Source organism: Pseudomonas fluorescens, assembly GCF_902497995.1.
Classification (GTDB): Bacteria; Pseudomonadota; Gammaproteobacteria; order Pseudomonadales; family Pseudomonadaceae; genus Aquipseudomonas; species Aquipseudomonas fluorescens_BK.
The window spans coordinates 57672-114570 of sequence record NZ_CABVII010000011.1; the positions used below are offsets into that span (position 1 = coordinate 57672).

At 53.5% G+C, this 56899-nt stretch carries 50 protein-coding genes, 1 tRNA gene and 6 pseudogenes (2 of these 57 only partly in view); 32 read left to right on the forward strand and 25 right to left on the reverse strand.

What is annotated here, in order from left to right; translation table 11 throughout:
- The 3 genes in view from F8N80_RS14540 to F8N80_RS14550 are tightly spaced (each overlapping or abutting the next) and all read right to left on the reverse strand, a layout consistent with a single transcriptional unit that may run on beyond the window.
- Positions 1–568, reverse strand: partial view of a plasmid partitioning protein RepB C-terminal domain-containing protein gene (locus F8N80_RS14540; RefSeq protein WP_150784201.1) — the 5' portion only. The gene continues 335 nt to the left of window position 1, outside the view; the window shows 568 of its 903 coding nt (coding positions 1–568); the start codon lies at positions 566–568; its stop codon lies beyond the left edge, outside the window.
- Positions 568–1479, reverse strand: a complete 912-nt coding sequence (locus F8N80_RS14545) for a ParB/RepB/Spo0J family partition protein (RefSeq protein ID WP_224790684.1) — start codon at positions 1477–1479, stop codon at positions 568–570. The genes F8N80_RS14540 and F8N80_RS14545 overlap by 1 nt, the downstream gene beginning before the upstream one ends.
- Positions 1476–3041, reverse strand: a complete 1566-nt coding sequence (locus tag F8N80_RS14550; RefSeq protein ID WP_150784117.1) for a recombinase family protein — start codon at positions 3039–3041, stop codon at positions 1476–1478. The genes F8N80_RS14545 and F8N80_RS14550 overlap by 4 nt, the downstream gene beginning before the upstream one ends.
- 114 nt (positions 3042–3155) lie before the next feature.
- On the opposite strand from F8N80_RS14550, the gene F8N80_RS14555 reads away from it, so the two are divergent.
- Positions 3156–3503, forward strand: coding sequence for a hypothetical protein (locus F8N80_RS14555; RefSeq protein WP_150784118.1), 348 nt, complete (start codon positions 3156–3158; stop codon positions 3501–3503).
- Positions 3504–3576: 73 nt separating this feature from the next.
- On the opposite strand, the gene F8N80_RS14560 is transcribed toward F8N80_RS14555, so the two are convergent.
- Both F8N80_RS14560 and F8N80_RS31575 read right to left on the reverse strand, forming a co-directional pair.
- Positions 3577–4020, reverse strand: a complete 444-nt coding sequence (locus F8N80_RS14560; RefSeq protein ID WP_150784119.1) for a 3'-5' exoribonuclease — start codon at positions 4018–4020, stop codon at positions 3577–3579.
- Positions 4021–4487: 467 nt separating this feature from the next.
- A pseudogene (locus F8N80_RS31575) lies at positions 4488–4615 on the reverse strand (endonuclease); the annotation flags it as partial.
- A gap of 169 nt (positions 4616–4784) precedes the next feature.
- Between F8N80_RS31575 and F8N80_RS14570 the strand changes: the two are divergent.
- The gene (locus tag F8N80_RS14570; RefSeq protein ID WP_150784120.1) at positions 4785–5015 is read left to right on the forward strand and encodes an AbrB/MazE/SpoVT family DNA-binding domain-containing protein; all 231 of its coding nucleotides are present in this window, start codon (positions 4785–4787) and stop codon (positions 5013–5015) included.
- 133 nt (positions 5016–5148) lie between these two features.
- On the opposite strand, the pseudogene F8N80_RS31580 reads toward F8N80_RS14570, so the two are convergent.
- A pseudogene (locus tag F8N80_RS31580) lies at positions 5149–5363 on the reverse strand (AbrB/MazE/SpoVT family DNA-binding domain-containing protein).
- Between the two features lie 5 nt (positions 5364–5368).
- Positions 5369–9325 carry a DUF4365 domain-containing protein gene (locus tag F8N80_RS14580; protein WP_150784121.1) on the reverse strand — a complete coding sequence of 1319 codons (3957 nt, stop codon included), beginning with the start codon at positions 9323–9325 and terminating at the stop codon, positions 5369–5371.
- A 275-nt stretch (positions 9326–9600) separates the two neighbouring features.
- Here F8N80_RS14580 and F8N80_RS14585 point away from each other — a divergent pair, with 275 nt between their 5' ends.
- Together F8N80_RS14585 and F8N80_RS14590 are read left to right on the forward strand one after the other, a co-directional pair.
- A complete protein-coding gene (locus F8N80_RS14585) occupies positions 9601–12468 on the forward strand; it encodes an AAA family ATPase (protein WP_150784122.1) in 2868 nt (955 codons plus the stop codon).
- A gap of 625 nt (positions 12469–13093) precedes the next feature.
- Positions 13094–15892, forward strand: a complete 2799-nt coding sequence (locus tag F8N80_RS14590; protein ID WP_150784123.1) for an SEC-C metal-binding domain-containing protein — start codon at positions 13094–13096, stop codon at positions 15890–15892.
- Between the two features lie 164 nt (positions 15893–16056).
- Here the strand turns inward: F8N80_RS14590 and F8N80_RS14595 are convergent, their stop codons facing one another.
- The 6 genes from F8N80_RS14595 to F8N80_RS14620 form a co-directional block, all read right to left on the reverse strand.
- Complete coding sequence (locus F8N80_RS14595; protein ID WP_150784124.1) at positions 16057–16674, reverse strand: 3'-5' exonuclease; 618 nt, start codon at positions 16672–16674, stop codon at positions 16057–16059.
- Between the two features lie 100 nt (positions 16675–16774).
- On the reverse strand, positions 16775–17017 hold the full coding sequence (locus tag F8N80_RS14600) for a type II toxin-antitoxin system PrlF family antitoxin (RefSeq protein WP_150784125.1): 243 nt from the start codon (positions 17015–17017) through the stop codon (positions 16775–16777).
- Between the two features lie 183 nt (positions 17018–17200).
- Positions 17201–17671 (reverse strand): hypothetical protein, encoded by a 471-nt coding sequence (locus F8N80_RS14605; RefSeq protein ID WP_150784126.1) that lies wholly within the window; start codon positions 17669–17671, stop codon positions 17201–17203.
- Positions 17672–17867: 196 nt separating this feature from the next.
- A complete protein-coding gene (locus F8N80_RS14610; RefSeq protein ID WP_150784127.1) occupies positions 17868–18062 on the reverse strand; it encodes a hypothetical protein in 195 nt (64 codons plus the stop codon).
- 54 nt (positions 18063–18116) lie between these two features.
- Complete coding sequence (locus tag F8N80_RS14615) at positions 18117–18719, reverse strand: hypothetical protein (RefSeq protein WP_150784128.1); 603 nt, start codon at positions 18717–18719, stop codon at positions 18117–18119.
- A gap of 94 nt (positions 18720–18813) precedes the next feature.
- Positions 18814–19989 carry a tyrosine-type recombinase/integrase gene (locus tag F8N80_RS14620; RefSeq protein WP_150784129.1) on the reverse strand — a complete coding sequence of 392 codons (1176 nt, stop codon included), beginning with the start codon at positions 19987–19989 and terminating at the stop codon, positions 18814–18816.
- A gap of 1226 nt (positions 19990–21215) precedes the next feature.
- On the opposite strand from F8N80_RS14620, the gene F8N80_RS14630 reads away from it, so the two are divergent.
- Genes F8N80_RS14630 through F8N80_RS14645 form a run of 4 tightly spaced genes read left to right on the forward strand, consistent with a single transcriptional unit; the run spans position 21216 to position 27389 of the window.
- Positions 21216–22712, forward strand: a complete 1497-nt coding sequence (locus tag F8N80_RS14630) for a tyrosine-type recombinase/integrase (RefSeq protein WP_150784130.1) — start codon at positions 21216–21218, stop codon at positions 22710–22712.
- The gene (locus tag F8N80_RS14635) at positions 22699–24858 is read left to right on the forward strand and encodes a hypothetical protein (RefSeq protein WP_150784131.1); all 2160 of its coding nucleotides are present in this window, start codon (positions 22699–22701) and stop codon (positions 24856–24858) included. The genes F8N80_RS14630 and F8N80_RS14635 overlap by 14 nt, the downstream gene beginning before the upstream one ends.
- A gap of 12 nt (positions 24859–24870) precedes the next feature.
- Entirely contained in the window at positions 24871–26814 is a 1944-nt protein-coding gene (locus F8N80_RS14640; protein WP_150784132.1) for a hypothetical protein, read from the forward strand.
- A gap of 11 nt (positions 26815–26825) precedes the next feature.
- Positions 26826–27389, forward strand: coding sequence for a hypothetical protein (locus F8N80_RS14645; RefSeq protein WP_150784133.1), 564 nt, complete (start codon positions 26826–26828; stop codon positions 27387–27389).
- A 418-nt stretch (positions 27390–27807) separates the two neighbouring features.
- Here the strand turns inward: F8N80_RS14645 and F8N80_RS14650 are convergent.
- The 3 genes and pseudogenes from F8N80_RS14650 to F8N80_RS14660 form a co-directional block, all read right to left on the reverse strand.
- Positions 27808–28176, reverse strand: a pseudogene (locus tag F8N80_RS14650) (endonuclease); the annotation flags it as partial.
- A 4-nt stretch (positions 28177–28180) separates the two neighbouring features.
- Complete coding sequence (locus tag F8N80_RS14655; protein WP_191632929.1) at positions 28181–28450, reverse strand: DUF1654 domain-containing protein; 270 nt, start codon at positions 28448–28450, stop codon at positions 28181–28183.
- A 328-nt stretch (positions 28451–28778) separates the two neighbouring features.
- Complete coding sequence (locus tag F8N80_RS14660) at positions 28779–29903, reverse strand: AraC family transcriptional regulator (RefSeq protein ID WP_224790685.1); 1125 nt, start codon at positions 29901–29903, stop codon at positions 28779–28781.
- A 742-nt stretch (positions 29904–30645) separates the two neighbouring features.
- Here F8N80_RS14660 and F8N80_RS14665 point away from each other — a divergent pair.
- Positions 30646–31407, forward strand: a complete 762-nt coding sequence (locus tag F8N80_RS14665) for a gamma-glutamylcyclotransferase (protein WP_150743647.1) — start codon at positions 30646–30648, stop codon at positions 31405–31407.
- A 447-nt stretch (positions 31408–31854) separates the two neighbouring features.
- Positions 31855–33414, forward strand: coding sequence for a GGDEF domain-containing protein (locus F8N80_RS14670; RefSeq protein ID WP_150743851.1), 1560 nt, complete (start codon positions 31855–31857; stop codon positions 33412–33414).
- Between the two features lie 83 nt (positions 33415–33497).
- Here the strand turns inward: F8N80_RS14670 and F8N80_RS14675 are convergent, their stop codons facing one another.
- The 4 genes and pseudogenes from F8N80_RS14675 to F8N80_RS14685 all read right to left on the reverse strand — a co-directional run.
- On the reverse strand, positions 33498–34697 hold the full coding sequence (locus F8N80_RS14675) for an MFS transporter (protein WP_150784134.1): 1200 nt from the start codon (positions 34695–34697) through the stop codon (positions 33498–33500).
- An 83-nt stretch (positions 34698–34780) separates the two neighbouring features.
- Positions 34781–35803 (reverse strand): alpha/beta hydrolase, encoded by a 1023-nt coding sequence (locus tag F8N80_RS14680; protein ID WP_224790686.1) that lies wholly within the window; start codon positions 35801–35803, stop codon positions 34781–34783.
- A 54-nt stretch (positions 35804–35857) separates the two neighbouring features.
- Entirely contained in the window at positions 35858–36043 is a 186-nt protein-coding gene (locus F8N80_RS31585; protein ID WP_224790695.1) for a hypothetical protein, read from the reverse strand.
- Positions 35982–36263 (reverse strand): annotated as a pseudogene (locus tag F8N80_RS14685) (alcohol dehydrogenase catalytic domain-containing protein); the annotation flags it as partial. The gene F8N80_RS31585 and the pseudogene F8N80_RS14685, both read right to left, overlap by 62 nt.
- Before the next feature lie 165 nt (positions 36264–36428).
- Here F8N80_RS14685 and F8N80_RS14690 point away from each other — a divergent pair.
- Positions 36429–37346 carry an AraC family transcriptional regulator gene (locus tag F8N80_RS14690; RefSeq protein WP_150743649.1) on the forward strand — a complete coding sequence of 306 codons (918 nt, stop codon included), beginning with the start codon at positions 36429–36431 and terminating at the stop codon, positions 37344–37346.
- Between the two features lie 47 nt (positions 37347–37393).
- A pseudogene (locus F8N80_RS31590) lies at positions 37394–37468 on the forward strand (transcriptional regulator); the annotation flags it as partial.
- 209 nt (positions 37469–37677) lie between these two features.
- Here F8N80_RS31590 and F8N80_RS14705 read toward each other — a convergent pair.
- The gene (locus F8N80_RS14705; protein WP_150743650.1) at positions 37678–38556 is read right to left on the reverse strand and encodes a LysR family transcriptional regulator; all 879 of its coding nucleotides are present in this window, start codon (positions 38554–38556) and stop codon (positions 37678–37680) included.
- Positions 38557–38764: 208 nt separating this feature from the next.
- Here F8N80_RS14705 and F8N80_RS14710 point away from each other — a divergent pair, with 208 nt between their 5' ends.
- The 6 genes from F8N80_RS14710 to F8N80_RS14740 all read left to right on the forward strand — a co-directional run bounded on the left by F8N80_RS14710 (position 38765) and on the right by F8N80_RS14740 (position 43276).
- Entirely contained in the window at positions 38765–39190 is a 426-nt protein-coding gene (locus tag F8N80_RS14710) for a VOC family protein (protein ID WP_150743651.1), read from the forward strand.
- 112 nt (positions 39191–39302) lie between these two features.
- Positions 39303–40562 carry a cation:dicarboxylate symporter family transporter gene (locus tag F8N80_RS14715; RefSeq protein WP_150784135.1) on the forward strand — a complete coding sequence of 420 codons (1260 nt, stop codon included), beginning with the start codon at positions 39303–39305 and terminating at the stop codon, positions 40560–40562.
- Positions 40563–40666: 104 nt separating this feature from the next.
- The gene (locus tag F8N80_RS14720) at positions 40667–41248 is read left to right on the forward strand and encodes a TetR/AcrR family transcriptional regulator (RefSeq protein ID WP_150784136.1); all 582 of its coding nucleotides are present in this window, start codon (positions 40667–40669) and stop codon (positions 41246–41248) included.
- A 56-nt stretch (positions 41249–41304) separates the two neighbouring features.
- A complete protein-coding gene (locus F8N80_RS14725) occupies positions 41305–42414 on the forward strand; it encodes an alkene reductase (protein WP_150743654.1) in 1110 nt (369 codons plus the stop codon).
- A 53-nt stretch (positions 42415–42467) separates the two neighbouring features.
- Complete coding sequence (locus F8N80_RS14735) at positions 42468–42830, forward strand: nuclear transport factor 2 family protein (RefSeq protein WP_224790694.1); 363 nt, start codon at positions 42468–42470, stop codon at positions 42828–42830.
- Between the two features lie 59 nt (positions 42831–42889).
- Positions 42890–43276, forward strand: coding sequence for a nuclear transport factor 2 family protein (locus tag F8N80_RS14740; RefSeq protein ID WP_150743656.1), 387 nt, complete (start codon positions 42890–42892; stop codon positions 43274–43276).
- Between the two features lie 270 nt (positions 43277–43546).
- On the opposite strand, the gene F8N80_RS14745 is transcribed toward F8N80_RS14740, so the two are convergent.
- Positions 43547–44635, reverse strand: a complete 1089-nt coding sequence (locus F8N80_RS14745; RefSeq protein ID WP_150784137.1) for an asparaginase — start codon at positions 44633–44635, stop codon at positions 43547–43549.
- 339 nt (positions 44636–44974) lie between these two features.
- Here F8N80_RS14745 and F8N80_RS32180 point away from each other — a divergent pair.
- From F8N80_RS32180 to F8N80_RS14760, 3 genes and pseudogenes are all read left to right on the forward strand, one after another.
- A pseudogene (locus F8N80_RS32180) lies at positions 44975–45118 on the forward strand (LacI family transcriptional regulator); the annotation flags it as partial.
- A gap of 103 nt (positions 45119–45221) precedes the next feature.
- Positions 45222–46130, forward strand: a complete 909-nt coding sequence (gene rbsK / locus F8N80_RS14755; protein ID WP_150784139.1) for a ribokinase — start codon at positions 45222–45224, stop codon at positions 46128–46130.
- The gene (locus F8N80_RS14760) at positions 46127–47095 is read left to right on the forward strand and encodes a nucleoside hydrolase (protein WP_150784140.1); all 969 of its coding nucleotides are present in this window, start codon (positions 46127–46129) and stop codon (positions 47093–47095) included. The genes rbsK and F8N80_RS14760 overlap by 4 nt, the downstream gene beginning before the upstream one ends.
- A gap of 31 nt (positions 47096–47126) precedes the next feature.
- Here the strand turns inward: F8N80_RS14760 and F8N80_RS14765 are convergent, their stop codons facing one another.
- Positions 47127–47339, reverse strand: coding sequence for a hypothetical protein (locus F8N80_RS14765; protein ID WP_150784141.1), 213 nt, complete (start codon positions 47337–47339; stop codon positions 47127–47129).
- Between the two features lie 132 nt (positions 47340–47471).
- Between F8N80_RS14765 and F8N80_RS14770 the strand changes: the two genes are divergently transcribed.
- Entirely contained in the window at positions 47472–47777 is a 306-nt protein-coding gene (locus F8N80_RS14770) for a hypothetical protein (protein ID WP_150743662.1), read from the forward strand.
- A 165-nt stretch (positions 47778–47942) separates the two neighbouring features.
- The gene (locus tag F8N80_RS14775) at positions 47943–48263 is read left to right on the forward strand and encodes an I78 family peptidase inhibitor (RefSeq protein WP_150743663.1); all 321 of its coding nucleotides are present in this window, start codon (positions 47943–47945) and stop codon (positions 48261–48263) included.
- A gap of 70 nt (positions 48264–48333) precedes the next feature.
- Here the strand turns inward: F8N80_RS14775 and F8N80_RS14780 are convergent, their stop codons facing one another.
- Complete coding sequence (locus tag F8N80_RS14780) at positions 48334–48546, reverse strand: cold-shock protein (RefSeq protein WP_003179963.1); 213 nt, start codon at positions 48544–48546, stop codon at positions 48334–48336.
- 292 nt (positions 48547–48838) lie between these two features.
- Complete coding sequence (locus F8N80_RS14785) at positions 48839–49141, reverse strand: hypothetical protein (RefSeq protein WP_150784142.1); 303 nt, start codon at positions 49139–49141, stop codon at positions 48839–48841.
- Positions 49142–49515: 374 nt separating this feature from the next.
- Between F8N80_RS14785 and thrS the strand changes: the two genes are divergently transcribed.
- The 9 genes from thrS to F8N80_RS14830 all read left to right on the forward strand — a co-directional run.
- Positions 49516–51438 carry a threonine--tRNA ligase gene (gene thrS, locus F8N80_RS14790; RefSeq protein ID WP_150784143.1) on the forward strand — a complete coding sequence of 641 codons (1923 nt, stop codon included), beginning with the start codon at positions 49516–49518 and terminating at the stop codon, positions 51436–51438.
- Positions 51438–51989 (forward strand): translation initiation factor IF-3, encoded by a 552-nt coding sequence (infC, locus tag F8N80_RS14795; RefSeq protein ID WP_169857083.1) that lies wholly within the window; start codon positions 51438–51440, stop codon positions 51987–51989. Before thrS ends, infC begins: the two co-directional genes overlap by 1 nt.
- A 60-nt stretch (positions 51990–52049) precedes the next feature.
- On the forward strand, positions 52050–52244 hold the full coding sequence (rpmI, locus tag F8N80_RS14800) for a 50S ribosomal protein L35 (protein ID WP_008145659.1): 195 nt from the start codon (positions 52050–52052) through the stop codon (positions 52242–52244).
- A 27-nt stretch (positions 52245–52271) separates the two neighbouring features.
- Positions 52272–52628 (forward strand): 50S ribosomal protein L20, encoded by a 357-nt coding sequence (gene rplT, locus F8N80_RS14805; RefSeq protein WP_007905879.1) that lies wholly within the window; start codon positions 52272–52274, stop codon positions 52626–52628.
- Between the two features lie 109 nt (positions 52629–52737).
- Positions 52738–53754 (forward strand): phenylalanine--tRNA ligase subunit alpha, encoded by a 1017-nt coding sequence (gene pheS, locus F8N80_RS14810; protein ID WP_150784144.1) that lies wholly within the window; start codon positions 52738–52740, stop codon positions 53752–53754.
- Positions 53755–53780: 26 nt separating this feature from the next.
- Positions 53781–56162, forward strand: coding sequence for a phenylalanine--tRNA ligase subunit beta (pheT, locus tag F8N80_RS14815; protein ID WP_150784145.1), 2382 nt, complete (start codon positions 53781–53783; stop codon positions 56160–56162).
- Positions 56163–56165: 3 nt separating this feature from the next.
- Complete coding sequence (ihfA, locus tag F8N80_RS14820) at positions 56166–56468, forward strand: integration host factor subunit alpha (protein ID WP_002553164.1); 303 nt, start codon at positions 56166–56168, stop codon at positions 56466–56468.
- A complete protein-coding gene (locus F8N80_RS14825; RefSeq protein ID WP_150743667.1) occupies positions 56449–56805 on the forward strand; it encodes a MerR family transcriptional regulator in 357 nt (118 codons plus the stop codon). The genes ihfA and F8N80_RS14825 overlap by 20 nt, the downstream gene beginning before the upstream one ends.
- A gap of 89 nt (positions 56806–56894) precedes the next feature.
- Positions 56895–56899, forward strand: a tRNA-Pro gene (locus tag F8N80_RS14830); it runs 72 nt beyond the window's last position.

A 56899-nucleotide genomic window follows, 5' to 3' on the forward strand; every position in this document is an offset into this window, starting at 1 on the left:
TGGCTGAAATCATCATTTCAACGGTTTCGATCTGTCGGATGGGCTTCATCATTCGAAGGGCACGAAACACGTCCTGCGATACCATGCGAACCTTCAGCATCTCCGCTACCTCCGGCGCTATGCCTTTCAGCAGATTTTCTCTTTCGTGAACCCTATCCACGTTGATCCCAAGAACCGCCGCAATGCGAGAGGCTTCAATACCTTTTTTCAGAGCGGAGATGATCATTTTATGTTCTTGGATCGGTGTCAGTCGGTTGATTTGCCGGTTGTAGGTAAAGCCTTCATCGTCGGTGGAAATCAGGCATAGCGCCTCAGTTGCCCCCAATGCCTTGAGTGCCTCTAAGCGAAAATGCCCATCCAAAAGCATGAACAAAGTCACTCCATCGGCAACGACAGGCTTGGGGTGAACCACCAACGGTTCAACGACTCCGAGCTCTTTGATTGAGCTCAAAATGCTGGCGTACTTTTTACTTCCGGGTGTCAGTTGGTCAACCTTACGCGAGGGTAGGATTCGCTCGAGGGGAATCGCAATGACACGCTGCTCGAATGCCTGCTTGACCTCTGTAATCACGGCGTCTCTCCAAATATCCGGTCAGCCAGTGGTTTGGGCATGTCCGGAATTTCTTCGTTACGAAGCAGCGTCCTGAAGTAGTCATCGGTTAGCAGTTTGCGCATCGCCGTGACGATGATCAGCAGTCGTTGTTCGTTGATGTCCGACTTTTTGATCATGACCTTCTGGCGCCGAACCTCTACTTGATAGGCGTGTAGAAGCTTCTGAGGTGTCGGCTTCTCAGTACGAGGCGCTTGCTGGCCATAACGCTTGCCAAAGGTTTTTCGTTTATCAACGAGGCGGCGCACCCTCATCAGTTGTTCGCCTTTCAGCACTCCGCTTTCATAGGCTTCCATCATCGCCTTCTGAAGATCAACATCCTTAGAGCGGGCAATTTCCATCGCCAATTTTATCGACAACCATCCTTTCTCCACCGCAGCGATCAGGCGCTCTTCTCCCTGACGCAAAAGCACAAGGATTCCGTGTATGTAGCCTGCATCCAAACAGGTTTTTTCGGCAATTTGCTGGCAGGTATATCCACGATCTGAAAGGATTTGGATTGACGTCAAAAGCTCACGATTCGAATGTTTTCGGCGTGCTAGGTTTTCAACCAAACCGATCAGGTATCGATCCGCTTCGCTTGCGCTTACCACGATGCAGGGAATTTTTTTCTCCCCCAACGCTTGCAACGCTTCAAACCGACCTTGACCACAAACAATTTCGTAGGACTCCGTGCCGCCAGTCGTGGGAGCGACGGTAATGGGGCGTTTCAGACCTAACGCCGATATGTTCTCCACCAGCCTGGCAAAGACTTGCCTGTTACGCGCTCGTGGATTGAGCACTCGAATATCTTCGATTGGAATGAGCCGAATGGTCGTCTCTTCCGCAATGTGCATCAGAGCTCTACGATGGGTCTCGATAGCCGTCATGCGACCCTCCTAAAATCACTGCGGCGTGATAGATCAGAAAGAATCTCCAAGGTGTCGAACCGGTAAATCTCGAGGTTGGCCTGGTTACTTTCTGCTAGTCGCAGCTTTGGTTGTTCAATGTCGATGGCGGGTAGGATGTAGTAGTCCAGTGCAGCCTCTTCCTGTTCCTTCATGCGAACCGCAACGGTCAGATCCGGGTTCAAGCCATAATCGAAGCGGATGTTCCATCGCTTGCTGCCCGTGGGTGAAACCTGACAACGGCTAAGTACAAGAGAGATGGTCACTTCCTGGTTGACCAGCATGAGATCAGTGCGTGGGTCTACCCAGACCTTTCCGCCTACCTCCTCAATCTTCTGAGTCGTTTGCTGAAGGAGCAACGGATGCATTTGCCGAAGGCGTTTATTGGCTTCGATGTACTGGTAGTCGCGTGCGGGGGAGTAGCCGATCAGGGAGTAACAGCGAAGCAAGCTGCCGAACCGGTGTTGGTAAGCGCTACTTGAGGGGCACCCCTCAGACTCGTCAATCACAAGTCCCGATAAGTATCCCCTGCGTTTATAGATCGTCTTCAATACCTGGAGCATTTCCTCATCAGGCATGCGGTAGGAACGCGTTTCTATGATTGACTGAGCAGCTTTGAATAGGATGACGCTGACAATGGGAAGGAAGGCTCCATCCGCTCGAATCCATTCTTCAGGAGGGTTCTGCGTATACGTTTGCTTCAACTTGAAGGAGGTATGGTTCCAGACGTTGTTGCCGATATATTTTTCGTTGATCAGCACCTGGTGCACGGTACCCCGAGACCACGTCCCGGAACGGTCATTCAGTACGCCTTGAGCATTCAACCAATCAGCAATTTCGCGCTCGCTTCGACCCTCCTCAACGAAAAGCCGATAGATGTGCCGAACCATCTCGATCTCATGTTTCGGGCCCGGGACTAAAATTACCCGGTCTGTTTGGATGCTTTTGTGCTCGCCAACACTCAATTCGTTTTTGGGCGTACCGTTGCCATCGACTAGCTGACGTCTCAGACCATAACCAGCAGGGCCTCCCTGGCGATACCCAAGTTCGATGAGACGAGATTGCCCGGCAAACACCTTCACCGATAGTTCGCGACTGTACTCGCCAGCCATCATGCGCTTCACGCTTTTGACAATGTTGGAGACCGGTGAGCCGTCGTTGGTGAATTGCTCCGCACAGTATTGAACGGACACACCCGCTTGCCGGCAGCGAACCTCATAGCTGGCACTCACATCAGGATCTTGAAAGCGACCCCAGCGGCTGACGTCGTAGACCAGGACTGTCGAGTAGTCGGCTAGCCCTTTCTCTACATCGGAAAAGAGCTGTTTGAGAGCGTCTCGACCTTCCAAGCGCAGGCCACTCTTACCTGCGTCGGTGTAAACCTTGGTGATGTCCAGGGCGTGGGTCGCTGCATAAAGGCGGATCGTATCGAGCTGGTTTTCTGTCGAATATTGCTGATGCTCGGTGGACATCCGCACATAAGCCGCCGCCATGGCCGCGCTTGAGCCAGAGTTGTAGGTGCTCGCGCCAATGAGAGTTTGCATCGGCAAGTCCTCAACCTGATCGGGCAGCCGCTGAAGGCGAGGCCGGAAGCCGTGATCAGTTACTTCGTTTTTTAAAAGTGGCTCTAAAGAAGGTAGAAGACCGGGGAGGGAAAAATGTTCACGAAAACGGGCAATTCTTTTCTGGCTCAGAAGCAATACGCGGTCGGAATCGCCAAAGCTCTGCATATGGAGCTTGGAGCCACGCACCAGGCGACCAAAACGTTGATGCGTTGGACTAACGCGAATGAAAGGACGGTGAAGAACTGGCTGGCTGGAAGCAGCGGGCCGAGGGGGGAGCATTTGGTGGCGTTGGTCAAACATTCTGACCTGGCACTGGCTGCGTTCCTTGGCATGGCAGAGCGGCCACATGCCTTAACCGCATCAGAGCTTCCGGTACTCAGGCAGAAGCTTCAGTCGGTGATCGAGGGAATCGACTCTTACCTTTGTATTGGAGATACGTAAGCTGGAGTTGATCGTCGTTGGGGGATCGCCACTTCTGTGATCAAGCAGAAAAACTCCGATTTTCTTGCGCATTTTACTGCTTGAACATTCCTGCAATGATTCGGGCATCTAGGAGCGCATGGTGAGGAAGGGGAGAGCCATCATTGCACGCCTCCAGAGTCACGGCATTAGTGGGGGTATCCAGCACGTTGTGCGGCCACTTACCCTCAGAATGTGCAAGTTCACAGAACAGCATCCAATCGTAATCTGGAGCATCTGTGACCACCTCCAGTGTTTGATGGAACGATCCCAGATATCGGAGTAACGCTGCTCGGGCGTCGATGATGGGCATAGCATAGGCACCACCCCATAGCTGAGGCAGCACTATTTCGATAACGAAATCGCTGCAGTCTTCTGGCCGCCAGGTGTCTAGAAGCTCAACGTAGAACTCGCGACCATCCTCGGCGACCAAAGCCAGCGAGATGAGCTTTGCTTGAGTCGAGAGTTCTGTGAATTCGCAGTCGAGAAAAAGCTTCATGCGGGGGCTCCCATTGGTTGGCAAAATACTAATCGCTTACCACTTTCGATTGCACGAAAGGGAGCCATAAGCGGTCGTTGAGATGGCCTATGCCAGCCATCAATTTCAACATACATGATGCCATGATAGATCTCTCTTTGACTGCCACTAGGGATGGCAGCTCAGGTTGATTGTTGCTATCGCATCTTCGGGCCTTGAGGCCCGGCTCGGTGTGACGCTTTATTGAGCCGGACACTCCGTAGGGTTCAGCTAGCGTTAAATGGGTGTAAATGGGTGTGTAATTGGGCTTTGAGATGCTGAAGCTCGATTCAGTCTTTTTCCTCGACTTGGAAGAGATGCGCCTTAGCTTGGCAGCTCGCTACTCTCGGCTGGGGAAATTTGTTTCCCACGGCAAGCTCTAAAAGCAGGGGGCGAATAGGTGAGTTCGCCGGGCGGTTACCGTAGGATTCCCCAATACGCGACTGCAGCTACTTACAGTTGCTCGCTTTAAGATATCCGCCTCCTGCGCCTCGGATTCAGAATCAAAAGTTATTTGGTTTTTCGCCGTCACCTGATCGTAGCTCGGGCATCCCTTTGAGCGGTGATACACCTGGCTTCCTGTTGCCAATAATCAAAGCTAGGCGACGTGTCGGGCGGCGCAGCTAATGCTGATTTGGCTACCGCTCCTTCGGGCTTCAGCCCGGCTCGACCTCACTTCTTCACGTTACGTGGCCTGCCGCGCCGCTCGGCTATCATGTAAGTGCCCAATCGCGTAGGTATCCCTCATGGCAACTGCCACTCTGAGCGCTAAAGGCCAAATCACCATCCCTGTCCAGGTACGGGTTGCTCTTGGCCTACAACCAGGAGATAAAATCGAATTCATCGACCTGAGGAATGGTCAGTTCGCCATCGTGCCGGCACCGTATTCCGTTGAGCGACTGAAGGGCTTGATTCGCAAGCCGAAGGTCGTCGTAAGCATCGATGACATGAACGCGGTTTTTGCGCTGAAAGAGTAAATGCTCGTCGATTGCGGTTCACAAGGAGAAAGGCTTGCTAGGTTTGTCTCACGCTTCCTTCCAAGGCAGCTTCTGAGACCGGTTGTTGCTGTCGCGTATTCGGGCTTTAAGCCCGGATCGTCGAGTGACTGCTTTATTTCACCTCGGCGTTACTAGGCTGTCCGCCAGTCCAGGCTTCAGTGAGCTCGTCTATTCGATCCGTAATCTGAGGCGTTTTTGATAGGACGAGGCAGCGCGTGTTGCCGACAAATTCCTCTATCAAATATAGCGAGTCGCCAACATCAAGCTCCAGCTCTTGCAATGCCGGGGAATTCGAATCGCACCGTCACCATCCCATTCCTCGATCATGATTTTTATAGGTGGCTTTGCGCCGCTATTCGTGCTGTGGTGTAAGCGTTGGCGAACTCGGACTGGTCAATTGTGCCCATCGTTAGACTCTCATTGAGCTCGGTAAAGATTCGCAATCCTTCGCCGGCTGCTACGGATTCCAACTGAGCACATTTCGAACCTAGCAACCGGATGGCAACCTTCTCAAGACGCTCGTCCATTTGGTCACCATGGTGAGACTCGACTAACAGCCTGTAAACCGCCCAGAGTCGTTTGGCGCAAGCCTTCGGCAAATGACCCATGAGTGCGGCGGTGATGATCAAAAGGACTATGGTCTCAAGGGCCTTATCAGGGGCATCATTTTTCATAGCTGCTTTGACATGCCAGTGTCGCATCAGCGCAGCTAACGCAATCTCAGGAAGCAGAGCCTGCGCCACCAGTACAAATAGTACCGATGCTGCATGCCCCAGCGCTTTCTCAAAGGGCGCGCGGAAATCCCAGAGCGCCGAGATCACTGAAATGAACCCAGGTTCTGCGTCAAGGATTTCTACGCCTAGACGTACGGTTCGTGCAGTAAAGACAGTCGGAGGGAGTAACTGCACAATTTCGGATAGCTGTACGATTACCCCGACCCGCCATTCGCACAGCTGGGCAACTTTGCCTGCTTTTTCATGTGGTGAAAGCTGCCCAACCTCTGTCAGGGCGGCCAGGACGTCAAGCGTGCAGAAGCCATCGACCTCGGAACCTGCGGCACAAAAAGCGCGCAGCGCTTCGTCATCAGAATAGAGCCTGTACCGTTCTGGCTCTTTGGCGCATATCTCCACCATTTCGCTGTTGCTTCGCCCAATGACTGTTGATGACGAAGCTTCGTTTGCTTCCTCTGGAGAGGAGGGTTGGAGGATCGAAGCGAGATGGGGTTTCAAGGCGTTCTGTAGGCCCAAGCACTTGCTTCGCATTGGGCTTCCGAATAAAGGATTTGTGAACTCGGCAAGCTCCTCCATCGTGGCTCTGGCCACTGCAATTTGACCGAAGAAAGTGATGACGGCGTCGATGAGCCCCAAATCATTGAGGACTAGCAGCGCTGTCCAATCCAGCAAAGGCACTCGCTTGCGCAGGGCATCGGCACCGGTTGGTTGCCAACCAATAACGTTGACCATCGCCAGGTGATACTGGCGATCATCCCGGCTGGACACCTTGGCAACTTCCCACAGATGCACGATATCGGAAATGCAGGACAGCACCAGTCGCGGGCGCCATGAGAAAGGGATGGTGTTTAATCCCTGCTGTAGGGAGCGCTCCAGCCGTTTCTGGAACGCTTCTCTGTCGGGCGTCAGTCCAGTCAGTGCTTTCAGGCTTTCAACCAACTCCGTACCAGAGGCGCCCTCTCGAACCTCGCCCCTCCAGAGCATCCGGGAATTCGGGAAATTTCTGAAGAATGCATCAGCGCGTGTTCGGAATTGCTCTCTATCTCTGGCAAGGTCGATGTCACTGCGCCCACCCAGGGTGCCGCTCAGATGCATCATCAAGTAGGTGCCTTCCTGGCTCTCTACGCTCTGATCCACTAGCTCGCCTGCTCGCAGGGCCAGCTCCAATAGCCTGTCGCTCGTTGGGTCGGAAAACTGTATGAGGAAGAACAGTAACTTCACAAATTCCAACTGTTCCCCTTTGGACTTCGCAGTTTCGAGAGCCCTTTCCGCCGCCTCTACGGCGTCATCGACGTAGCCGCAACGAGTAGCGATCGTGACATAGGTGTTCAGAGCCAGTGGGTCGTCGGATCCCGTAGCTACAATTTTCAACAACCGATCCCGGGCTTTTTCCGTTTCGCCTAGATGATCAAGTGCCAATGCCTCAAAGGCCCCCATTCGATCACCTGGCTCAACGCGCACTCGATTGCTTTGACACAGTTCTACGAGGCCCTGCCAATCTTTCAAGGTTACCAACGCCATCCCCAGGCGCGCAGCCATCGCAGGCGAAAGTACGTAGTGCTCAGTTATCCTTTCGGCGAGTCGAACACACTCCATCGCACTTTCCGAATCGGTAGGATCAAGCTCGTGGATGAGGGTGAGTGCAATGCTCACGGGCCGATCCAGTTCCTCATACCTGGCCTGTAGCGAACTCAAAGCCTCATCTTTATCCAACCTGCTGATCTCCAACTGGAGATAAAAATGTGCGAGGGCGGCTTGGGGGGCTAGATCAGGATCGGATTCGAGCAGACCCATCCACTGTTTCACGAGGCCAGGCTGAACTGATTTGTGAGCAGAAATAGAGGCTGCTGTGACAGCCGACCCAAACAGGGGATGGCTGCGATCCACGCTACCGATGTATACGCTGAAGCTTTGGTAGCATGCCCGGAACTTCCGGGTTTCATATAGCAGGAGCGTGTTCCAGAGATGCTTGTCCGGTGAATCGGGCAACTGATCATTTGCCGACAACGCGAGGGTGAAGTCCGATAACTGACCTGCAATGCCCCGTAAGACCTCATGGATATGGGGCAAGTCCGGGCGTTTCTGCGCAGCATCCTTCAGGTCTGCAAGTATCGACTCTGCCTTGCCGAGTGCCGACGCTGTAGCCCCCCAAATGTCGACGAGCTGCTCTATGTTGGAATCCCAGCCTGATGCCTTTATGGACAAGACAGCGTCGTTAATCGCAGCCCAAGCCTCCTCAAGCTTTTGACGGTCTACACCCGGAAGACCTGCTGGTGGGATAGATTCACGTCGCTGAGTACTGGCCGTGGCCAACGCGAGGGCAAATTTGGCTCGGGCCCTAAGCAAAAGCAACAGTTCACGTATGTCATCGGATGCCTCGCAGGATGCAAGGCCCGCCTCGCAGTCCGCCAGGGCATTTGCAGGCTCCTCAGACAACCAATGTGCAAACGCTCTGGCGAAAGACCGTTGAGGTTCTGGAAGCAAATCAGCCAGCTCAGCGGCCATTTGGTAATGCCCTTGCACCGCATGTAGCCGGGAACGAACGGTGATGACTATTGGGTCTTCACCCTCCAGTAGATCATGCAGCTCAGCAAGCGAGTCGCTATCGTTTTCGAATCTGATGCGGATCTCTGCTTCCACCCTGGCGGCTCGGTACTTGGGCAAAGGCGTTGTCTCATACGCGTTCTGGTATGAAGTGACTGCCGCTTGGTTATCCCCCGTTTGAACCTGCCAGTTGCCACGTAGACGCCAATATTCCGCGCGCTCAAGGGTGGTCGATTCTTCTAGCTTTGGCTCTGCCTCGTCGAGCTGTATCTTTGCTCGATCCAGCGCAGTTACCCGTAGATCTGCTTTGGCCTGAGTCAGATTCCAGGCAAGCGTGTCCCGAGCTGGGTTGACCCAGTAGTCTTCCGTTGAGCCTGCCAAAGCGTTCATCAGTGCAGACCCTCTCGCAGCCACGCCTTTTACCACCCCCTGAACCAAGGTTAAGCGGTCATCTGCTTGCATCCCGGGGTGGGTTTGCTCCGCGCGTTGGCTAAGGACATGCCCCACGCGAGACAGTTCGTTCTGGTGGCGAATGCCCTCAGAGAGATCTGTAGTCCGTTTCAGAATGTTCTTTGTTGGCGCGCGAAGGGTGACGTATTTCTGTTCGGCAGACAGATCATCGACGGTGATGCGGATCAGCTCATCCCTGAGCCAGACGTAGTAAAGGGGGCAGTCAACAGGGTCTTCGTTTACCGAAAGGTCGCAGATCACCAAGAGCACCGGTTCTACGGCTCGGGCGTAATAGCGGACAGTGGTGGCTTTCAGAGCGACCGAAATGTATTCGCCATCCGCCGTCAGGCTCGGAGAGCGGGTGCCTTTAAGTTGGATACGGAAAATATCCGTCGCGCGTTGATTCGGCGTGGTCTGCACTTGGAAGTCATAGCCATAGTCGTCAGTCCCTTCCAGGCTTTGCAATCGCCAATCCTTGGGATGACGAGCCATCAGGCAACGTGTTGCATCGGCATTGATGTCGTGCTGATCACCCGTCCCAGGTAAAGGCCCGTCAACTGGCATGGTGCTTCCTCGGCATAATCAAAAAGGGCGCTGATGGCGTAAAGATGCGTTTCGCGGTGCAATTTTTTTCAGGAGTATACAGCCCTCTAAAAAGTGCTTGGGATCAGACTACGGGATCAATATCTCTGTATCTGGGGCTGAGAGGCAGGTTGGGCGCTTACCTGTCTTGCACGAGACTGTCCAAGGTTATCCGAGCTCCGGCCTTTCCAGAGCGCTTGGTAATGGCTTCTTGATGCCAGTCCGGTTACGCTGATGTGCACCAGGGAGGATGCGCGATGAGTCAGTACCTTTTAAGTTTTGCAAGGCAGAACCTTGAGGGGCGCACTGATGCTTACTTGGTGCTTCTCTGGTGTATGTACCAGGCTAACCAAAGCAAGGGCCGCTACTCCGACCACATCAAATCACACATCACCACGGCGTCGGATCAGCTGCTGGGTCGCAACTACCAACGTGTCGCTGCTCGTTTCAAGAAAGTGCTCGATAAAAGGCCTGAACTGGATCGAATACCACCCTCGGGCTTGGGGGCGTTGGATTACCTTCGCGTCAAGAATTTCCGTGGCTTTGGGGAGTTTGGCGCCGACGATAAAGGCACGTTCATTCGATTCAGTAAGCTGAAAAACATTTTCTACGCGCCCAATGGTGGCGGTAAATCATCGCTCTGCGAAGCCATCGAAATTTGCACCACTGGGGACATCAAGGAAGCCGCCAGGCGCAAGACCAAGGTCAAGCAGTACATTGCACGTGGAGAAACCAAGCCTCAGCTCGCTCTCTTGGGAACGAATAAGCTCAAAATTACGCCTAGTATCAGTTGGTCGAGTTGTTTCATTGATCGCAATCGCCTTCAGGAGTTTTCGCTCCTGGGCTCCAAGGACACAGGCAGTGGCGAAAGTGATGTTCTGGCCACCTTGTTCGGCTTAGAAGAGCTTCAAGAAGTCATTTCTCGTTTCGTCCGCCCTGAAAGCTTTACGCTCAAAGCATTTATGCGTGCCGACCAAGCCGAGGCACTGACGAACCTCGAACGCGCTCGAACAGAACTAGTTCAACAGCGGAGCAAGCACAGGGCAGATCTTCAAGCCGCGATTTCGGAGATATGTCAGCTCTTGGGGCTGCGGCCCGATCAGGATTTCGAAATTCGTCCGAAGGTACAGCGGCTGCGCAAAACGATAGACATGCACATCCGTGGGGCCGAGCGACTGCGAGCAGCCAAAGCACCAGTGGTCATTCCTGTGAAAGGTGTTGCACGTACTTCTGCCATCGCCAAGCGGTTGCTCAACCGCAGAACTCAGATCGAGACAATTTTTCTGCAAAGGGCCAGTGACGTTAACTATCGCGCTGTTTTTGAAGCCTTGGAAGCCATTGAACAACAGTCTGAGCAGACCTGTCCTGCCTGTTTGACGCCACTTGATCAGGTCACGGTGAACCCGTTTGAAAGGGCTCGCGACCAGATCAAAGCGCTCGGAGCATTGGAGGCCCTGAAGCAATCCAAGCTGAGAAATGATGCTCAAGTTGTCCTGTGGGCTTCAAGGATCGCTACTGGGATCAGTTCCGTGAAAGGTAATGTTTACGCTGATGTACCTTGCCCACTGGCGATGGACGCGTTGGAAGCGGTGCTCGCAGAATTCCATACGGCCACTGATCGCTCGACAGTGGCGGCGTCTGTCCTCAATGCTTTCATCGCGCTCTGTGCTGACAGTACAGCCCAAATCGAGGCCTATCTGCGCGCCTGCGAGCGTAAGCGGCGAGAGGTTGACCAGGCAGAAGTTCAAGCGGCCCGTCTCGATGAGCTCATCGAACTCCTCAAGAAGGTAGATGAATCGTTGAAGCGACAGTTCGACATCAAAACCCGTGCAGAAACCGAGTTCAAAACCGCCAATAACAGAATGCTTGCCTTTATGGGGCAGAGAACGTTTTTGCTCAACGATTCTGTGGATAACAGTCACTACAACCAGTTGCTCAAGGATCTTGAGGTTGAATACCGAACGCTGTATGGCGACCTGCTGGGTTACAAGCTAGAGCTCGAAAAAGCGCGCATTACAGGGATCGAAGCCAAGGCTGCCGAGTACTACCGAGCGATCAATAACCATGACGATGACCATGAGCAGATAGAGACACTGGCCTTTGAAAAGCTCACGGAGAGTTACCGGATCAAGATCACCAACGTGGACGGGTCTCTGCTGGATGCGTTTGCTGTGCTCAGCGAGGGGCATCTGAGGGCATTGGGCTTATCGATTCTTCTGGCGATGGCTGAGAAAAACAATTTTCCCCTCATCGTCTTTGATGACGTCGTCAATGCGATCGACACGGATCACCGATCCAACATCATTGATCTGTTTTTCAATGACACTTACCTGCGTCGGATCCAGATGGTGGTGACCACCCATGATCGCCTCTTCTGGGAGCGCTTCTGCATCATCGCTGACCGTCATCCTCAATGCGACCAGCACGCAAACCATGTGCTCAGCTACACGAACAAAGGCATCGTGGTCATTGATCACGCAGGTGGTTTTCAGAAAAAGGTGCACGTGGCGCTGTCGGTTTTCGACGTTCGGCAAGCATTGCTGTATTGCCGGATCTGGTTCGAGTCCATGGTGCTGGAGTTCTGCATTGAGAACGGCGTCCAGGTCACCGCGAACTTCAACAAATCGCAGCTCAAGAAGAGTATGTACCTGCAGGTGAGCCAGGAGCACACCTTCAAGCTGGTGGAGCCCTTCATTGACTACGACCTATCGCACTTCAATTTCATCAAGAATGATCTGGTGAACTGGGGTGGCCAAAACCAAGAACACCATGCCTTTGATGAAGGAAGCCTGAACTTTGTGCACTCCAAGACCAGTGGCGAGGTCTTGAAAATCTATGACGCGATCCGTTTCCTGGAATGCCAGCTTTTCATGGACAAAAAGAAGGAGTCCGGAGAAAGGTACCTTGCAGAGGTAAATGAAAAACTCGAGAAGAGCCGCAGGAAATTGGCAGGACTTGCCAGAGCACCTGAAGAGGTACAAAAAGAGCACCAGGCAGGGTTGAAAGCGCTGGAAAAGCGCTCCATTGAGCTCACCCAGGAGCTTCAGTTCATCGAGCGTTGCGTAGTGAGCGTTGCTGACCGCGAGCGAGCCGGGGAGCTGCCCGCTGAGTTGCCGCCTGCTTAGCGTGGTATGTGCAGTCCCCCGCTTGGATGAGCCCACTGATCAACCTAATCCCGATGTACCAGGGATAGGAGGAATACCGTCGTATGCAGTCAGCCTATACCGTCCTAATGCTGCTGATGCTTGTGAGCCTCTCCAAGCTGGCCGGGCGGCTGATTCCCCTTCCGTTGCCATTGGTGCAGATTGGGGAAGGGCGCTGCTAGCTTGGCCCAATTTGGGTTTGCACGTTGCCACGCAAACTATAGTCGATCCAGCGCGGGTCAGTTTCGCAAACGTGGCGGACTTTCAAATCCGTACCTCGAAGCCTGGAATCTCTTTTTGTCGATGGCGTAATCCAGCAGCGGCGCTGCGCGCAGGAATTCTGGTGGCATGGCTGCAAGGATGCCTGGCTCGCCACGAGGCTTTTATGCCCTCGCTTTGCGTCCACCGCCAGTGACCCACCTCGATTGCCGTCGTCATGGGATTGAGTCGTGGACTGACTGGCGTAAATGGCGGCCTATGCCGAGCCACGGTCGCTAGCGCTTCTGCTCGATCTTTTGCACCAATCACCACAGAATGTTGCACCGTCACCGGTGCTCGGTTCTGCCTGAGCACAGAAGCCTTCTGCCAGAGCGAAGTGGAAACCCCTATGCAATCCGACGACCAACTCAACACCGTGGACGTGCTTGATCCTGCCCAGCTCAAGCGCATCGAGTCTCTGCACAGAGGTTTCCTGTATCAGCACCTGTATGGTGTGGGTTGCTTGTTCTTGGCGCAGGCTGCGGGCGTCAAAGAGGTGCTGGTCGAGCTGGATGAAGACATCGAACTCAGCACTGATGCTGGACGAGTCTATGTCCAGGTCAAAACACGCTCTCAGCCGCTGATGCCTGGCGACGTTACAGGCGCATTGGAGCGCTTCGAGCAGATTCGGCAGTCGCATGGGCCTGAGGGTCGTTCTGGGAATCCAGAGTTCGTGATCGTTGCGAACCAGCCACTCGGCAGAACGCTTCAGGCGGAGGTAGACGAGAAACAGACGCCTTCGGATCTGATTTATCTCTATCCCGGATCGAAGGCCCCGCGCCCTGAATACCTTCCGCCTGCGTGGGTGACATTGGAGGAGGCGGCCCAGTGGTGCGTAGACTTGGCTGAAAAGCTGCAGTTCTCGCTTCTCTCACCTTCTGCGCTGACCTGGAAAATGGCGGGGTTGGTGATGCTGGCGTCCGCTGGCGGTAACGGAAACGCCAAGCACGTATTCCGCACTTCGGACTTGCCGGGCTTGTTCGAGCAACTGATCGTTCAGCTCCAAGATTTTCCTACGCCGCCTGCCTCCTACAGGCCTCAACAGAACGAACCTGCACTGGTATCGGCGGAGCGGGTACGGATCATTTGCGGTTTGTCCGGTGCCGGGAAAACGACTTGGGCAGCCTACGCGGCTCTGCATAGCCCTGAACCATGTGCCTACTACGACGTTGGTGACCTCCCAGGGCCCTCGATTGCGAGCTCAATCGTGCGCGAGCTTGCCTCCAAGTACTCCCAAAAAGACCCCGAAGGTATTCGGAAAATTCTGTTGCCTGGTGCTAGCGGATACGAAGCCATTCGGGCATTCGACCGCTTTTTGGAACAGGCTCAGGCGCCCTTGGTTGTTGTTATAGACAACGCGCACCGCGTGCCAGTCGCCTACCTGCGAGATTTGCTGAGCGCGACCCGCCACATCCGTTTCACACTTCTGTGCCAGCCCCATGAAAACGTCCGGGAACTTGAAGCGGTCATGACGTTGCGGCGGGAGACGCTTCTCGGGTGGGATCTGGATACCGTGGCACGGGTGGCCAGTGACGCCGGCGCGTTCGGCAGTGCACGGGCATTTGAGCAACTCCGAACATACTCCGGTGGGTTGCCACTGTACGTTGACAGCGCCGTTACGGTTGCCCTGTCAGAATATGGCGGAGACATCGAGGCGCTCTGTGTCGATCTCGGCCAGCAATCGAACGTAGTGGAAACGGCCCAGGAGGTCATCCTGGCTCGCGTTTACGATGGTTTCGAGCAGATTACCCAGAACGCGTTAGCCATTGTCAGCCTTGCTGATACAGGGCTCACGCATGAGGAAGTCGTCCGTTTGCTATCGGCTACGCTCAAGCTGTCCCAAGGCGGCGCGGCTGCGGCCATCAAAAAAATCCAGGCCACAGGGACAGTTGAGGTGTTTGGCGCCAAGACACTCAAAGTCCATGACGCTGTCCGTACTCTGGGCCTACGTCACCTGGAGCTCATGGGCGAGCCCGTGATCACTGAGGCATTGGTAGCGCTGAAGGAGCTGCTGATCCGAAGCCTGGAAAAGAGTCGTGATGTCTCGCGGTTTTCGCTGCTCACGCGTGTTTTTATCAGGCTCCACGATGTGATGACCCTGATCGGCCTCGCAGGCGAGGAACTGTTTTACGAGATGGGTATATCGGTCGACATAACCTCCAGCTTGAAGCGGGCACTTGATGCGGACGAACTCAACCCACACGAGGCGTTCTGGGCGCTTGATGCCCTAGTGTTTTCCTACATGCGAGAAGGGCGCTTTGACGAGGCGGCTGAACCTCTCTCGATGATGCAGCAGCTTCTTGATACTCACGGATTCGAGGCCCGCGAGCAGATCGCATGGGCGATGCGAAAAGTGCTGCTGGCGTCCGACCAGGGCCGTGCGGAAGAGGTTGAGCAGGCAGTAGCGTACGCCACCCCGAAAATTCCCGACCCCGACTACCGCCGAGTATTCGATTACAACCACGCAGTCGCGCTGTGGAAGTTGAAGCGCCACAAAGCCGCTGAAGCGATGTGCGAGAAAGTGGTCAGTGAATACTTTGAGATCTTGGGGCTGACGCCTAAAACTGTGAGGGGCAAAAATTCGGATGTCCTGTGGGAGGTCATCAAGCGACCACCAAATGTCCATGAGCACATCAAGCACCTTGCGGACGCCTTGGAAGTGTACGCCAAAGCTCGCGAAGGCCAGGGGTTGAAAGCGCTCCTGCAACGTATCCATGCCATGAAATTTTATGGAATGGTGGAGGGGTACGAGTCGATTGTGCGGGTAGGGCAAGACTTGGCCGATGAATTTGTGGGGGTCAAAGACTTCGTGGGTGCAAAGGAGGTCATGGAACAGCATGTCCTGCCGGTCGTTACTGGGGCAGGTCTTATCGGAAGGCTGGTTCAGGTCAGAAGTCAGTATGCGGTGATACTGGCTCGGTGTGGTGATCACCAAGGTGCAATCTCTGAAATCAGGCGGCTAGACCCCTACATGGAAGGCCTGGAAGATTGGCAGAAGCAGGAGCTGCATGGCCAAACTCTACTGATTGGCAGCATCATCAGTGAAAGCAGACGTGTGGCGTTCCGTTCCCAGATGGGGGCAGTAGGTCGCAACGAGCCGTGCCCGTGTGGGTCAGGGCGGAAGTTCAAAAAGTGCCACGGTGGTTAATTCCTGAATGTGCAGCCGCGCCTTTCGAACCGCGAGCGGCCCTGAGGGGAGAGGTTGTGTTCAATTCATTTCGGTTTCAGGTCATCGCTTGCCAGCTAAGCTGCGGCATAAAGTGGCGTCAACGGGGAGGTCGATCCTTCGGGCCAATGGGCCCGGCTCATCAGTTAGCTAAGCATTTCCTTCACGATGGAGGCCACATTTCTTGCGTCGTCTATCCCACGGTGATAGGTACCCTGCCAAACCAAGCCCAACGACTCTACCGTGTGCTTAAGTGATTTAGGTCGATCGTCATATAAGCCGGCATGCCATTTCCTGGAATTGAAATGCGGCAAGCCCTCGAGCAGGGAAGGGCATCCAGCTAAGCCGGCATCGCGCTCAAGCTGTCTTGCGTCATAGTCGCCCCAAGATGACCAAGCCGCGTTTGGATAACTATGAGCAAATGTTCGTAGCTCTTCGCCAATCTCTCGATAGGTTCGGGCACCATCCACGTCGGGTTGTTGAATGGACGTAAGCTTCGTGCAGAAATCGGTCAGGGTAGGGTTGATCTGAGGCCGAACGAAGCGCTGGAATTCGTCGACGATTTCAAGTGACTCCAAATCAATCACCACCAGGCCAATCTCAATTGTTTCCATCTGCTCGGGGGCGACTGTGAGCGAACGTGGCGGCTCAGATTTCTCAATCTCATCGCAGGTTGCCTCAAGGTCTACGCAATACAGATAGTGGTATGGCGCGAGGAGGTTTTGGATAGCTTGGAGATGAAGGAGTTTTGCTTCGATGCTCATGGCATGGGAAACCTTACTTGGAGTTTGTACAGGTTACGAGCCATCCAGCTCTCGCTCCATCCTGACTGCAGGCGCCGTCCATTGCGCCAGTGCCGAGCATTCATTCATCATCCGCTGAGAGCGGAGAGTTGATGTCAACATCGATGGCGCCGATCAAAGAATCGAGGCTAACTTGGAGAGTTGAATCGAGGGCGATCAGCTTCCCAGGGTTACTCAGGATATCGTCCTCTAACAGCGTCAGAAACTCGCAAAGCTCCCGATCATTCTTGGAGGTTTCTGTGCCATCCGTCTCATTGCGAGAAAGGATCGTGGATACGGATGAAGCAGGATTTGATTCGTTCATGGTACTGACATTATCCGCGCTTGAAGCGCTTGTCATGCGCCGAGTGTAGATTTCGAAAGAGGCTGAGTGGTGAGGGGCGGCGAGAGGATTTGTCGCCGGTTCGGGCCGGCTGGCCCGGCTAGGGTTAGGTTTTTCAGATGGAGGTGAAGTGCTGTTATCGATCGAGGAATATCGACCAAGGCATCAGATCCTACCTTGTTTAATGCCTAAGTTATGGCAGTCCATAATAATATATGCATAGCTCCCAATGGCTTCGCTGCGTTCATCGCCACTACCAACCTCAGTTTCATCGTATGTATCTATCATCCAATCATTATGAGAGACTCTCTTGGCTATTCTCATCCATGCGTGCGTAGCTTTGTTGATATCCGTGTCCTCTGTATCCCAGCAGTGAACTATAGAGAGGATGCCTTTAGATAAATGTATAATTTTTATGGGTGAAAACACGCTTGCCATAATAGCATGTTCGATGAATTTTATAACGCTAGGGTTGAAAGTTCTGTCCCATAGCACAGCGAAATTTTGAACAAGTAGACCGGTAGGCTCTACATCGTTATCGTAGGGAAATTTAGTACTAAATACTGTATATGCTCCACCATGATCGTCAATGTGAGATTGCTCATGTTCGATGTGAAGTAGATGAGAATAGGTCATGGTAGGTCACCTGTTTGGCGAAGTGACTAAACCTTGCATTCACAAAGCCTGGTCTACCCGATAACACTTTACTCATTTAATTTTTTGAAACTTGGCAAGTGGCAACTGATTAATTGAGTTGAACTGTGTCCCATAAAATTCGCCAGGGACTGCGGTTTCATGACTTTCAGGATATTGAAAGCTACAGACCGCCGGATCAGGTGAATTGGAATGTTTTTGTACGGGCAGTCAGGGCTTCGAGTAGGTAAGGCTGGACAATCCGGTTCAACTCCTCCGTGCTCATCGGGCGCTTGGCGTTGCCTGCGGACGGAAACAGATAGTCACCTGCTGAAAGGTTCGCTGCCTCAATGTACCTTTCAAACAAGGCTGCTGAGTCGGAAGACAAAATCACGATCATTTCCTTTACACATGATTTTTTTGGTCTGGAAGCGATAGTCGACTGGTCTCAAAAAATTATGTCATCGTCAAAAAAATCTGGGTCTTCTCGCAACTCTTTCGCCTTTGCCTCCGCTTTCTCTCGAAAGTCTGTCCCAAAGACATTTTCAGGTGTCCAGTCATCCTTAAACAAGAACATATCAGGCGTGAAGTCTGTGATTCCGAGCTCGTTGTTATCCAGAATTTCACGAGCGAATTGTCTAAATATCCTGCCGCCATCGAAGCCGAATCCTGCGTCGGTATCTTTGATAAACAGTACAGTCCATTCGTCATACATCACACCGGAAGCAAGCTTCTCCCAAGTGAGCTGAAACAGCTCATACGTCTCGCCGATTAAAATAGAGTCATACACAACGACAAGCATCCCTTTGGAGGCACTCAACAGCTTCACAGGGGAGAGGATGGTTATGACAATCGACTGCTCAATCAAATCGATTACCCTTGTGTCGGGGCTACCTTCCCACAGCACAGCAAATCTTTGAATGCATACAGAATCAAGTGGTATGCAGTTAGCGCCCCATAATTGCTGCGTAGAGAAAATTGTATACGCCCCCTCACCATCATCATTGTGGGGTTGCTCATGTTCGGTATAAAGCCAGCGGGAATAGATCATGAGATGGGCACCGTTTTTGGCGAAGGGACTGTGATGATCGTCTCTGCGTAAGAGGGTTTGCACCGACACAACTCGTGACAGTCCGGCTAAAATATTAAGCGTCTGGCTTCCTAACGCGCGGGGAGAGGTAACACTCAGTCATCAGTTGCTGGGAGTGTCCAAGTTTGCGAACAATGCTTTGCATTACAGCCTCCGAACGCTCCAGCCTCAAGGCCCGCCCGATGCTGTGTAAAGAGAGATGTCGAGGGGCAATATTTGCTTCAATGAGCCACGACTTAAACACTTTCTTCATGACAGCAGGGCTAATCGGCTGTTTATAGTCTCCAGCTGAGGGAAATAGAAAGTCATTACCAGAGAGGCCGCTTGCTTCAACATAATGGTTGATCAAGGCGTAAGCATCGGCAGACAGCGCTTGCGTCCTTGTTTTCCAAAACTTCTTGGCTAACTGCACGGTCATGCATGCATTCTTGGACAAATCACTCGCCTTCATCTCTCTGATTTCATTTACACGGAGCCCTTCAACACACAACAATGCATACAGGCACGCATCACGGAGGTTGCCCCTGCGCTTAACGGCTTGACCAATGGCCTCAAGCTCGCTCTGATTTAAAGGCTCTAGCTCTGGAGGAAAATCCTCGAGACTCGAAGTTTGCCTCCACGCATTCGAGCACTTAAGACACTCTAAAGAGGAAGCGTGTTCAAGCTGCATCGCCGGGGTTGCTGAGGCACACAGCCCTATGTCCCCAGCGGCAAATCGGAGCTCGATCGCATCGTCAACGATATCTTGGGAGCGACCGAGTATAGGCGTCACATACTGCTCAACTCCCAATTCATTGGACGCAAGGATTTCTTTGACCGCTGGCCAAAATGCGTAATCGGAGCGGCAAGAATAGACTTCGTTCTCACACGCGAAATCTACTTTCAATCCCTGATTGAGATCCAGCTCGGTGATCGGAGTCCACAAGGTCTCCATAGCAGGGAAGGTGATGCTGGCCACCTCTCTGCTCAAAAAGAGATAGAGCAAATTTTTGTGAACTGCGACCACCTTTACCCCGGACATGGCACCTTGGATGTGTGCTTGCTCCAGTGTCTCCATGACGAAGCTGTTCTCTAGAGGCTGGTTGTACAAGATTGCGAAGCGCTGCTTGGATGCCTGGGTCATCAGTTCAAGATTGGGGGTTTTCCACTGTAGGCAGCTGAAGACAGCATAGTGGAGACCATCGAGCGCTACGGGAGGGCTTTCGAGGTGAAGCAGGTGTGAAAAGATCATGGCGGCTTCTCTCCTGAGGGGTAAGGATTACTGAAGTCGACAGGAGGACGTCGGTCAAGATGAAGCGACCAGTGGTAATTTTTCTTTTGTAATCAGTATATTAAGAGTATACCCATTGATTTTTGATTAAGGCTTGAAGGCCGCGGTCGCCGATTACTGGGGAGGAAGCACAAGGGGTGAGTGTGAGCGGAGGTCTCGGCGCCAGGGACGCACGTATGTGCTGATGGCGAAGACTTCTGAAGTGAGGGTTTCCGGCATCGAGTGCCTGCCGGGCAAATGACGTTCTAGGCGCCGTGAACCACGCGATCTCAGCTGCCTGTAACGTACTTTTTGCTCTGTAACGCCACTTAAGTTGAACCAGAAAGTTACGTTACAGTTCGCGTTAGAAAACTAGTGGAGTATGCCGATGTGAGGATTCAAGCCCACAGGGCAGAGACTCGGCTGTTCGACACATCCCCGCCGATCGATCAGCGGTGCTAAAACAGCAGCCCAAATAGGACATCGCTTTCTCGGGCACCTGGCCCGGCTCATGCCGTCAGCCGAGCATTTATCCCCCGATGGTAGGTACCCTGCCAATCCAAACCCAGCGACTCCACCGTTTGCATAAGTCCTTTCGGTCGATTGTCATATAGGCCGGCATACCATTTCCTGGCATTGAAATGTGGCAAGCCTTCGAGCAGAGAAGGGCACGCAGCAAACCCAGCATCGCGTTCAAGCTGCCGAGCATCGTAGTCACCCCATGACGCCCAGGCCGCGTTTGGATACCGCGTAGCAAATGTTCGGAGCTCTTCGCCAAGGAGGCAGTCTCAGTTACCTGTAGCTCAAGTCCAAGAGCTGGTGCAATTGGTTAGCACGTTGCGAGAGCTGGTAGCCCACATAAGCCCTGGACAAGGGTTTTTTGAGTGCATGGAACAAGAGCTCAGCGTGTCCAAATTCTGGACGAATAGCTCCCTGTTCTACGTTGGATGAGCTTAAGGCTAAATTTATTTTTTTGATAAAAAAGTCGTAACCCCAGCCATTTTTTGCAGATTTGGTGCATCAACTCCTGCGCGAGAAAATGGTTATTTTACGGATGTTTGCAGTGTTTACTTGTTTGTTAGTTGAGGATGGCAATATATGGTAAATAATTGATTTTTATCGGTTTTCATAAGTTTTTTTTTAAAAAAAATTTGACACCTAGCGCAGTTGCGATCTAGCTTTCAAGGAGATTCCTGGGAGGTGCATCGATGAGCTTGCATAAATTAGCGCCATTGCCTCTAGTCGGAGAAGATCTAAGGAAAATCCATGATGATTTGTTGGGTTCAAAAAAACTAAAAGAACTGGTGGTTTTCGACTTGCTCTGTTCAGGAATCAGCCTTACTGAATTCTGCGGATGCAAAGCAGTGGAAATGTCTGATAGTTACTTGTTTGTATATTTCAAGAAGACGAACGACTCTCATGCTTATCCTGTACCAGTTCGTAAGTTGAGCGCCGAGTGGTTATCAAAATTTAAGCCGGGAGATTTGCTTTTCGCTGATCCGAACAATTCTTCAAACCGTTGGTGCTACCTGGGGGATTATTTAATTCGGTCAGTGATCTCTATGGAAATTCGAAGGGTGCAAAATATTATATGGTCTGGGACGGAGTTAAGCACCTATGCATTGCTGATGGACTACGGATTACGTACTGTGTCCATTGTTCCTGCGCCTAGTTTATTTCTTTTATCTGAAGCGCAGCGAGGAATATTAGAACATTCTCTTAGAGCGATTGCTGAGGATCTGAAGTCTTTATTTGATTACTTTTTGAGAATGAGTATGGATTGGCGTGATGTTACGGATGGAGAAATGACTAGTTATATACATTTTCACTTGATACGGGAGAAAGAGCTCAAGGATAACTCTATTGCGCGTCACATATCAAGTATTAAAGGGTTTTATATGTTTGGATGGGTTTCCGGATTTTTGGGTGCTCCAAAGAGTTTTACATATTACTATAAGCGTGATGAATCTAAACAGTACCGAAGTGAAACAAGAAAAATTAACTTTAATTTAAAAAATCAGTATCTCGATCGTGTTCTTTTCGAGGAAGTACTCAGTGGTGTTGTAGCGCGCTCTGATTTAATAAGAGAGCGAAACGAGTTGGCCTTGGAGTTGGGATTTCGTGCGGGGTTGAGAACAAGTGAAGTGACTGATAATCGTAATCTTATTACCTCGGATTTAAGCTTACTGATTTCAGAAGCTGAGAAAGTTGGTGAGAATACCATAAAAGTTAAGATTTTCGGGAAAAGAAATAAATTAAGGAGTGTGGATTTTTCACCTTCATTGACAAAAAAAATTAAATATTTCATGGATGGGCGAAGGAAAAATATCAAAGACGGCCCGCTTATTTGCTCCACTCATGGTGATGCGCTAAGGGAGTCATTCGCTACAGATGTATTCAGATCGGCCAAGCGATGTGTTCAGCATCGAATGCCGTCCCTACTTGAAAGCCTGGGAGCAAATACACGTAATCACTACTATGTAAGTACTAGTGCTTTTAATGATTTAACCTTTCACTGCCTTCGTCATACCTATGCTACAAACCTAGTAGACTTTTGTTATAAGAACGGATTTGATCCTTGGGAATATGTGCCGGAGCAAATGGGGCACGAAGATGAAGATACAACGAAAGAATATATTGTATTTGATGGGTTGATTTATCGTCGGGAAAAAGTCCGGAGGGCATTGGAGGATGAAGATACCTAGCGCTGATAAAACAAAGAGATTTTCTCTGGTTGATGGTGGCTCGTATGAATGTGTAAAGCCGCCTATTTCTAATACACAGTATTCCGCGCGAGTTTTTGCGCGAAGTTCGTATGGTGGAAAGGTTACTGAACATTGTATAGAAGCGCCAGAGTTGTTTCGAGAATGCACATTCTGCATTGCGCTTCTTAACTATCTAACGCAAACACAATCAAATAACTTTGATGCTAATTATGTTAAATTCAGATTTGTGAGCAACGTGTTCCTGTGGATCCAGGAAGAATTCCGAGACGAACGCTCACTGCCATCAGATGTCGTGGAGCGTTATCACTCGTATCTTAAGCTGAAGAAGCTTTCGGCAGGGTCAATATGTCAATATATAGCCCAGCTCAGACAAGTAGTCGTTTGGGCATTACAATTTATGTATGTAGATGAAGATGGTTGTCGACAACAAGAAGAGCTGGTCAAGATATTTTCGTTCATCCCATCGGTTCCAAATACTCGTGCTAAATCCCATCCAAGTCTAAGCCAAGTCACAACTGGCATTATAAGTGATGAGAAGCTTTTGGTCAGATCATGCATGAGGTTTTGTAATGCCTATTTGCAAATAATGAATGATTTTCGTGATGCGCTCCGCCGAAACACTCAGGTGGAAGAACAACTACAAAAGCTTTTACGTGAATGTAAGGGGGATATTAGTGGGTTGAGATGGACAGCAAGTGGGGGGCACTATAAACGTGATTATAAGCACATGGCGGCAGCAGTATTGTCAAGTGAAGACTGTGCTCTTAAAGAGTTTTTGTTATCAAATCGTGTAGATTTTATTCGTGCGCTACGTGATGGCGGGGAAAAAATTTCTAGAGCGCAAGCGGATACCTATATTAAATCTGGTTTGACCGTTGGTGGTGGGCTTGAATTTTCAAACCCAACGTGGCCAGGGCCGCTACTTTTCGTCAATCTGGATTATCTGTTTCTGATCAAGCACACGCCTGCCGAGGAGATCTGCTTTGCCTGGCTGCTGGGGTCAGATCGAATTCAGCAGTCTGGTATAAATGACTTATTGCTGTCTGATATAAAAATATCGTCAAGTTCCGTCTCAATTGAATATACCAAACGTCGATCTTCTGAATATCCACAACAAAGTCCGCTGCATCCGAGGGGGTCGTTGAGGTATCACGCATACACGACTTATGTGAATGTTCGCGCCGGCTTTCTAAAGCTTTTTCCTCAGGCTGAAGATAAACTTTTTGATGTGGCAGAACCAGGGTCTCTGCAAGTTTTAGAAAGTAGTTTCTTTCGCCCATTGATTCTAGCCTCGCTTCCGCACACGTTACTCTACAGTCAGATGCAGGGAATCAGCAGTGAGATTGCGCCGTTTGCGAAAATACTTGAGCAGGTTTCTATTCATAACGATGAGCTGCGCCAAAAAAGAGTGGCGGCAGAGAAAGGAGAAGAATTTGTTTGCGGAAAAAAACGACAATCAATCACTGTGAATATTATAGCTCACTCTCGAGCTATTTTGGATGAAGATCCAGTGCATCATAATAAATCCGGTGCTGATAAGAGTGAAGAGACTTTCGGGCGTTACTCGGAAGAGGTTGTAGGGGCAACAGCAACCGCTCACTCTTTTGGTGTAAAAGAACGTTATTACATTCATGCCAGTACCACTAAGTATAGGTTAGAAAAAAGAGCAGGATTTGCTTCGCTTGTGGGTGAGTTAATGGTTGCTGACGCAAGAAAAATAAATGATCTATGCAAGCAAAATATATACCTGACAGTGGATCAGGTCAAAGAGTCTCTAGGATGGAAAGCTGATACGCCAACTTTGAATGATTTTCAGGAGTTTGATGCTCTATTACTAGCTCATCAGAAACAAGGCTGGGGTATAACTCCCTTTGGTCAACTAGAGCGTGGTGAAGATACTATAATCATCATTAGCCCTGTCACAGCTGCGCTGCTTATATCATATCGAGAAGAATGTAGTAATCAACTGGAGAGCCTTTCAAGTATTGAAGAGCTTCGGGAGAGCGCCCTGATAATGCAAATAGCTTATGCTGATGCCGTACTGGCGCGATTCGATAGAAAGACAGTGAGCGGGGCGCAAGAACTGATGCGGACAAGAAACTTTCCCGCGCCAATTATCCGGTAAATTGAGGTTCGTATGTCAACGATTATTAAAACTTGGCGAGAGTCTGCGGGTGAAGAAACTACAACCTCAAACTCGATCGGTGATTCGCACTTCCGGCTAGTGGATGTCAGTACAAATCTAATAATTAATGTTTCTTTCGTGTGGGACTGTTCAAAGGATAAAATTGTTTATGGTCAGTTATTGTTTTTGAAGGGGAAGGTGTCAAGGGGGTATGCTGATGAAAGTAATCGAATTGTTCCGTCTAGTATTTCTGCCGCCAAAACAGAGGTGTCATTGATTCAAAGAATATGTGAGTACTGGCATAGAATCCATGCCGATCGCACGCTTAGCTCATTAAGCTTAGCAGAAACTCAGGTAATGATTAGAACGCTAATGCTTTCCATCGACGGCAAAGATAAAGTCATGAGCAGGAGTGTGCTCGGCACTATATGCGTCCTTCTTGGACGGTCAAGAACACTTTATAATAAAGGAATGATTTTTGACGGGTTCCAATTTGTAATCAATAAAAAATTCAAAAAAGATGTGATGAGGCCTCTGCTTGAAGGATTAAATTTAGAGTACGAGGAATGGTTAGAGGGCGGAACCTACGGCTCAATCCCTCTTACATGTGCATCAATTATCCTGAGTGAAGCGATTTCAATCATTGAGTCGGAAGATGCTAAATTGGCTCAGGTGTTCTTTGAATCTTGGCGTAAAACTCCATGTGCACCGGTGCTTTGGTTTGATGGTAGTAAGGGGTTTGATCGACTAATGGCTTATCGCGAGTGGCAAAAAAATGGATCTATTGAGCGAGTAATTAAGCCTGAGACATATACATCTCTTATTAGCTTTGGAGAGCTTGTAGATGAAAGATGTCTAAAGCAATTCCACTCCCTTCCGTGGAAAAATTTAACTGAATTAGGTGATTTCTGTGAACTGGTTATGAAGGCCGGACTTACGATAATTCTATTGTTGAGTGCTTTCAGAATTAATGAGGTTCAAAAAATGGATATAAGCGATTTTTATCAGGATAATGATGGTTCGTGGTGGTTCAAAACTGTTAACACAAAGACTGAAAAAGGGGTGATGCTTCCTCGTTCACTCCATGGCATGGCTGCCAAAGCTGCGACTGTTATGAAAAATCTTTGTGCTGTAGACATAAAAAAATACGATGTCCCTATTTTCCATTGCGGATTTCGAGGAAATGCTTTCAACGCCACATTGAAATGGGGAGGCTGGACGCCCGAAACGTGGCTGGTTTCTTGTAGATATGCGAAGAATACCCTCAGTTATTGGTTTAAGCGGTTCTATTTAAAACAAATCATTCCTAAATTTCCCGATATAGTTATACATCATCGTTCTGTGAGCCCGCACCAAGCTCGGCATACCTTTGCCGAATTCGCTCTTCGTCGATTTGATGGAAGTATTTTACCCAAGCTGCGAGAACATTATCGCCATGTAAAAGGATCTTATCAGATGAGGCGCTATACAAGAAACAAACTGAGTGAGTCTGTGAAGATGAGCCTTGAGCGTGACTATCTCAAAGAGGTAATGCATCGAGTGGCAAAAGGTAGCCTGGAGGATAGATTCTATGGGCCGGCAGCTAAACGGTTAGAGAAGGAGTTAAAGGCTGTATCTGTGTATTCATTCAGTGAGTTGGGAGGATTTATAGCAAAGCATGCTGATTTGTATGTAAGGTTCATAGCATTTGAGTGGGGCTATTGCGCGCTTCGTAAAGGCGAAGAATACAAGGCAAAATGTGTTGATTCTTCAACTGGGCTACCCAAAGTTGATGTGAACAGCTGTCCAGAACTTTGCTGTGGTTGTGTGCACAATATGAACAATGACCTTCAGTGCAAAACTTTGGAGCGGATAGCGATAGCGCATCAAAATATTGCTGACACACATCCTCTTGACACAATTAAGGAGATGAGTGCTGATGTTGTAAAAATTATACAACGCAGGTTAACAAAATGATGGATTTTAGCTTGGATAACTATAAGAAGCCGGCTGAGGTGGAAGAGATGCCATCTTGGGTCAAGTCAGCTTCGTGCAAGAAATTGTATGTCCAATGCATTTATTATTTTGATATAATTAAATCGAAAATGGAATTGAGTGCTCATCTTTCGATAAAAGAACGTCGAATCGTTCTTCGACGTTTGGCCAAAGATTGTTCGGTTGATCCAAGTTTGCTCAGTTCTCGACGTCAACCGGATCTGATAAAATTTATAGCTCAGAAAAATATAGAGCTTGATCAGTATTGGATTAGTAAGTGTGCTAAGCGAGGCGGGAGCGGCAGAAAATTAACAAAACCAGAATTGGTAAAGCAGCTAGCCTTGCTTAACTCCGAGTTCCATATCTTGGAAAATTTACGACTCGCTGAAGCATTCACTTCTGCGATCGAAAAGAATCTTGCTGTGTCAAAATCAGAACTTATTTTGCTGAATGAAACGCTCTCTATTGAAAACAAGGATTTGAGGGAAAGGAATAAATCTTTAAATGGACAGTTGCGAGATATGATAATTGCACTTAATAAGATGCAAAAAAATTAGTTATTTTTCAGTTGTATTATTGCTGTCAGTTTTTGCGTTGTTCTGTGTTTTAATTTAGTTTGCAGTATTATCACTGCAGCCTAAAGGCCCCGGTTCAATAAATCCACTGCCGTATTTAGTGTTAAATCTACAACAAACGACTCAATCACTTCAGGCCTTCGTTCGTCGGTGCCAAAGGAATCAAAATTGAGTTTTAGAAACCAAGTCGGCAGGCTACATCTGCAACTGATGTGGCCTTAAGTCGAAAGACCACACATCAGCTCTAGGGTGAGTTCGCGCCAGACGGTGCTGAAGAAAAACTTTCCGACAATTGTTGACAATTGTTCAGACTGTTTTTTGCTTGAACGAGGCGTAACGACGATTAGGGGCGCTCGGGAAAGGTGTCAACAAACCCAAGGATTTGAGGCGCTCCTAGATAAACCTCGCCGATGCTCGGCACCAGGTTGTGCAGGTCGGCTTCGGCCTTCTGGTAGACCGGATCGTAGCGCGTGCAGTTCTTGCGGCCGCCTTCTTGCCAGCACTGACGTTGATGGCCGATCTGCCAGGCCGGGACAATGTGTTCCCACTCGATACGGGACGCGCGCTTGGCGTTTTTGCGCGGTACATAACCGCAGGCCGCGAGATTGACCTTGTTGCCGGTGTATTTACAGCCGCAATAAAACTCGGTGGATTGCGGGGCGTACAGTTTCCAGGCGACTTTCTTGGCTTCGCTGAAGGTGCGTGGGGCGCCAGCCTGGGCGCCAAGGGTGATGAACAGAAACAGCAAAGCAAACCAGCGGACACTCATCGACTCAGTCTTCCTTCGGCACAACCCAGAAAACCTGCACGCCGCCATCGTCGCGATAGGCGAGGGTGACGTTGTCGTTCTCATCGATTTCTTCGAGCAATTGTTCCCACTCGTCCACGGGTTCGTCCGGCAGACGGAAGATCAAGGCGGCTTTGGCTTTTTGCGCGGAGGGGGAATTGATGATTTTCTGCACGCGAAGACCCATGCGTGTATAGGCGTCAGGAGAAACAGGGGTAGAGGCCACGGGATTATCCTTATTGAGCTGTACGTGCATACAGTATTTAACTGTAGGAATTTTCGCAACTACTTAAACCACAAGAAAATCCTCTGACAGCTACTTTTTGCTTTTGATGTAGGAGGATGGAGATTTTTTATCGGAGTACACCACTCGCCAAAAGGGCGAGTGGTGTACGCGGTGCCGACCGGAACCGGTCAGGCGAGGGCGAATCAATATTCCCGGAACATCCGTTGCAGCTCTGCCAAAACGGCAAGACCGGCGGCAATAGCGAGCAACGTGGCGCTCAGTTCGAATGTCGCTTTATAACCGCTGAGATCGAATACAACACCGCCAACAGTCGCGCCCAGCGATGAGCAGAAGGCGCTCAACTCAAGGTATAACGCCTACCCTGGCGGACTCGGAAAATCTTTGTTTCCTTGACTTCTTGCGATGATTGAATCACTCGATACTCACCAGGCGTCATGCCGAACCAGCGCAGGCAAGCCTTATGGAAACTGCTGTGGTCATGAAAGCCGAGCAGGTGAGTCACATGCTGCACATTGAAATGGGAATGACGCAGGTAGAAGTCGGCTAACTGCTGACGCACATAGTTCAGGATATCCGTGAACTGCGTACCTGCTCTTTCCAGTGCCCGTTGCAGTGTTCGCTTGCTGATGCTTAGCGCGGCCGCAATCGATTCCATATCACACGGTACCTGGCTTTGTTCCAGACTCAGGCGTTTGGTGATCAGTGCACGAGTCATGCAGACCATGGTGGAGTCATTCAACAGGTCGAGCTGAGCATTGGCATAGCTGTAATGGAGCTTGGCCAACCCTTCGTTGGCGGTGGCCAACGGACGTAGCAGCTCCTCACCATCGAACAGGATGCTGTCATAGGCCGCCCCGAAATGCAGCTCACAGCCAAACAGCTGTTGATGCTCGTGGATGTCTTTCGGCTGGGGATAGCTGAATTCCACGCTCAGCGGTCTCAGCGATGTGCCGCTGCTCAGCCAGCGATAGACACCAAGCAGTGTTCCAAGGCTGGCATCGGTGTACTGGCGGGGCTTGATCGAGCCGCGCTGATGGTGATCCATCGTAACCAGGCGGTAATGCTGTTGTTCCTGGACAACAAACAGGGTGAAACCCGTACCGATCAACGGGCTGAAATGAACCAGTCGTTCGAATGCCTGTTTCAGGTTCGAACTGGACATCATGGTATAGCCGACGACCTGAAAAATGTCCGGATGAAAGTTTTTGGCGGACTTCAAACCAATGTTCGGATCGTTGGAGGCCTGAGCTGCCAGATCCCATAGGCGGTAGAGAGTGCTTCGTTCGCAGAAGGATCCCGGTATAGCTGTGAGCTTTATATCAAGCCCGGCCTCCTGGCACAGACGGTCGACATCCAATCCTTGCTCCGAAAGTGTTTTCACCAGCACGCGGGCATAGCCTGTACTCATTTTATACATAACGATCCCATTTCTCTGTTCAATCAGGCGTCCATGACCGCTCAAGCAAAATCGATGCCGGTACGTTATTGGAGTGTTTGAGGTGGGGATTGGTATCGCGTCATGAGTAATCTCAGATGCTCGATGGCATTTTCATATTTCAGATCTGCATGTCGACGCTTCTCCTCATTGCAGCACCCTTTTGCTTGATCTTTTTTTATTCTTTTTGGTCAACCTGCTCTGTGGGGTTGGCAGGCTGGGTCGGGTTCGAAAAATTGCTTCACAACTGCAATAATTTCAAGACGATGCCGACCAGCAGAGCTCTTATTGCCAACGCCGCTGGCAGATCGGCACAGGCGAGGAGCTGATGGCTGAGCTGGATGACATCAGGCTCTGGGCAGTTCTGCCCGTTTGGGAGTCATAGGTTCAGGGCCTCATTTCGACCATCAGAAAAAGGTTAGTTAAAATGCGCCATTAGCAGGCATCAAATGTCGAAATGCACCGTGCCGGTGATCGATCCTGGCCATGATGCCCTGTCTATGTGAATTTTTTGTGTATCGCCCATGTAGACACGCATTACAAGGCATCCGGGCGAGGATCGGACATTGCTCTTATGTTCGCGCTCGTCCGCCTACGCCTCGACATGCTTGTAACAGGCAAGCAGGAGTGCACGACAAACACCGCAGGTCGGTCGCTGAGTCTTGAATGAGGTGGACTGCTAGGCTTCTGGTTCAATCTCTTTGCGCATTCTTTTTCTGCTGTTCGTCCTGCGATTGAAACAAGTGCGTCACATAACGAGACGACAGCGATGATCAAGAAGAAAAACCTTCGTTCCAGAACGCTTACGTTGACGCAGGAATTGGTTGCTCGGGTTGAGCGTGTTGAGCCCGATCCTGGCCCGGAGCCGGGCACGAGTGAGCATACTGAGGCTGAATTGACAGCTATGGTGGAGGGATTGTTGCAGGAGCACACTCCGCAAGACCTATGGGTCTTCGCCTATGGTTCTTTGATCTGGAGTCCGGAATTCGAATTTGTCGAAAGCCGACCTGCGGTGGCCTCAGGTTGGCACCGCTCATTTTGTCTGAAGCTGACTCGTTGGCGCGGCACACGTGAGACACCAGCCTTGATGCTCGCGCTTGATCGTGGCGGTAGTTGTAACGGCCTGGTGTACCGATTACCCGCACAGGATCATTTTCAGCAGCTAATGCTTTTGATGGTGCGTGAAATAGACGCCAATCCGCCGACCAACATTCCCCGTTGGATTTACGTCAAGACCGGGCAAGACACAATTCGCGCACTGGCATTCGTAGCGGAGCGCCACGGCGGAGCGTATGCGGGCAAACTTCCTCTGGAAAGTGTTGCCTACGTATTGGCAAGAGCGGCGGGCCACTGGGGATCAGCGGCGCACTACCTTTTCCGTACCGTTTCGATGCTTCACCAGCACGGCATTGAAGACCGTAATCTCTGGCGGCTGCAAGAACTGGTAGCCAGCGAAATCGAAGGGCTACAAGGCAGCGCAACACAGACATCTGAACAAGAACTGTCGACGGCACCCGTGTCATCCCCGTGAACTTGGTAGACATTACGGGCGGTGAGAAAGGAGGTTGCGTTCCCATTATTCCTTTCTACGAGCCCTACGCGCTTTAACAGCCCAATTGGATTAATTGCTCTTTAGCGTCAATTCAACGACTTACGTTACCGCTGAGCATGTGCGCCCATCCTCAGTGGCAGACTGCGTAAATTGAGCTTGCAATGGGCATAAAATTCGCTCTACTGAGTAGTGGCGAATCGCCCTTGAATCAGCTTGTTCTGTCGTCGCAAACGAAGCCTTCAACCCTTGAGAACGTTGAAGCGCTATCACTCGAAAGGCTGAGATTTCAGCCCAAGCACAACAGACAGTAGATCAGGCATCAAGCCGCATGAAAGTACGACAAGGACGAGACGCGATGGGGAGTCAGGATCCGAAAGGGGCTGGTCAAAAGTCCGTGCAGGTTCTACACGTTGGTCAAGCAGGATGATGTCCACTAAACGGCGCAGTTCCTTGGTGGGTTTCATTATTCTGGCTGTCAGCCTGGTTGGGTTTTCGGCCATGTTGCTGTTGAAGTCGGAGACTCAGCGCAGAGAAACGCATTTCTCGGAATACGTGCAGAATATTTCTGGCATCGTGCGCAATCAGCTTGATACCAATGAAGCTGTGTTGGCGGGGTTCTCAGCATTTCTCCAAGCCGTCGATCAGAGCGATACGGAAGCTGCCGCCCGTTATGCGGCAGCCGTTTTATCAGCTTATCCTCATATTTACATGCTCGAGGCGGCGAGGGCGGTGCCTATCGCTGAGCAGGCTGCTTTTGAAGATCTGCTGCGCCGCACCTGGCGGCCAGACTTTGAACTCAAGGATTTCCCGAGCCTCACTCAGCAACCTGCCCAACATCAGGTCTATCTCAACGAGACTTGGCCTGTGTTGTTCATGTACCCGTTGCTCCCGGAATCCAGTTCGATCTATGGCGTCAGGCTGGAAACCGTCGCCTACCTCTCCTATGCGCTGGCTCGAACCCACAATAATCAAAAGCCCGTCGTATCACCTGTTTTCACAATGTATGAGGGTGGCAACGCTTACATTCTGATGCAGTCAGTCAGTCGGACTGAACGGGTGCGAGAGAACACGCTTCCGAATTTTTTTGGTAGCACGATGGTGTCTTTGCTATTGGTCAAGACGGGCGCGCTACTGGAAGCGGTGAATCATGCGAACGTGGATCCCCTGGTTCACATCAGTGCTGTCCTGAAAACCGCTGCAGGGTCTGAAAGCAATGTGTTTTCAACGCAGACCAAGCAAGCTGGTTTCCTGGATCACCTGTTCATGCCGCTTCTGGCTGACCGCGTCGAGATCAGGAGTGTTTCACAACCGATGACCTTGTTGTTTGATCGTCAGTTGCGTTTAGGCGATGTCCTGACTGCGCAAACATTGATAATCCTTGCGGTTCTGGCAGGAGCACTCGTCCTGATGCCGGTGGTATTGATTCGGCATTTCAGGGCGATAGAAAGGGCAGAGCTCGAACATGAACGCTCCGCCTATCTCGCATCCCATGATGTGCTCACCCAATTGCCCAATCGCTACCTCTTCGCCGATCGTTTTGATCAGGCCTTCTCCGATTGGAAAGTGAACGGCATTCCGTTTGCAATAATGTTGATCGACTTGGATCACTTTAAGAAAATTAATGACAAGTACGGCCATGAGGTTGGGGATCAGGTTCTCTGGGCGGTTGCGAATCGCATGCTTCAGGCCACTCGTTCGTGTGACACCGTCGCACGCTACGGCGGAGATGAATTTGTTGTTTTGATCACGAATATCACCAAGACAGAATGTGCGGAAATCAGAGCTGAGAGGATGCTGGAAGCCATCGCCAAGTCGGTCGAAACGACGGTAGGAGAGCTAACACTCTCGTGCAGTATCGGAGTTTCGCTGTGTCCTATCCATGGTCAGAGCCTCGATACATTGCTTAAGGCTGCGGATCAGGCCATGTATGGCGTCAAGGAGCTGGGGCGAAAGGGAGTGGCGATGACTGAAACTCGTACGGTCTGAGTTCGCTGAATGTCACGTCCCACTTCCGAGCGCATGCTCAACCGAAACCACAAGACATGCCTTGGCGTGTCTTGTGGTTATTTTCAAGCGATGTTCGCCAATGCAGGAGACTCCCGCGTTGCTGCGCGTGCAGCCAGGAAGGCAAGAACGGCTGCCACGCCCAGCAAGGCTGCGCTCAACTCGAAGGTCGCTCGATAGCCGCTCGAGTCGAAGACCAGCCCGCCAACGGTTGCCCCAGACGCGATTGCCAGTTGGATGATCGCCACCATTAAGCCGCCTCCCGCTTCAGCAGCGTCTGGCAGCGTTCTCGCCAGCCATGTCCACCATCCCACGGGCGCAGCAGTGGCAACCAGCCCCCATAGGCCAAGCAAGACGGTCGTGGTAGCCGCCGAGCTACCGAATGAAACAAGCGCCAGTGCAATCACCGCCATCAAGATCGGAATGACGATGAGGGTTCGATGCAGGCCATTTTTCAAGAACGCTTCGATCAGGAAGGTTCCTGCGAGGCCCGCAAGACCCAGGACGAGCAACATCAACGGCAGCATGGAGACACTGACGTTCGTGACCGTTTCAAGAAACGGGCGCAAATAGGTAAACAGCATGAACTGGCCCATGAAAAAAACACTGACCGCCACCATGCCTAGCGCGACCGGTACGCTTTTCATCAACCTGAAGACGTTTCCAGTGCCTGAACTGCTTTGCGATTTCATCGGTGGAAGGCTTACAGACAGCCATACACAAGCGACTATCGCGACAGGGATGACGCACAAGAATGCACCGCGCCAGCCAATCAAGGCGCCGAGAAAACTACCCAATGGTGCTGCAATCACAGTCGCCAAAGCGTTGCCGCCGTTGACGATTGCCATGGCGCGAGTGATCTGGTCATCAGGCACCAGGCGCATGGCGGTTGCCGCCGACAATGACCAGAAGCCACCTATTGCAACACCTGTCAGCGCGCGGCCGATCATGAACACCCAGTAGTTCGGGGCGAACGCGACGACTGTTCCAGAAAGGATCATAAGCAGTGTCAGTGAAAGGAGTAGCGGTTTGCGGTCGACCCGCGCAGCCACCGATGCGATCAGAAGGCTGGTGAACAGGGCAAACAGTCCCGAAACGGATATTCCCTGGCCGGCTTGCCCCTCGGTGATATGCAGATCGGCGGCAATGGGTGTCAGCAGGCTGACGGGCATGAACTCCGATGCCACCAGCACGAAGGCGGCGAGCGACATGGCGAATACGGCGCCCCATGATTTATGAGGCACTGGTAGAAGGTGATCAGTCATTGTTTGAATCCTGCGCGAAACGTCGCAGCCCCGAAAACGAGGCTACGAGAAAAAAACGGTGCCCGGCCAGGGCACCGATCAGGCTACTTCAGGTTGCTTTTGAAGAACGTGGCCAACTTGGCAAATGGGATGAGGCTGACCCGGTCGTAGAGATCGACGTGGTTGGCGCCCGGAATGATGACCAGTTCTTTAGGCTCCGCAGCACGCTTGAAGGCATCTTCACTGTATTCACGGGAGTGCGCCTCGGAGCCGGTGATAAACAGAAGCGGACGTGGCGAAATAGTCTCGATGTCTTCGAACGGGTAGAAATTGTAGAACTTCGCATTGGTGGTCAGCGTCGGCATGGTGGAAGTCTGCGGCGATGCGCCGGCAGGGGTAACTTCGCCGCGAGGAGTGCGATAGAAATCAAAAAACTCATCGCCTATCGCATTGCCTGTCAGTTTCAACGGGGCACCGGCGGTGTACTTGGTAGCGCCGCCAGTGAATTCCACATAGCGTTGTTCTGCAGCTTCGGCGAGTGCCATGCGTTTCTGCTCTGGGGTCGTCGAATTACCCAAACCTTTGCGATAGAGGTCGCCGTGGTTGTACATGCTGACCGTTGCGATTGCCTTCAGTCGAGGGTCGATCTTGGCCGCGCTGATGACGAAGGCGCCGCTGCCGCAAATGCCGATGATGCCGATGCGATCACGGTTAACGAAAGGCCGTGTGCCCAGGAAATCCACCGCCGCGCTGAAGTCCTCGGCGTAGATGTCCGGCGACACAGCTTGACGGGGCTGCCCCTCGCTTTCACCCCAGAACGAAAGATCAATCGCCAATGTCACGAAACCTTGCTCGGCGAGCTTCTGGGCATACAGGTTGGAACTCTGCTCCTTCACCGCGCCCATTGGGTGCCCTACGATGATCGCGGGGTTCTTGATCTTGGGATCCACCCCTTTAGGAATGTAGAGGTTCCCTGCAACGTTCATCTGATACTGGTTTTTGAAGGTGACCTTTTCTGCGATGACCTTTTCGCTTTTGTAGAAGTTGTCAGCACCGTTAGACATATCAGCTCCCATTGATGAGAAAGAGGCGATAAGTAGCCCCAGGGCAAAAAAGAGTCTGTTCATTCGATATTCCTTACTTTTGGATGGTGTCCATTTGCGTTCTTGAATCTGAGGCGCTCAATCAACCAATGTGGAGTTGTCGATCACGAAGCGATACTTGACGTCACCCTTGAGCATTCGCTCGTAGGATTCATTTATCTGGTCTGCTCGAACCAGTTCGATGTCGGCGACGATGCTGTGCTCGGCACAGAAATCCGACGCAACCCACACCGACCAGATCACCGACTTTGAAGTCCGCAACATGCGCGCCCACCGCCGATACACGGCCGACAATTTCGTGCCCCGGTACGCAGGGAAATTGCGTGCCTGCCCACTCGGCGCGCACTTGGTGAAAATCCGAATGGCAGATGCCACAGAAGGCGATGTCGATCTGAACATCATGGGCTGCAGGCGTGCGGCGACTGATCTGCATCGGCTCAAGGGGTTTGTCGCCAGCGTGAGCGCCATAGGCTTGTACAAGCATGTGAGAGACCTCAAAGGATTTGTCGGATGGACATTTTCCCGGTCTGCCAAGGCTCTCTGTAGTGCATTTCGCTGGATTACTTGCCTGATCCTATGAGTCTCTGTTTTTTGGCAGGACGGTCGGGAGCTGGCGAGTTAGAGTTCAGTGAAGAGGTGCAAGACGAATATGACGAACAAATCCAACACCGATTCTCAACAAACATCGCCACAAGAAAAGCTTGCGCAGATCATCGGCGCGCAGATCTCGAAACCAGGTGATTACGCAACGGCCATTACAGGTCTCGGCTTTTTCAGGCGCGAACATCCAGCACCGCCCTATGTCTGCATGGTCGAGCCAAGCATCATTCTCATCGCCCGAGGTGAGAAACAGCTCTGGGTAGGCGGCGAGGGCTACCCCTATGACAGGTCGCGATTTCTGATCACCTCGTTGGACTTGCCTGCCAATTCAGAAGTGCTGGCGGCAAGCCCGGAACAGCCATGCCTGGGGCTGACCTTGAAACTCGATCTGCGCATGCTGACTGAGCTGATAGCGCAAAGTGACCTGCCGCCAACCCGTGAGCGATCAGTTGCGAAAGGGGTAGGAATTGGTTCAGTGACACCTGCAATGCTAGCGTCATTCGAACGCTTACTGGCGCTGCTCGACGAGCCGGAGTCAATCCCTGTTCTCGCCCCCTTGATCCAGCGCGAGATTCACTACCGTCTCTTGCAGACTGATCAGGCGAGCCGGCTTCGACAAATAACGTCGGTCGATGGCCAAGGTTATCGGATCGCGAAAGCCATCGATTGGCTGAAGTTGCATTACACCTCGGCGCTTCGCGTCGATGAACTGGCGGCTCGTGTGCAGATGAGCGCTCCGACCTTTCACCACCACTTCCGCCAACTCACCGCAATGAGCCCCTTGCAGTACCAAAAATGGCTACGACTGAATGAAGCAAGACGGTTGATGCTTAATGAGCACCAGGACGTATCCAGTGCGGCTTTCAAGGTCGGCTATGAAAGTCCGTCTCAGTTCAGCCGTGAATACAGTCGTCTGTTTGGCGTACCTCCCAAGAGGGATATTTCGGCGTTGCGAGGGCAGGGGTAGCAATACCAATGCGTGCATCAGCGGCGATTGAACGTCAAGAGCGTTGCGGCAATCACAAAACTTTGAAGGAGTGGAAAGCAGAACACGGCTCCGCGACCGTTGAGTCCTGGCTGACCAAGTGATACTGGTTTGAGTACAAAAGGGCCCTTCGAGGGTAATGTCAGTCAGTTAAGCTGCAGAACCTGTGGGAGCGGGCTTGCTCGCGAAAGCGGTGGATCAGGCGACATCAATGTTGACTGTGCCGCCGTCTTCGCGAGCAAGCCCGCTCCCACAGGGATTTCGCTTAACTGACTGGCATTGCCCTTCGAGGGCCTGTTTTGTCGTCCGGGTTTTATTCAGGGCCGGTCTTTACCTGGTCACTAATAAGTTGGGCGAGTATACGCACCGGTTCGGTAAAGCTCTGTCGAGACCTGTGTACGAGCCCGATATCACGGTGGAAGGTGTGCTGTCCGAGATCGAGCGCTCGCACACCTGCGGGCCATTCCTGATGGGTTGCTGTCTGCGGCACCAAAGCTACGCCGACGCCATTTTCAACCAGCTTGATGATGGCCTCCAGTTCATCCAGCTCGCAAACCTCACGCAAGGTGAAATGCATCTGCCGAAGGAAGCGATCCACCTGTCTGCCCCCGAAGGATGATCGGTCATACCGAATGAACGCGTGGCTGGAAATGAGTTCTGACCAATCTTCTCCTGGCAGTTCACGCGGCACAATCAGACGGTAGGGCTCAAGCGCCAGGGTCGTCCAGCGCAGATCGCTTTGAAGCGAGAAGGGCGGGCGAATGATTGCGGCCATGTCGATTTCGCCAGCATCCACGAGGTTGACCAACTCCATCGATAGCCCTGGGATAACACGTGTTCGGCACTGGGGGCATTGTTGATGAAATTTGGCTAAAGCGTCCGGTAGATAGGAGCGCTGGACGGAGGCGATAGCGCCGATGTTCACCAGGACGCTGGGAGGAAGTCCGACGGTGGTGGATCCCAGATTGTCGTAAAGGCGAAGCAGCTCTTGCGCTTGCAGGAGTATCTGGTGACCCATCCTGTTGAGGTGGGCCGAGCGTCCCTTCCTGTCGAATATCTCGAAGCCGAGCTCAGCCTCCAGACGGTGAATCTGGGCGCTGACTGCCGCTTGGGTGAGACCGATCTTGTTGCCGGCAGCGGCGAATGTGCCTTCCCGTGCTACAGCAATGAGTGTCTTGAGTTCTTTGATCATTCACAAATAATAATTGTGTTTCTGAGAAATATATATTGATTTTTTTGCTGGTATTCCCGCACTACGATGTGCCCATCCCCCGGCAGCGGCCTGAACCAGTAAGCCGATGTCGGTGGGACGCCTGACCTTGAAGCGTCGCGCGAACAGCGGTCGGCACTCATACGCTGCTCCGTCCCTCACCAACAAAAATACTGTCACTGGAGTTCTGATGAGCCTTTCTCCTTTCCACCTCGCCATACCTGTTTACAACCTCGCCGGAGCGCGCACCTTTTATGGTGAAGTTTTTGGACTGGAAGAAGGTCGTTCCAGCACCCAATGGGTCGACTTTAATTTTTATGGGCACCAACTGGTTATTCACGAACACCCAAAAACCGCTTCCCAGGAGAGTGTCCACAGCAATCCGGTCGATGGACACGACGTGCCCGTTCCGCACTTCGGCATCATCCTGGGTTGGGAAGAATGGGAAGCGCTGGCGGAGCGCCTGAAGTCCTTCGGTACCGAGTTTGTGATCGAACCTTATGTTCGTTTCAAAGGACAGGTTGGCGAGCAAGCCACCATGTTTCTCTTTGATCCATGCGGCAACGCCCTTGAATTCAAGGCTTTCAAGGATATGGGCCAGCTCTTCGCCAAATAACAAAGTAGTGGCACAACCGCGTTGTGCCATTCGATCTCAAGTGAGCTGGAAGCTCATGACTCTAGCAACTGCCAATTAACGCAGACCTTTCATTCCAACAAGAAGGCTAGACATGAAACGTATTCCCTTGGTGTGGCAAATCATTGCCGGGCTGTTGCTTGGCGTGCTCGTCGGTTGGTACTTCAATACTCATCCGCAATATCAATCATGGGTCAGTGCAGAAATCCTGAAACCACTCGGCGATATCTTTATCAAGATGATGAAGATGGTCGTTGTACCGATCGTGTTCTGTTGCATGATTCTTGGCATCGCAGGAGGTGGAGATAACAAGTCGTTTGGTCGTATGGGTATCAAGTCGCTGGGATACTTCTTTGCGATTACCGGCCTGGCCATTGTGATGGGATTGTGTTTCGCGAACATCTTCGAGCCTGGAGCGGGCACTGATATTTCGGGCATTACGCACAGCGCTGCGTCTATCACCATGGAACCTTCGAAGGGCGCCCTCGTGATTGTGCAGAACATCGTCCCGGACAACGTTTTTGTGGCGATGTCGGAAGCGAAGCTGCTGTCGGTGCTGTTCTTCGCCGTATTGTTCGGCATGGCCTTGAACTCACTGCCGAGAGAGAAGAGCGCGCCAGTGGTCGCTGTGGTTCAGGGGATTTCTGATGCGATGTTCAAAGTCGTCTCGATCGTCATGGCATACGCACCGATAGGCGTGTTTGGCATGATCGGCGCTACCGTTGCGACCTTTGGCTTTGCCTCGCTGTTGCCCTTGCTCAAGCTGATTGGTGTGGTCTACCTGGCACTGATTGTCTTTGCGTTGGTGGTACTCGGCGCAATTTGCTATCTGATCGGCGAGAACATTTTCAAGCTGATCAAATATTTTCGGAATGAGCTGATTCTTGCATTCTCGAGTGCCGCATCGGCAGCGGTTATGCCGCAGTTGATGAGCAAGCTGGAGAGCTATGGTGTCCCACGTCGGATCGTCAGTTTCGTTGTGCCGGTGGGCTATGCATTCAATCTGGATGGCGCGTCGATTTTCCTGGGCGTGGCGACTATTTTTGTTGCGCAACTTTATGGCATTGATCTGTCGCTTGCTCAGCAGATTTTGTTGGTGGTCACGATGGTGCTGACCTCCAAGGGTGCTGCCGGAGTACCTGGATTTGCCATCATTATCTTGTCTGCGACGTTGGCCTCTGCCGGTCTTCCATTGGAAGGGGTAGCACTGATCGCGGGCATTTTCAGAATTATCGATAGTGGGACAACCACCCTGAATGTGCTGGGTAATGCCATCGCACCATTGGTTATCGCCAAATGGGAGAGGGCAGCCCTTGAGCCTTCACGGGTCCATTCGGTGACGCAAAGAATATAGCAATCCATGAGGAGGCGTCCGACAGGAGCGGTTCAGTCATTTCATCAGATGACGGAGAGAGTTGCTAGACGACCGGTCTAGTTTTTGTATAGGATGCCTTCCCCATGAAGAAACCTATCCAAGACATGCGACAGCACATTATCGATGTGGCCAGGTCGCTGATGACCAATAAGGGCTACACCGCCGTCGGTCTGTCGCAAGTGCTGACAACGGCTGGTGTGCCCAAAGGGTCGTTCTATCACTACTTCCGTTCGAAAGAGGAGTTCGGCCAGGCGCTGCTCGAGGAGTACTTTCAGGAGTACATCGGGCGTGTCGACATTGTCATGGCTGCAGAAGGAACCGGAGCCGAACGGCTGCTGGGCTATCTGCACTACTGGGCAAAGACGCAAGCGTTCGATCATCCCGAGGAGAAATGCCTGGTGGTTAAACTGGGCGCTGAGGTCTGCGACTTGTCGGAAGACATGCGCACGGTGCTGGAAGAAGGCACCGCGCTGATCATCCAGCGGATCACGCGTTGTGTTGAGCAGGGCATGGCCGACGGTTCCATCTCGCAGACCCAGGACGCGCTGACATTATCCGAATCGCTGTATCAGCTATGGCTTGGCGCCTCGCTGTTGGTCAAGGTCAATAAGACCACGGCTCCCTTTGAAACCGCACTGATCACAAGTAAACGCCTGCTGGCCTAGGGGCTTTTTTTTAACAGTCTTCCTAGACGACCGGTCTAGTAGTCGAGGTATTCAGCATGATTGATAGCAGTCATAACACCGACCTTTTCTCCCCCGCGCAGATGGGCGCCTTGCAACTGGCTAATCGTATCGTCATGGCTCCGGTGACACGTAGCCGGGTGGCAGAAGATGGGGTGCCGAATGAACTGCACGCCACCTATTACGCCCAGCGTGCAGGCGCAGGCTTGATCATCGCCGAGGCCACGAACATTTCCGCCCAAGGGCGCGGTTACGCGATGACGCCGGGGATCTGGTCGGAAGAACAGGTGGCAGGCTGGAAAAAAGTCACCGACGCGGTGCACGCGGCAGGCGGCAAAATCGTCAGCCAACTATGGCACGTGGGGCGCTTTTCCAGCGTCGAGTTACAGCCGAACGGCGAGCCGCCGGTGGCTCCCTCGGCAATCAAGGCCGAAGGTACCACCTACACCAACAATGGCATGGTCGAAGTGTCCATGCCTCGGGCGCTTCAGACTTCAGAGATCCCGGGGATCATCGAGCAGTACAGGCATGCGGCAGAAAATGCCAAGCGAGCCGGTTTTGATGGTGTGGAAGTCCATTCTGCCAACAGCTATCTGCTCGACCAGTTCTTGCGTGATTCCACCAACCAGCGCACTGACCAGTACGGCGGCTCCATCGAGAACCGGACGCGGCTGACGCTTGAAGTCACCGAAGCAGTGGTAGCGATCTGGGGCAGTGACCGGGTCGGTATCCGCCTGTCACCGGTGACGCCTGATGCAGGCAATACGCCCCCTGACAGCAACGTCATGGCGACCTACGGCTACCTGATTCAGCAGCTGAACAGATTCAACCTGGCCTATCTGCACTTCGTCGAGGGCGCAACCGCCACTTCTCGCACCGTTCCTGAAGGAGTGGATCTGGACTCGCTGAGTGCGCAGTTCGAAGGGCCGTTCGTTGGTAACAACAATTATGACTTGGATATGGCGCTGGAACGCCGGGCGCAAGGCCGGATTGACGCTGTAGCGTTTGGCCGTTTGTTCATCGCCAACCCAGACCTTGTAGAGCGGCTGCGTCTTGGTGCGGAACTTACCATCGCGCCACGTGAGAGTTACTACGGCGGAGGCGCCAAGGGCTACACCGATTGGCCAACCGGCAACTTCAACGAATGAGTGCAGCATGGCATTCGCGTCAACACAGTCAGCCCGGGCGTCATCAATACCGGTTGGGCAGACAAGGTCAGCGATCCAGTGGGGCGCAAGGCTGCTCAGGAGCTGAACCGGATTGCCATTGCGCTTTGATGAAGCCCGCGTTCAACGAGCAGGCCACCATGTTTGGCGTCGACAGCGACAAGCTCGTCGGCGGCGCGATCCAGAATCTGTACGACGTCATCGACAACTCGTTCCGCCCATCCCCCGAAGCCAAAGCCGCGATCGTTCGCATCGACATCGTGGGCACTGCCGCCAGTGCTCGGGTCGATACCGACAACGTTTCGGGATTTCGTTTCACCGACTTCTTCAACCTACTGAAGGTAGAAGGCAAGTGGACGATTGTCAGCAAGATTTACCACACCCACCCGAGCGCTTGACCCCTCGAATGCATCTGGCGAGGTGTGCTGTACCTCGTCCTCACTGAAAGGAGAGAACCATGTCAAAGAACATCAAGGCAGTACCAACCTCCGAGTACAACGCTGTCATCGCTACCGCCAATCAGTACGTTGAAGGCCTGCGGGTGGGTAGCGCAGAAGGCGTTGCGCAAGCCTTCCATAAAGACGCGGTGATGTATGGCTTCACCAATGGCGAGCTACTTGGCGGCCCGATCCAGAATCTATTTGATTTCGTTCGGAAGAACGGCAATGCCCCCGAAATCACAACCCGACTCGACGTATTGGCGATCACGCCGACGACAGCTGTTGTGCGTGTGGATATGGAGAAGGATGCGATCGGCGCTGATTACAACGACTACCTCACCCTGATCAAAATTGACGGTACCTGGAAGGTCATAGCCAAGGTTTATCACCAATTCGAAGGTTGAGCATCCTCCGATCCCGGTGGGCACAACAATGCGGCGCGCTGAATCGGAAGACGCATTTCGGCGCGTTGATTGCGGTTGGGTGAGCGAGCACTGGTAGTTGTGCTGGGCCTGGTGGGGAGACCAAAGTGTTGCTCAATCAAAGCGGCGATCAACTCGTGCTTTTGATGTAGGACGTTGGAGATTTTTTTATCGGAGCAACGTCATGAACCACTCGCCAAAGGGCGAGTGGTTAGCGCGGTGCCTGACCGGAACCGGTCAGGCGAGGGCGAATCAATATTCCCAGAACATCCGTTGCAGCTCTTTGCTGTCACTGGTCTTGGTCAGCGCGACCATGGCCAGGATGCGCGCCTTCTGCGGGTTCAGGTCATGGGCCACGACCCAGTCGTACTTGTCGTCAGGCTGTTCGGCGTTGCGCAGCACGAAACCGCCGGCGTTGACGTGGGAGGAACGGATGATTTGTACGCCGTCCTTGCGCAAGGCCTGCAGGGCTGGAACCACCCGCGAAGAGACCGAGCCATTGCCGGTGCCGGCATGGATGATGGCTTTGGCGCCCGACTGCGCCAGGGCTTTGTAGGCGGTATCGCTCACGTTGCCATAGGAGTAGGCGATTTCGACGTTCGGCAGGCTCTCGATGGTTTTGATGTCGAATTCCGAATCCATGGTGTGGCGCTTGGCCGGCAGGCGGAACCAGTAGGACTTGCCTTCAACCACCATGCCCAGTGGGCCCCAGGCACTTTTGAAGGCTTCGGTCTTGATGTTGATCATCTTGCTGACGTCGCGACCCGACTGGATTTCATCGTTCATGGTCACCAGTACGCCTTTGCCCCGCGCTTCTTTGCTGCCGGCCACGGCCACCGCGTTGTACAGGTTGAGCATGCCGTCGGCGGACATCGCGGTGCCTGGGCGCATGGAGCCGACGACGATGATCGGCTTGTCGGTTTTTTCCACCAGGTTCAGGAAGTAGGCGGTTTCTTCCAGGGTGTCGGTGCCGTGGGTGATGACAATGCCATCGACGTCGTTGCTGTCGGCCAGTTCAGCCACACGGCGACCCAACTGCAGCAGGTTGTCGTTGGTGATGCTTTCGGAGGCGATCTGCATGACCTGTTCGCCCCGAACGTTGGCCAGCTGGCTCAGTTCCGGAACTCCGGCGATCAATTGTTCGATGCCGACTTTCGCCGCTTGATAGGTCGCGCTATTGGCTGCGCTGGCACCGGCGCCGGCAATGGTGCCGCCCGTGGCCAGGATCACCACGTTCGCCAGTTTTTGTTGGGTTTGTGCTTCTTTGGCCTGAAGGGCGGTGGGCAGAAGCAACAGGAGGGCCAAGGCGCCCGGAACGAAGGTCTTGAAAACAGATGTCATTATTTTTCTCTCTAGTAGTCAGACGGTACTGATGCAAGTTCATCTAGATACGGCCCCAAGGCGATCTGAACGCGTGGGGTGTACGAGAGGGAGCAGGATTCATACCAGACATGCCTTGTATCGGAAATAACTCGTAACATAATGATTTGTATCATTATTTTTTAAAAATTTTTAAACGGGTCGGCGCTGGTTCGTCCGGATTTCCGAACAGCTGGGGCATTCATGTTCGGCTCTCCGAGTGCCCCGAACGCCGTCCTCTCGGTCGGCGGCATCGGCAAGACCCACGCTCAACCGGTGCTGGCCGGCATCGACCCGGACACCCTGGTCGGCGAACTCGGCGAACTCGGCGAGATGGCCGCTGAAGTGCTGTTGCGCCGGATCGCCACACCGGCCATGGCCATCGATCAACGGATCGTGACGCCCAGTATTGTCCTGCGCGAATCGACTGCGCCGCTGGCCGGTGTGTTTGCCCAGTGCTGTTGAATGGAAAGCCGTTGAATGGAAAACCGCTGAATGGGAAGCTGCTGAATCCAAAGAACCGTTGAACCAAAAGCTTCGCTGAAACCGAATGGATGAGTAGTGACGTATGCCAGCAAACGTAGTGGTAATAGGCAGCCTGAACATGGACCTGGTAACTCGGGCGCCGCGGCTGCCCCGTGGTGGTGAAACGCTGATAGGCACGTCGTTTGCCACGGTCTGCGGCGGCAAGGGCGCGAATCAGGCGGTGGCCGCGGCTCGGCTGGGCGCGCAGGTGTCGATGGTCGGTTGCGTGGGCAGCGACGCCTATGGCGAACAGCTGCGCGCGGCGCTGTTGGCCGAGCAGATCGATTGCCAGGCGGTCAGCGTGGTTGACGATTGCAGCGGCGTGGCGTTGATCGTGGTCGACGACAACAGTCAGAACGCGATCGTGATCGTCGCGGGTGCCAACGGCGCGCTGACGCCAGAAGTGATCGACCGTTTCGACGCGGTGTTGCAGGCGGCGGATGTGATCATCTGTCAGCTGGAAGTGCCGGATGCCACGGTCGGCCATGCGCTCAAGCGCGGCCGTGAGATGGGCAAGACCATGATCCTCAACCCGGCACCAGCCAGTCGCCCCCTGCCGGCGGACTGGTACGCGGCCATCGATTACCTGATTCCCAACGAAAGCGAGGCCTCGGTCTTGAGCGGTTTGCCAGTGGATTCCCTGGACGCCGCCGAAACCGCCGCCAGCCGCTTGATCGCCCTGGGCGCCGGCAAAGTGATCATCACCCTCGGTGCCCAAGGCTCGCTGTTTGCCAACGGCACAGGCTTCGAACATTTTCCGGCGCCACAGGTAAAGGCTGTCGATACCACGGCGGCCGGCGATACCTTCGTCGGTGGTTTCGCCGCAGCACTTGCGGCCGGCAACAGCGAAGCCGAGGCGATCCGTTTTGGCCAGGTCGCTGCGGCGCTGTCGGTGACCCGTGCCGGCGCGCAACCGTCGATACCCACCTTGTCCGAAGTACAGGCCCGATGACCGCTACAAGCGCCCAGGCGGCGCAAAAGATCGACCTGATCATCGACACCGACCCGGGTGCCGACGACGTGGTGGCCTTGCTGTTTGCCCTGGCGTCGCCGCAAGAACTGAATGTCCGTGCGTTGACCACCGTCTCCGGCAATGTTCGCCTGGACAAGACTTCGCGCAATGCGCGGCTGGCCCGCGAGTGGGCAGGGCGCGAGGAGGTGCCGGTGTATGCGGGCGCGCCGAAACCGCTGATGCGCACGCCGATCTACGCCGAGAACATCCATGGCGAGGAAGGCTTGTCGGGTGTCGCCGTGCACGAGCCGAAGGCGGGCCTGACCCAGGGCAACGCGGTCAACTACCTGATCGATACCTTGAAGGTCGCCCAGCCCCACAGCATCACCATCGCCATGCTCGGTCCGCAGACCAACCTGGCGCTGGCCCTGATCCAGGCGCCTGAAATCGTTCGGGGCATCAAGGAAGTGGTGATCATGGGCGGGGCGCACTTCAACGGCGGCAATATCACGCCGGTGGCCGAGTTCAACCTGTTCGCCGACCCGCAGGCAGCCGAAGTGGTGCTCAAGAGTGGCGTGAAGCTGACCTACCTGCCGCTGGACGTGACCCACAAGATCCTCACCAGCGAGGCACGCCTGAAGCAGATCGCGGCGATCAACAACAATGCCGGCAAGCTGGTGAGCAATATTCTCAATGAGTACGTCAAAGGCGACATGGAGCACTACGGCCTTGCGGGTGGCCCGGTGCATGACGCCACGGTGATCGCCTACCTGCTCAAGCCAGAGCTGTTCACGGGGCGTTCGGTCAACGTGGTGGTCGATAGTCGCGAAGGCCCGACCTTCGGCCAGACCATCGTCGACTGGTATGACGGCCTGGGTGCGCCAAAGAATGCCTTCTGGGTCGAAAACGGCGACGCCCAAGGCTTCTTTGACCTGCTGACCGAACGCCTGGCACGTCTGAAGTAAGCTGCCGGCCCGCAGGTGCAGCCTGCGGGTCTTATCGCCGTTTTGTCTGCGCAATAACCACGTGATTTGCCGTGTACTTCTCGAAAATCTGCGCAATGAATGACTGGGCTGCATCCGTTCCCAGTTCCTTGACCAGAAGATCGATACTGATGATTGCCAATTCTTCCGGGCTGCCGGGGCTGTAGGAGCTATGACCTTGCGACCACTTGGCTTTGATGTCGGCGTCGATACTTATGGTGGTCATGAGGGGGCTCGTGAAGTCGGGAAAGTCTGAGTGTGGAGTTAACCATTTTGCGCGACATTTGGCACTCCGACTTAGGCATGAGTGTGGGGCTATGCGACACTTGGCCTTTGATGGATTTTCAAGGACCGTGCTGTGCAGATCGATTTGAACACCCCTGACGGCTTGACCCTTGAAGCGGTGCGCCAGCTGCTGGCCTCTGCCAGCGATGATGAGCACACGCAACTGCGGGTGACCAAGGGCGGCATCGCCTACATTTCGTCGGGCGTCGTGGGTGGAACCGATATCGACGGACTATTGTTTCGCCTGGAAACCTGGGCCAAGGGCTCCGGTTATGTCGGGCGTGTCGCGGCCAGCGACGAGGTCTGGGTCATGCAGATCTTCAATGCGCTGAAAGAGAACTGGCCCAATCCGCCATTCGATTACATCGATGTCTATTGAGCGTTGCTCATATTCAGTCATGATTGCGCGGTGGACAGCCGGGGATGATCAGGCAAACTCGCCGCTTTTCATGATCGAGGGCAGGGTGCTAGTACATCCTGGGAAACCAAACGCCAGATTGGCGGTCGCACGATCTCAGCTCAACTATTGAAAAAAGGAGGCTTCATGCCTTGGAAGCTCGCGTCATTGGGTACTTTGCTGGCCGCTGCCATGTTGGCCGGTTGCAGCACTACCTCCACCGAGTCGACAACAGACCCTGTCACGACCACTGACACGGGGCACAGCCGTTGTGAGGCAAAAGCTGCCGAATTCACCATTGGCAAAAAGGCTTCGCCCGAACTGCTGGAGCAGGCGCGTACCCGTGCAGGCGCACAGAACGCACGGTTCCTCCTGCCCACCGACATGGTGACGCTGGAGTACCGCTCCGATCGCCTGAACCTGAACACCGATGCCAGCCGGGTGGTCACCCGCGTCAACTGCGGCTGATCGCTTCACGTTGGTTTCGCCCATAAAAAACCCCGTCACATGGACGGGGTTTTTTTAGTGCGCCAGAAACTTACTCTGGGCGGACTTGTGCAGCTTGCATACCCTTTTGGCCTTTCTCAGCCACGAAGGAAACGGTCTGGCCTTCTTTCAGGCTTTTGAAACCGTCGCTTTCGATAGCTTTGAAGTGTACGAACAGGTCGTCACCGCCACCTTGAGGAGTGATGAAGCCGAAGCCTTTTTCATCGTTGAACCATTTAACGGTGCCGGTTTGGCGATTAGACATGGTGTATCTCCAAGAAACATATATTTTCAGTAGTACTGTGCTGCTCAGGCCAACTGGGCACACCGGGGTATCATAGTCGAAATGTTCGCTTTGGGAGCCCCCCGGACGTGCTGTTTGTCCTACAGTCACCCTTTCTTTGTTGCTTTGTAGGGCTGAAGGCCCCGGTTTTAAAGGCTTTCAGCCGAAAGTAAAGACGGAAAAAAAAGCTGTAGAACCTGGATAAATTGTAGGAGAAAGCGCTTTTCAGCGGCTTTTCTCCGTCGATTGGGCCCCTGAAAGCCCTGAGTCAGGCTTACTTTTTCGCCTCGGGCTTGGCCTTGCACGAAGCGATTTGCGTAAGTGCTTTCTGTTTAAGGGCATCACTGGCCGTGTTGTCCATCAAGGCCTGGAGGTCGCTGGCCGGGTACGATTTGATCGCATCGGCCCCGCAGGCGCAGTGAGATTTGGCTGCAGGCGCGCCGATCTGCGGGGTGGCTGCCTGGGTGCACTGAGCCATGTATTTTTCGCGCTCGCCCTTTGGCCAGTCGGCATGGGCGGCCAGTGGCAGCAGCAGGACGATGGGGGCGACGACTGCGAACAAACGATTCAGACGCATGCTGGGATGCTCCTTGTGGGTCAATGTCTTGTTATCTGAGGGGTAAAGCGCGGTTCAAGTTCAGCACTCTGGCATAAAAAGGCCCGATTTACCCCCGCGGCAAGCCTCGGTGCCGCGACGACCGTTCATCTGTGCTAGCATGCCTCGCTCGGGCGTTTGCAGGCTCCGGATGACCTTCAGTCCCGGTGGCGGCAGAGGCGCGAACAACCCTGATTTGAATCCCAGTCACTCTGGTTCGGTTTTCCGGTTGGCCGCAAGGCTCCTGCCGCTGTAAGGCAGGCGTTCGTCATTGAATGGCCTGGACCGGATCTTGTACTGGCTCATCCCAACCCACGTGACCTTTGGTAGGGGTCACCACTAGGAGAGGAGGCGCCATGCCAACTATTACTCTTCCCGATGGCAGTCAACGTTCATTCGATCACCCGGTTTCCGTAGCCGAGGTCGCCGCATCCATTGGTGCCGGTCTGGCCAAGGCCACCGTGGCCGGCAAGGTCGATGGCAAGCTGGTCGACGCCAGCGACCTCATCGACAGCGATTCCACGCTGCAAATCATTACGCCAAAGGATGAAGAGGGGCTGGAGATCATTCGCCACTCTTGCGCCCACCTGGTCGGTCACGCGGTCAAGCAATTGTACCCGACGGCCAAGATGGTCATCGGTCCGGTCATTGACGAAGGCTTCTATTACGACATCGCCTTCGAGCGTCCTTTTACTCCGGACGACCTGGCCGCCATCGAACAGCGCATGCAGCAGCTGATCGAAAAAGATTACGACGTGATCAAGAAAGTCACTCCGCGCGCCGAAGTGATCGAAGTGTTCCAGGGCCGCGGCGAAGACTACAAGCTGCGCCTGGTCGAGGACATGCCGAACGAGCAGGCCATGGGCCTGTACTATCACGAAGAATACGTCGACATGTGCCGCGGTCCGCACGTGCCGAACACGCGCTTCCTGAAATCCTTCAAGCTGACCAAGCTGTCCGGCGCCTACTGGCGTGGCGATGCCAAGAACGAGCAACTGCAGCGCGTCTACGGCACCGCCTGGGCCGACAAGAAGCAGCTGGCGGCTTACATCCAGCGCATCGAGGAAGCCGAGAAGCGCGATCACCGCAAGATCGGCAAGCGCCTGGGCCTGTTCCACACCCAGGAAGAGTCGCCGGGCATGGTGTTCTGGCACCCGAACGGCTGGACCCTGTACCAGGTGCTTGAGCAGTACATGCGCAAGGTTCAGCGCGACAACGGCTACCTGGAAATCAAGACGCCGCAAGTCGTTGACCGCAGCCTGTGGGAGAAATCCGGGCACTGGGCCAACTACGCCGACAACATGTTCACTACCCAGTCGGAAAACCGCGACTACGCCATCAAGCCAATGAACTGCCCTTGCCACGTGCAGGTGTTCAACCAGGGCCTGAAAAGCTACCGCGAGTTGCCAATGCGTTTGGCCGAATTCGGTGCTTGCCACCGTAACGAGCCATCGGGTGCGCTGCACGGCATCATGCGCGTGCGTGCGTTTACCCAGGACGATGCCCACATCTTCTGCACCGAAGAGCAGATGCAGGCCGAATCCGCCGCGTTCATCAAGCTGACCATGGACGTCTACGCCGACTTCGGCTTCAAAGACGTCGAGATGAAGCTGTCCACTCGTCCGGAAAAACGCGTCGGTTCCGACGAGCTGTGGGATCGCGCCGAAGCGGCATTGGCTGCAGCCCTTGATAGTGCTGGGCTGCCGTACGATTTGCAGCCGGGCGAGGGTGCGTTCTACGGTCCGAAGATCGAATTCTCGCTGAAAGATTGCCTTGGCCGTGTCTGGCAGTGTGGTACCCTTCAGCTCGATTTTAACCTGCCTGTCCGCCTGGGAGCCGAATACGTCTCCGAAGACAACAGTCGCAAGCACCCGGTGATGTTGCACCGGGCGATCCTGGGCTCCTTCGAACGTTTCGTCGGAATCCTGATCGAGCACTACGAGGGTGCGTTCCCCGCGTGGCTGGCTCCGACCCAGGCAGTGATCATGAATATCACTGATAAACAGGCCGATTTTGCCGCCGAGGTCGAAAAAACCCTCAACGAAAGCGGATTTCGTGCCAAGTCTGACTTGAGAAATGAAAAGATCGGCTTTAAAATCCGCGAGCATACGTTGCTCAAGGTTCCTTATCTCTTGGTTATCGGAGATCGGGAAGTCGAGATGCAGACTGTCGCTGTGCGTACTCGTGAAGGTGCTGACCTGGGCTCGATGCCCGTCGCCCAGTTCGCTGAGTTTCTCGCGCAAGCGGTTTCCCGGCGTGGTCGCCCAGATTCGGAGTAATTACTATTAAGCGTGAAATGAGACAAGATAAACGAGCTGCACCGAAAGCCCCGATCAACGAGAATATCTCGGCACGCGAGGTTCGGTTAATTGGAGCTGAGGGTGAACAGCTTGGGATTGTGTCAATTGAAGACGCGCTTCTTAAGGCTGAAGAGGCCAAACTGGATCTGGTGGAAATTTCCGCCGATGCAGTACCCCCTGTTTGCAAACTGATGGACTACGGCAAATCGATCTTCGAGAAGAAGAAGCAGATTGCCGCGGCCAAGAAAAACCAGAAGCAGATTCAGGTTAAAGAAATCAAGTTTCGTCCAGGGACGGAGGAAGGGGATTACCAGGTAAAACTGCGCAACCTGGTACGTTTCCTGAGTGATGGGGACAGGGCCAAGGTATCCTTGCGATTCCGCGGCCGTGAGATGGCCCACCAGGAGCTGGGGATGGAACTCCTCAAGCGAGTTGAAGGTGACTTGCTCGAGTACGGTTCGGTCGAACAGCATCCTAAGATGGAAGGACGCCAGCTGATCATGGTCATCGCCCCGAAAAAGAAGAAGTAATCAATAGGGCACGGCAGGCCTTCTGATTATGTTTATCAACTGAATGCGGAGTATCCGAACATGCCAAAAATGAAAACTAAAAGTGGTGCTGCTAAGCGGTTTCTGAAAACTGCTAACGGTATCAAGCACAAGCACGCTTTCAAGAGCCACATCCTGACTAAAATGTCGACCAAGCGTAAGCGTCAACTGCGCGGTAGCAGCTTGCTGGCACCGTGTGACGTGGCAAAAGTCGAGCGCATGCTGCGCCTTCGTTAATTTAGTCAAGAATAGAGGAAGTAACTCATGGCTCGTGTAAAGCGTGGCGTCATTGCCCGTAAACGTCACAAAAAAATTCTGAAACTTGCTAAAGGCTACTACGGCGCTCGCTCGCGCGTATTCCGTGTTGCCAAGCAAGCGGTAATCAAGGCAGGCCAATACGCCTACCGTGACCGTCGTCAGAAAAAACGTCAGTTCCGCGCTCTGTGGATCGCTCGTATCAACGCTGGTGCACGTATCAACGGCCTGTCCTACAGCCGTTTCATCGCCGGCCTGAAAAAAGCGTCCATCGAGATCGACCGTAAGGTTCTGGCTGATCTGGCAGTGAACGAAAAAGCGGCGTTTGCTGCGATTGTCGAGAAAGCTAAAGCCACCTTGGCTTAAGTACCCCCGACAGTCACCCGGCCTCACCTCCGTGGGGCCAGGTGTTAAACGTCATAAATAGGGGAAGAGCCTTCAAGCTCTTCCCCTATTTTGTATCTGGAGTCTGTACATGGAAAACCTGGATGCGCTCGTCTCTCAAGCACTAGAGGCTGTGCAAAGCGCTGAAGATATCAATGCCCTGGAGCAAATCCGGGTTCACTACCTTGGCAAGAAGGGCGAATTGACTCAGGTGATGAAGACCCTGGGGAATCTGCCGGCAGAAGAGCGTCCGCAAGTCGGCGCCCTGATCAACGTTGCCAAGGAGCGTGTCACAGAGGTTCTCAATGCGCGCAAGGCACTGTTTGAAGAGGCCGACCTGGCCGCCAAACTGTCCGCCGAGTCCATTGACGTGACCCTGCCTGGCCGCGGCCAGACCTCGGGTGGCCTGCATCCGGTTACTCGCACTCTGGAACGTATCGAACAATTCTTCACCCACATCGGCTACGGCATCGCCGAAGGCCCTGAGGTCGAAGACGACTACCACAACTTCGAAGCGCTCAACATCCCAGGCCATCACCCGGCCCGGTCGATGCATGACACCTTCTATTTCAATGCCAACATGTTGCTGCGCACCCATACCTCGCCGGTACAGGTCCGCACCATGGAATCGACACAGCCGCCGATCCGCATCGTCTGCCCGGGCCGTGTGTACCGCAGCGACTCCGATATCACCCACTCGCCGATGTTCCACCAGGTCGAAGGCCTGCTGGTCGATCGCGACATCAATTTCGCCGACCTCAAAGGCACCATCGAAGAGTTCCTGCGCGTGTTCTTCGAAAAAGAACTGGCCGTGCGTTTCCGTCCTTCGTACTTCCCGTTCACCGAGCCATCCGCTGAAGTCGACATGGAATGCGTGATGTGCAGCGGTAAAGGCTGCCGTGTCTGCAAACAGACCGGCTGGCTGGAAGTGATGGGCTGCGGCATGGTTCACCCCAACGTGCTGCGCATGTCCGGGGTCGACCCGGAAGAGTTTTCGGGCTTTGCCTTCGGCATGGGCGTTGAGCGTCTGGCCATGCTGCGTTACGGCGTGAACGACTTGCGTCTGTTCTTCGACAACGACTTGCGGTTCCTCGCGCAATTTCGCTAGTCGTAACGAATTCTTAGGAGAGCAGGATGAAATTCAGTGAAAAATGGCTGCGTGGCTGGGTTAGCCCGCAGGTAGGTCGCGACGAGCTGGTTGCCCGTCTGTCGATGGCCGGTCTTGAGGTCGATAGCGTTACGCCGGCCGCCGGCGAGTTCACCGGTGTGGTGGTGGGCGAGGTGCTGAGCACCGAGCCGCACCCGGACGCCGACAAGTTGCGCGTGTGCCAGGTCAGCAATGGCGCGGAGACCTTTCAGGTGGTTTGCGGTGCACCCAACGTGCGCCCGGGCCTGAAGATCCCGTTCGCCATGATCGGTGCCGAACTGCCAGGCGACTTCAAGATCAAGAAAGCCAAGCTGCGGGGCGTCGAGTCCAACGGCATGCTGTGCTCGCAAGCCGAGCTGCAAGTCGGTGAAGGCAACGACGGCCTGATGGAATTGCCGGCCGATGCACCGGTCGGAGAAGACATTCGTGAATACCTGGGCCTGGACGACTCGAGCATCGAGGTCGACCTGACCCCGAACCGCGGCGACTGCCTGTCCCTGGCCGGCCTGGCCCGTGAAGTCGGCGCGCTGTACGCCACCGAAGTCACCCGTCCGGTCATCGCCACCGTGCCGGCCGTGCACGACGAAGTGCGCTCGGTTGAAGTGCTGGCGCCCGCCGCCTGCCCGCGTTACCTGGGTCGCGTGATCCGTAATGTCGACCTGTCCAGGGCTACGCCGTTGTGGATGGTCGAGCGCCTGCGCCGTGCCGACGTGCGCAGCATCGACGCCGCCGTCGACATCACCAACTACGTGATGCTGGAACTGGGTCAACCGCTGCACGCGTTCGATCTCGCCGAAATCAATGGCGGCATCCGCGTGCGCATGGCCATCGAGGGCGAGAAGCTGGTGCTGCTCGACGGTCAGGAAGTCAGCCTGCGTAGCGATACCCTGGTGATCGCCGACCACACCCGCGCCTTGGCTATCGCCGGCGTCATGGGCGGCGAGCACAGTGGCGTCAACACCGCGACCACCCGCGATGTATTCCTCGAAAGCGCCTTCTTCGACCAGATCGCCGTGGCCGGCAAGGCCCGCTCCTACGGCCTGCACACCGACGCCTCGCACCGCTACGAGCGTGGCGTGGACTGGCAGCTGGCCCGTGAAGCCATGGAGCGCGCCACCGGCCTGCTGCTGGAAATCACCGGCGGCGAAGCCGGCCCGATCATCGAAACCGTCAGCGAGCAGCACCTGCCGAAGATCGCGCCGGTCACCCTGCGTGCCCAGCGCATCACCCAGATGCTCGGCATGGAAATGAACCCGGCCGAAGTCGAGCGCCTGCTCAACGCCCTGGGCCTGACCGTTTCCGCCGACGGGGCAGGGCGGTGGTGTGTAGAAGTGCCGAGCCATCGCTTCGACATCAGCCTGGAAGTCGACCTGATCGAAGAGCTGGCCCGCCTGTACGGCTACAACCGTCTGCCGGTTCGTTACCCGCAAGCCCGCCTGGCACCGCAAGCCAAGGCTGAAGCCCGTAGCGACCTGCCTGAGCTGCGTCGTCTGCTGGTGGCCCGCGGTTACCAGGAAGCGATCACCTACAGCTTCATCGATCCGAAACAATTCGAGTTGTTTAATCCGGGTGTCGAACCGCTGCTACTGGCCAACCCGATCTCCAACGACATGGCCGCCATGCGCTCGTCGTTGTGGCCAGGTCTGGTCAAGGCGCTGCAGCACAACCTGAACCGGCAACAGGATCGTGTCCGCCTGTTCGAAAGCGGCCTGCGCTTCGTCGGTCAGCTGGCCGGCCTGAAGCAAGAACCCATGCTCGCTGGCGTCGTCTGCGGCAGCCGTCTGCCGGAAGGCTGGGCACAAGGTCGCGATGTCGTCGACTTCTTCGACGTCAAGGCCGACGTGGAAGCGGTACTGGGCTTCGCCGGTGCCCTGGATTCGTTCACCTTCGTGCCGGGCAAACACCCTGCATTGCACCCGGGTCAAACCGCGCGCATCGAACGTGAAGGCCGCTTGGTCGGCTTCGTCGGCGCTATCCACCCCGAACTGTCGAAAACCCTCGGTCTCGACCGTCCGGTCTTCGTCTTCGAGCTGGTCCTGGCCGAAGTGGCATTGGGCAAAATGCCTAAATTCCAGGAGTTATCGCGCTTTCCTGAAGTGCGACGTGACCTGGCCCTGATTGCGCACAAGGACGTCGCGGCCAGCGCCGTACTGGACGTAATCCGTGAGAATGCAGGCGAATGGCTGACAGACCTCAGGCTATTTGACGTGTATCAGGGTAAAGGCATTGATCCTGATAGAAAAAGCCTTGCAGTCGGCTTGACCTGGCAGCATCCATCGCGCACTCTTAATGACGATGAGGTGAATACCACGACACAAAACATCCTCACCTCGCTCGAACAAAGGTTGAACGCCACGTTAAGGAAGTGACGTATGGGGGCTTTGACGAAAGCTGAGATGGCGGAACGTCTGTATGAAGAGCTAGGCCTGAACAAACGGGAAGCCAAGGAATTGGTCGAACTGTTTTTCGAAGAAATCAGGCACGCTCTTGAAGACAACGAACAAGTCAAATTGTCCGGTTTCGGCAATTTCGACCTTCGGGACAAACGCCAGCGGCCTGGCCGCAATCCGAAAACGGGGGAAGAAATCCCGATCACGGCTCGCCGTGTGGTCACCTTTCGTCCAGGGCAGAAGTTGAAGGCCCGAGTTGAGGCTTATGCTGGAACCAAGTCATAACGACGAGCTTCCCGTCATACCCGGCAAACGCTACTTCACCATCGGTGAAGTCAGCGAGCTGTGTGCGGTAAAACCGCACGTGCTGCGCTATTGGGAGCAGGAGTTTCCTCAACTGAACCCCGTCAAACGTCGCGGAAACCGCCGGTATTATCAGCGCCAGGACGTGCTGATGATCCGGCAGATCCGCGCGCTCCTTTACGATCAGGGGTTCACCATCGGCGGCGCACGCTTGCGTTTGTCCGGCGATGAAGCCAAAGATGACACCACCCAGTACAAGCAGATGATCCGGCAGATGGTTGCCGAGCTCGAAGATGTACTGGTTGGGCTCAAGAAATAAATTTCTGCTTTTAAATACTTCCAGTTTTCAAAAGCTTGGGATATATTCTTGAGCGTTCCTCGAGGTGAGGAACAGGTAACACGCCTAGTCGGGG

What these genes read in the sequence shown, in the direction of transcription:
- F8N80_RS14545 (WP_224790684.1), bottom strand. Translation starts at nt 1,479, where the DNA reads ATGACGGCTATCGAGACCCATCGTAGAGCTCTGATGCACATTGCGGAA.
- F8N80_RS14550 (WP_150784117.1), bottom strand. Translation starts at nt 3,041, where the DNA reads ATGCAAACTCTCATTGGCGCGAGCACCTACAACTCTGGCTCAAGCGCG.
- F8N80_RS14555 (WP_150784118.1), top strand. Translation starts at nt 3,156, where the DNA reads ATGTTCACGAAAACGGGCAATTCTTTTCTGGCTCAGAAGCAATACGCG.
- F8N80_RS14560 (WP_150784119.1), bottom strand. Translation starts at nt 4,020, where the DNA reads ATGAAGCTTTTTCTCGACTGCGAATTCACAGAACTCTCGACTCAAGCA.
- F8N80_RS14570 (WP_150784120.1), top strand. Translation starts at nt 4,785, where the DNA reads ATGGCAACTGCCACTCTGAGCGCTAAAGGCCAAATCACCATCCCTGTC.
- F8N80_RS14580 (WP_150784121.1), bottom strand. Translation starts at nt 9,325, where the DNA reads ATGCCAGTTGACGGGCCTTTACCTGGGACGGGTGATCAGCACGACATC.
- F8N80_RS14585 (WP_150784122.1), top strand. Translation starts at nt 9,601, where the DNA reads ATGAGTCAGTACCTTTTAAGTTTTGCAAGGCAGAACCTTGAGGGGCGC.
- F8N80_RS14590 (WP_150784123.1), top strand. Translation starts at nt 13,094, where the DNA reads ATGCAATCCGACGACCAACTCAACACCGTGGACGTGCTTGATCCTGCC.
- F8N80_RS14595 (WP_150784124.1), bottom strand. Translation starts at nt 16,674, where the DNA reads ATGAGCATCGAAGCAAAACTCCTTCATCTCCAAGCTATCCAAAACCTC.
- F8N80_RS14600 (WP_150784125.1), bottom strand. Translation starts at nt 17,017, where the DNA reads ATGAACGAATCAAATCCTGCTTCATCCGTATCCACGATCCTTTCTCGC.
- F8N80_RS14605 (WP_150784126.1), bottom strand. Translation starts at nt 17,671, where the DNA reads ATGACCTATTCTCATCTACTTCACATCGAACATGAGCAATCTCACATT.
- F8N80_RS14615 (WP_150784128.1), bottom strand. Translation starts at nt 18,719, where the DNA reads ATGATCTATTCCCGCTGGCTTTATACCGAACATGAGCAACCCCACAAT.
- F8N80_RS14620 (WP_150784129.1), bottom strand. Translation starts at nt 19,989, where the DNA reads ATGATCTTTTCACACCTGCTTCACCTCGAAAGCCCTCCCGTAGCGCTC.
- F8N80_RS14630 (WP_150784130.1), top strand. Translation starts at nt 21,216, where the DNA reads ATGAGCTTGCATAAATTAGCGCCATTGCCTCTAGTCGGAGAAGATCTA.
- F8N80_RS14635 (WP_150784131.1), top strand. Translation starts at nt 22,699, where the DNA reads ATGAAGATACCTAGCGCTGATAAAACAAAGAGATTTTCTCTGGTTGAT.
- F8N80_RS14640 (WP_150784132.1), top strand. Translation starts at nt 24,871, where the DNA reads ATGTCAACGATTATTAAAACTTGGCGAGAGTCTGCGGGTGAAGAAACT.
- F8N80_RS14655 (WP_191632929.1), bottom strand. Translation starts at nt 28,450, where the DNA reads ATGCACGTACAGCTCAATAAGGATAATCCCGTGGCCTCTACCCCTGTT.
- F8N80_RS14665 (WP_150743647.1), top strand. Translation starts at nt 30,646, where the DNA reads ATGATCAAGAAGAAAAACCTTCGTTCCAGAACGCTTACGTTGACGCAG.
- F8N80_RS14670 (WP_150743851.1), top strand. Translation starts at nt 31,855, where the DNA reads ATGTCCACTAAACGGCGCAGTTCCTTGGTGGGTTTCATTATTCTGGCT.
- F8N80_RS14675 (WP_150784134.1), bottom strand. Translation starts at nt 34,697, where the DNA reads ATGACTGATCACCTTCTACCAGTGCCTCATAAATCATGGGGCGCCGTA.
- F8N80_RS14680 (WP_224790686.1), bottom strand. Translation starts at nt 35,803, where the DNA reads ATGAACAGACTCTTTTTTGCCCTGGGGCTACTTATCGCCTCTTTCTCA.
- F8N80_RS31585 (WP_224790695.1), bottom strand. Translation starts at nt 36,043, where the DNA reads ATGTTGCGGACTTCAAAGTCGGTGATCTGGTCGGTGTGGGTTGCGTCG.
- F8N80_RS14690 (WP_150743649.1), top strand. Translation starts at nt 36,429, where the DNA reads ATGACGAACAAATCCAACACCGATTCTCAACAAACATCGCCACAAGAA.
- F8N80_RS14705 (WP_150743650.1), bottom strand. Translation starts at nt 38,556, where the DNA reads ATGATCAAAGAACTCAAGACACTCATTGCTGTAGCACGGGAAGGCACA.
- F8N80_RS14710 (WP_150743651.1), top strand. Translation starts at nt 38,765, where the DNA reads ATGAGCCTTTCTCCTTTCCACCTCGCCATACCTGTTTACAACCTCGCC.
- F8N80_RS14715 (WP_150784135.1), top strand. Translation starts at nt 39,303, where the DNA reads ATGAAACGTATTCCCTTGGTGTGGCAAATCATTGCCGGGCTGTTGCTT.
- F8N80_RS14720 (WP_150784136.1), top strand. Translation starts at nt 40,667, where the DNA reads ATGAAGAAACCTATCCAAGACATGCGACAGCACATTATCGATGTGGCC.
- F8N80_RS14725 (WP_150743654.1), top strand. Translation starts at nt 41,305, where the DNA reads ATGATTGATAGCAGTCATAACACCGACCTTTTCTCCCCCGCGCAGATG.
- F8N80_RS14740 (WP_150743656.1), top strand. Translation starts at nt 42,890, where the DNA reads ATGTCAAAGAACATCAAGGCAGTACCAACCTCCGAGTACAACGCTGTC.
- F8N80_RS14745 (WP_150784137.1), bottom strand. Translation starts at nt 44,635, where the DNA reads ATGACATCTGTTTTCAAGACCTTCGTTCCGGGCGCCTTGGCCCTCCTG.
- rbsK (WP_150784139.1), top strand. Translation starts at nt 45,222, where the DNA reads ATGCCAGCAAACGTAGTGGTAATAGGCAGCCTGAACATGGACCTGGTA.
- F8N80_RS14760 (WP_150784140.1), top strand. Translation starts at nt 46,127, where the DNA reads ATGACCGCTACAAGCGCCCAGGCGGCGCAAAAGATCGACCTGATCATC.
- F8N80_RS14765 (WP_150784141.1), bottom strand. Translation starts at nt 47,339, where the DNA reads ATGACCACCATAAGTATCGACGCCGACATCAAAGCCAAGTGGTCGCAA.
- F8N80_RS14775 (WP_150743663.1), top strand. Translation starts at nt 47,943, where the DNA reads ATGCCTTGGAAGCTCGCGTCATTGGGTACTTTGCTGGCCGCTGCCATG.
- F8N80_RS14780 (WP_003179963.1), bottom strand. Translation starts at nt 48,546, where the DNA reads ATGTCTAATCGCCAAACCGGCACCGTTAAATGGTTCAACGATGAAAAA.
- F8N80_RS14785 (WP_150784142.1), bottom strand. Translation starts at nt 49,141, where the DNA reads ATGCGTCTGAATCGTTTGTTCGCAGTCGTCGCCCCCATCGTCCTGCTG.
- thrS (WP_150784143.1), top strand. Translation starts at nt 49,516, where the DNA reads ATGCCAACTATTACTCTTCCCGATGGCAGTCAACGTTCATTCGATCAC.
- rpmI (WP_008145659.1), top strand. Translation starts at nt 52,050, where the DNA reads ATGCCAAAAATGAAAACTAAAAGTGGTGCTGCTAAGCGGTTTCTGAAA.
- rplT (WP_007905879.1), top strand. Translation starts at nt 52,272, where the DNA reads ATGGCTCGTGTAAAGCGTGGCGTCATTGCCCGTAAACGTCACAAAAAA.
- pheS (WP_150784144.1), top strand. Translation starts at nt 52,738, where the DNA reads ATGGAAAACCTGGATGCGCTCGTCTCTCAAGCACTAGAGGCTGTGCAA.
- pheT (WP_150784145.1), top strand. Translation starts at nt 53,781, where the DNA reads ATGAAATTCAGTGAAAAATGGCTGCGTGGCTGGGTTAGCCCGCAGGTA.
- ihfA (WP_002553164.1), top strand. Translation starts at nt 56,166, where the DNA reads ATGGGGGCTTTGACGAAAGCTGAGATGGCGGAACGTCTGTATGAAGAG.
- F8N80_RS14825 (WP_150743667.1), top strand. Translation starts at nt 56,449, where the DNA reads ATGCTGGAACCAAGTCATAACGACGAGCTTCCCGTCATACCCGGCAAA.